This is a genomic window from Streptomyces sp. NPDC090022 (assembly GCF_044748145.1).
GTDB lineage: Bacteria > Actinomycetota > Actinomycetes > Streptomycetales > Streptomycetaceae > Streptomyces.
The window spans coordinates 1-54542 of record NZ_JBIVFN010000022.1 but is presented as its reverse complement, the minus strand read 5'-3'; the positions used below and the strand labels follow the sequence as shown (position 1 = coordinate 54542).

The 54542-nt window shown below is 71.4% G+C and carries 60 protein-coding genes and 3 pseudogenes; 36 read left to right on the top strand and 27 right to left on the bottom strand.

What is annotated here, in order from left to right:
- The first annotated feature begins 608 nt into the window (after positions 1-608).
- Complete coding sequence (locus tag ACIPXB_RS29105; protein WP_401454515.1) at positions 609-1073, top strand: Hsp20/alpha crystallin family protein; 465 nt, start codon at positions 609-611, stop codon at positions 1071-1073.
- A gap of 652 nt (positions 1074-1725) precedes the next feature.
- On the opposite strand, the gene ACIPXB_RS29100 is transcribed toward ACIPXB_RS29105, so the two are convergent.
- Positions 1726-3138, bottom strand: a complete 1413-nt coding sequence (locus ACIPXB_RS29100; protein ID WP_401454513.1) for an amino acid permease — start codon at positions 3136-3138, stop codon at positions 1726-1728.
- A 450-nt stretch (positions 3139-3588) separates the two neighbouring features.
- On the opposite strand from ACIPXB_RS29100, the gene ACIPXB_RS29095 reads away from it, so the two are divergent.
- From ACIPXB_RS29095 to ACIPXB_RS29060, 8 genes are all read left to right on the top strand, one after another.
- Positions 3589-3864, top strand: coding sequence for an isoamylase early set domain-containing protein (locus ACIPXB_RS29095; protein ID WP_401454511.1), 276 nt, complete (start codon positions 3589-3591; stop codon positions 3862-3864).
- A gap of 419 nt (positions 3865-4283) precedes the next feature.
- Positions 4284-5399 (top strand): Vms1/Ankzf1 family peptidyl-tRNA hydrolase, encoded by a 1116-nt coding sequence (locus ACIPXB_RS29090; protein WP_401454509.1) that lies wholly within the window; start codon positions 4284-4286, stop codon positions 5397-5399.
- Positions 5400-5565: 166 nt separating this feature from the next.
- Positions 5566-6402 carry a sigma 54 modulation/S30EA ribosomal C-terminal domain-containing protein gene (locus ACIPXB_RS29085; protein ID WP_401454507.1) on the top strand — a complete coding sequence of 279 codons (837 nt, stop codon included), beginning with the start codon at positions 5566-5568 and terminating at the stop codon, positions 6400-6402.
- A gap of 90 nt (positions 6403-6492) precedes the next feature.
- Positions 6493-7290: a CBS domain-containing protein gene (locus tag ACIPXB_RS29080; protein ID WP_401454506.1), complete on the top strand. Its 798-nt coding sequence runs from the start codon at positions 6493-6495 to the stop codon at positions 7288-7290.
- Entirely contained in the window at positions 7257-8363 is a 1107-nt protein-coding gene (locus tag ACIPXB_RS29075) for a site-2 protease family protein (RefSeq protein WP_401454504.1), read from the top strand. Before ACIPXB_RS29080 ends, ACIPXB_RS29075 begins: the two co-directional genes overlap by 34 nt.
- A gap of 251 nt (positions 8364-8614) precedes the next feature.
- Positions 8615-9121, top strand: a complete 507-nt coding sequence (locus ACIPXB_RS29070; RefSeq protein ID WP_401454502.1) for an HPP family protein — start codon at positions 8615-8617, stop codon at positions 9119-9121.
- Positions 9122-9157: 36 nt separating this feature from the next.
- Entirely contained in the window at positions 9158-9592 is a 435-nt protein-coding gene (locus tag ACIPXB_RS29065) for an archease (RefSeq protein WP_401454613.1), read from the top strand.
- A gap of 77 nt (positions 9593-9669) precedes the next feature.
- Entirely contained in the window at positions 9670-11094 is a 1425-nt protein-coding gene (locus tag ACIPXB_RS29060; RefSeq protein WP_401454500.1) for an RtcB family protein, read from the top strand.
- A gap of 155 nt (positions 11095-11249) precedes the next feature.
- On the opposite strand, the gene ACIPXB_RS29055 is transcribed toward ACIPXB_RS29060, so the two are convergent.
- From ACIPXB_RS29055 to ACIPXB_RS29030, 6 genes and pseudogenes are all read right to left on the bottom strand, one after another.
- Positions 11250-11456: a hypothetical protein gene (locus ACIPXB_RS29055; protein ID WP_401454499.1), complete on the bottom strand. Its 207-nt coding sequence runs from the start codon at positions 11454-11456 to the stop codon at positions 11250-11252.
- Between the two features lie 112 nt (positions 11457-11568).
- Complete coding sequence (locus tag ACIPXB_RS29050) at positions 11569-12435, bottom strand: universal stress protein (RefSeq protein WP_401454498.1); 867 nt, start codon at positions 12433-12435, stop codon at positions 11569-11571.
- 219 nt (positions 12436-12654) lie between these two features.
- Entirely contained in the window at positions 12655-12888 is a 234-nt protein-coding gene (locus ACIPXB_RS29045; protein WP_401454626.1) for a hypothetical protein, read from the bottom strand.
- A pseudogene (locus ACIPXB_RS29040) lies at positions 12889-13104 on the bottom strand (TetR/AcrR family transcriptional regulator); the annotation flags it as partial.
- 32 nt (positions 13105-13136) lie between these two features.
- Positions 13137-14051, bottom strand: a complete 915-nt coding sequence (locus ACIPXB_RS29035) for a PaaX family transcriptional regulator C-terminal domain-containing protein (RefSeq protein WP_401454496.1) — start codon at positions 14049-14051, stop codon at positions 13137-13139.
- Positions 14048-14674: a GNAT family N-acetyltransferase gene (locus ACIPXB_RS29030; RefSeq protein WP_401454494.1), complete on the bottom strand. Its 627-nt coding sequence runs from the start codon at positions 14672-14674 to the stop codon at positions 14048-14050. Before ACIPXB_RS29030 ends, ACIPXB_RS29035 begins: the two co-directional genes overlap by 4 nt.
- Positions 14675-14759: 85 nt before the next feature.
- Between ACIPXB_RS29030 and ACIPXB_RS29025 the strand changes: the two genes are divergently transcribed.
- The 21 genes and pseudogenes from ACIPXB_RS29025 to ACIPXB_RS28925 all read left to right on the top strand — a co-directional run bounded on the left by ACIPXB_RS29025 (position 14760) and on the right by ACIPXB_RS28925 (position 35933).
- On the top strand, positions 14760-15821 hold the full coding sequence (locus tag ACIPXB_RS29025) for an alpha/beta hydrolase family protein (protein ID WP_401454492.1): 1062 nt from the start codon (positions 14760-14762) through the stop codon (positions 15819-15821).
- Positions 15818-17074 (top strand): DUF418 domain-containing protein, encoded by a 1257-nt coding sequence (locus tag ACIPXB_RS29020; protein ID WP_401454490.1) that lies wholly within the window; start codon positions 15818-15820, stop codon positions 17072-17074. The genes ACIPXB_RS29025 and ACIPXB_RS29020 overlap by 4 nt, the downstream gene beginning before the upstream one ends.
- A complete protein-coding gene (locus ACIPXB_RS29015; RefSeq protein WP_401454489.1) occupies positions 17071-17583 on the top strand; it encodes a hypothetical protein in 513 nt (170 codons plus the stop codon). The genes ACIPXB_RS29020 and ACIPXB_RS29015 overlap by 4 nt, the downstream gene beginning before the upstream one ends.
- 14 nt (positions 17584-17597) lie before the next feature.
- Positions 17598-18131, top strand: a complete 534-nt coding sequence (locus tag ACIPXB_RS29010) for a GNAT family N-acetyltransferase (protein ID WP_401454486.1) — start codon at positions 17598-17600, stop codon at positions 18129-18131.
- A gap of 1096 nt (positions 18132-19227) precedes the next feature.
- Positions 19228-20403: a sulfite exporter TauE/SafE family protein gene (locus ACIPXB_RS29005; RefSeq protein WP_401454484.1), complete on the top strand. Its 1176-nt coding sequence runs from the start codon at positions 19228-19230 to the stop codon at positions 20401-20403.
- Between the two features lie 11 nt (positions 20404-20414).
- Positions 20415-20687: a cation transporter gene (locus ACIPXB_RS29000; protein WP_401454482.1), complete on the top strand. Its 273-nt coding sequence runs from the start codon at positions 20415-20417 to the stop codon at positions 20685-20687.
- A gap of 178 nt (positions 20688-20865) precedes the next feature.
- Positions 20866-22260, top strand: coding sequence for an alanine racemase (locus ACIPXB_RS28995; RefSeq protein ID WP_401454481.1), 1395 nt, complete (start codon positions 20866-20868; stop codon positions 22258-22260).
- Positions 22261-22320: 60 nt separating this feature from the next.
- Positions 22321-23301, top strand: a complete 981-nt coding sequence (locus tag ACIPXB_RS28990) for an ornithine cyclodeaminase (protein ID WP_401454480.1) — start codon at positions 22321-22323, stop codon at positions 23299-23301.
- Positions 23298-24710, top strand: a complete 1413-nt coding sequence (locus tag ACIPXB_RS28985; RefSeq protein ID WP_401454478.1) for an MATE family efflux transporter — start codon at positions 23298-23300, stop codon at positions 24708-24710. The genes ACIPXB_RS28990 and ACIPXB_RS28985 overlap by 4 nt, the downstream gene beginning before the upstream one ends.
- Positions 24707-25849, top strand: coding sequence for a histidinol-phosphate transaminase (hisC, locus tag ACIPXB_RS28980; RefSeq protein ID WP_401454477.1), 1143 nt, complete (start codon positions 24707-24709; stop codon positions 25847-25849). The genes ACIPXB_RS28985 and hisC overlap by 4 nt, the downstream gene beginning before the upstream one ends.
- Positions 25846-26829: a PLP-dependent cysteine synthase family protein gene (locus ACIPXB_RS28975; protein ID WP_401454475.1), complete on the top strand. Its 984-nt coding sequence runs from the start codon at positions 25846-25848 to the stop codon at positions 26827-26829. The genes hisC and ACIPXB_RS28975 overlap by 4 nt, the downstream gene beginning before the upstream one ends.
- A 36-nt stretch (positions 26830-26865) precedes the next feature.
- The gene (locus tag ACIPXB_RS28970) at positions 26866-27900 is read left to right on the top strand and encodes an ABC transporter substrate-binding protein (protein WP_401454473.1); all 1035 of its coding nucleotides are present in this window, start codon (positions 26866-26868) and stop codon (positions 27898-27900) included.
- Positions 27901-27981: 81 nt separating this feature from the next.
- Entirely contained in the window at positions 27982-29010 is a 1029-nt protein-coding gene (locus ACIPXB_RS28965) for a FecCD family ABC transporter permease (RefSeq protein ID WP_401454611.1), read from the top strand.
- Entirely contained in the window at positions 29010-29825 is an 816-nt protein-coding gene (locus ACIPXB_RS28960) for an ABC transporter ATP-binding protein (RefSeq protein ID WP_401454471.1), read from the top strand. The genes ACIPXB_RS28965 and ACIPXB_RS28960 overlap by 1 nt, the downstream gene beginning before the upstream one ends.
- A 288-nt stretch (positions 29826-30113) precedes the next feature.
- A complete protein-coding gene (gene rpmG / locus ACIPXB_RS28955; protein ID WP_362112076.1) occupies positions 30114-30278 on the top strand; it encodes a 50S ribosomal protein L33 in 165 nt (54 codons plus the stop codon).
- 34 nt (positions 30279-30312) lie between these two features.
- Complete coding sequence (locus ACIPXB_RS28950) at positions 30313-30558, top strand: type B 50S ribosomal protein L31 (RefSeq protein ID WP_401454469.1); 246 nt, start codon at positions 30313-30315, stop codon at positions 30556-30558.
- Positions 30555-30833 (top strand): annotated as a pseudogene (locus ACIPXB_RS28945) (cobalamin biosynthesis protein CobW); the annotation flags it as partial. The gene ACIPXB_RS28950 and the pseudogene ACIPXB_RS28945, both read left to right, overlap by 4 nt.
- A 257-nt stretch (positions 30834-31090) precedes the next feature.
- A complete protein-coding gene (locus tag ACIPXB_RS28940) occupies positions 31091-32350 on the top strand; it encodes a molybdopterin-dependent oxidoreductase (RefSeq protein ID WP_401454467.1) in 1260 nt (419 codons plus the stop codon).
- A complete protein-coding gene (locus ACIPXB_RS28935; RefSeq protein WP_401454466.1) occupies positions 32347-32907 on the top strand; it encodes a hypothetical protein in 561 nt (186 codons plus the stop codon). Before ACIPXB_RS28940 ends, ACIPXB_RS28935 begins: the two co-directional genes overlap by 4 nt.
- Before the next feature lie 510 nt (positions 32908-33417).
- Complete coding sequence (locus ACIPXB_RS28930) at positions 33418-34308, top strand: ATP-binding cassette domain-containing protein (protein ID WP_401454465.1); 891 nt, start codon at positions 33418-33420, stop codon at positions 34306-34308.
- 56 nt (positions 34309-34364) lie between these two features.
- On the top strand, positions 34365-35933 hold the full coding sequence (locus tag ACIPXB_RS28925) for a hypothetical protein (RefSeq protein ID WP_401454464.1): 1569 nt from the start codon (positions 34365-34367) through the stop codon (positions 35931-35933).
- Here the strand turns inward: ACIPXB_RS28925 and ACIPXB_RS28920 are convergent.
- From ACIPXB_RS28920 to ACIPXB_RS28910, 3 genes are all read right to left on the bottom strand, one after another.
- Positions 35913-36149, bottom strand: coding sequence for a hypothetical protein (locus ACIPXB_RS28920; protein WP_401454463.1), 237 nt, complete (start codon positions 36147-36149; stop codon positions 35913-35915). The two genes, ACIPXB_RS28925 and ACIPXB_RS28920, sit on opposite strands and share 21 nt — an antisense overlap.
- 300 nt (positions 36150-36449) lie before the next feature.
- Positions 36450-37556 carry an SPFH domain-containing protein gene (locus ACIPXB_RS28915; RefSeq protein ID WP_401454462.1) on the bottom strand — a complete coding sequence of 369 codons (1107 nt, stop codon included), beginning with the start codon at positions 37554-37556 and terminating at the stop codon, positions 36450-36452.
- A 29-nt stretch (positions 37557-37585) separates the two neighbouring features.
- Positions 37586-38023: an NfeD family protein gene (locus ACIPXB_RS28910; protein ID WP_401454460.1), complete on the bottom strand. Its 438-nt coding sequence runs from the start codon at positions 38021-38023 to the stop codon at positions 37586-37588.
- A gap of 269 nt (positions 38024-38292) precedes the next feature.
- Between ACIPXB_RS28910 and ACIPXB_RS28905 the strand changes: the two genes are divergently transcribed.
- Positions 38293-39030, top strand: coding sequence for a potassium channel family protein (locus tag ACIPXB_RS28905; protein ID WP_401454459.1), 738 nt, complete (start codon positions 38293-38295; stop codon positions 39028-39030).
- A gap of 285 nt (positions 39031-39315) precedes the next feature.
- Positions 39316-39645: pseudogene (locus tag ACIPXB_RS28900) on the top strand (PucR family transcriptional regulator); the annotation flags it as partial.
- Between the two features lie 119 nt (positions 39646-39764).
- Here ACIPXB_RS28900 and ACIPXB_RS28895 read toward each other — a convergent pair.
- The 4 genes from ACIPXB_RS28895 to ACIPXB_RS28880 all read right to left on the bottom strand — a co-directional run bounded on the left by ACIPXB_RS28895 (position 39765) and on the right by ACIPXB_RS28880 (position 42164).
- Entirely contained in the window at positions 39765-40031 is a 267-nt protein-coding gene (locus ACIPXB_RS28895; RefSeq protein ID WP_401454457.1) for a hypothetical protein, read from the bottom strand.
- A gap of 87 nt (positions 40032-40118) precedes the next feature.
- Positions 40119-40325 carry a hypothetical protein gene (locus ACIPXB_RS28890; RefSeq protein ID WP_401454456.1) on the bottom strand — a complete coding sequence of 69 codons (207 nt, stop codon included), beginning with the start codon at positions 40323-40325 and terminating at the stop codon, positions 40119-40121.
- The gene (locus tag ACIPXB_RS28885) at positions 40322-40783 is read right to left on the bottom strand and encodes a hypothetical protein (protein ID WP_401454455.1); all 462 of its coding nucleotides are present in this window, start codon (positions 40781-40783) and stop codon (positions 40322-40324) included. Before ACIPXB_RS28885 ends, ACIPXB_RS28890 begins: the two co-directional genes overlap by 4 nt.
- A 106-nt stretch (positions 40784-40889) precedes the next feature.
- On the bottom strand, positions 40890-42164 hold the full coding sequence (locus ACIPXB_RS28880) for a cation:proton antiporter (protein WP_401454454.1): 1275 nt from the start codon (positions 42162-42164) through the stop codon (positions 40890-40892).
- A 221-nt stretch (positions 42165-42385) separates the two neighbouring features.
- On the opposite strand from ACIPXB_RS28880, the gene ACIPXB_RS28875 reads away from it, so the two are divergent.
- Positions 42386-42673 carry a hypothetical protein gene (locus ACIPXB_RS28875; protein ID WP_401454453.1) on the top strand — a complete coding sequence of 96 codons (288 nt, stop codon included), beginning with the start codon at positions 42386-42388 and terminating at the stop codon, positions 42671-42673.
- Positions 42673-42894 carry a hypothetical protein gene (locus tag ACIPXB_RS28870; protein WP_401454451.1) on the top strand — a complete coding sequence of 74 codons (222 nt, stop codon included), beginning with the start codon at positions 42673-42675 and terminating at the stop codon, positions 42892-42894. Before ACIPXB_RS28875 ends, ACIPXB_RS28870 begins: the two co-directional genes overlap by 1 nt.
- A gap of 26 nt (positions 42895-42920) precedes the next feature.
- Here the strand turns inward: ACIPXB_RS28870 and ACIPXB_RS28865 are convergent, their stop codons facing one another.
- The 10 genes from ACIPXB_RS28865 to ectA all read right to left on the bottom strand — a co-directional run bounded on the left by ACIPXB_RS28865 (position 42921) and on the right by ectA (position 51042).
- On the bottom strand, positions 42921-44114 hold the full coding sequence (locus ACIPXB_RS28865) for a glycoside hydrolase family 15 protein (protein ID WP_401454450.1): 1194 nt from the start codon (positions 44112-44114) through the stop codon (positions 42921-42923).
- 181 nt (positions 44115-44295) lie between these two features.
- Positions 44296-44454 carry a hypothetical protein gene (locus tag ACIPXB_RS28860; protein ID WP_401454448.1) on the bottom strand — a complete coding sequence of 53 codons (159 nt, stop codon included), beginning with the start codon at positions 44452-44454 and terminating at the stop codon, positions 44296-44298.
- Between the two features lie 136 nt (positions 44455-44590).
- Positions 44591-45352, bottom strand: a complete 762-nt coding sequence (gene ehuA / locus ACIPXB_RS28855) for an ectoine/hydroxyectoine ABC transporter ATP-binding protein EhuA (RefSeq protein ID WP_401454609.1) — start codon at positions 45350-45352, stop codon at positions 44591-44593.
- 22 nt (positions 45353-45374) lie between these two features.
- Positions 45375-46010, bottom strand: coding sequence for an ectoine/hydroxyectoine ABC transporter permease subunit EhuD (gene ehuD / locus ACIPXB_RS28850; RefSeq protein WP_401454447.1), 636 nt, complete (start codon positions 46008-46010; stop codon positions 45375-45377).
- Positions 46010-46693, bottom strand: coding sequence for an ectoine/hydroxyectoine ABC transporter permease subunit EhuC (gene ehuC / locus ACIPXB_RS28845; protein ID WP_401454445.1), 684 nt, complete (start codon positions 46691-46693; stop codon positions 46010-46012). Before ehuC ends, ehuD begins: the two co-directional genes overlap by 1 nt.
- Positions 46694-46723: 30 nt before the next feature.
- A complete protein-coding gene (gene ehuB, locus ACIPXB_RS28840) occupies positions 46724-47641 on the bottom strand; it encodes an ectoine/hydroxyectoine ABC transporter substrate-binding protein EhuB (RefSeq protein ID WP_401454443.1) in 918 nt (305 codons plus the stop codon).
- A gap of 98 nt (positions 47642-47739) precedes the next feature.
- Complete coding sequence (gene thpD, locus ACIPXB_RS28835) at positions 47740-48642, bottom strand: ectoine hydroxylase (RefSeq protein ID WP_401454441.1); 903 nt, start codon at positions 48640-48642, stop codon at positions 47740-47742.
- A gap of 58 nt (positions 48643-48700) precedes the next feature.
- Positions 48701-49105: an ectoine synthase gene (locus ACIPXB_RS28830; RefSeq protein WP_401454439.1), complete on the bottom strand. Its 405-nt coding sequence runs from the start codon at positions 49103-49105 to the stop codon at positions 48701-48703.
- A gap of 41 nt (positions 49106-49146) precedes the next feature.
- Complete coding sequence (gene ectB, locus ACIPXB_RS28825) at positions 49147-50415, bottom strand: diaminobutyrate--2-oxoglutarate transaminase (RefSeq protein WP_401454437.1); 1269 nt, start codon at positions 50413-50415, stop codon at positions 49147-49149.
- Positions 50416-50496: 81 nt separating this feature from the next.
- Positions 50497-51042 carry a diaminobutyrate acetyltransferase gene (ectA, locus tag ACIPXB_RS28820; RefSeq protein ID WP_401454435.1) on the bottom strand — a complete coding sequence of 182 codons (546 nt, stop codon included), beginning with the start codon at positions 51040-51042 and terminating at the stop codon, positions 50497-50499.
- 327 nt (positions 51043-51369) lie between these two features.
- Between ectA and ACIPXB_RS28815 the strand changes: the two genes are divergently transcribed.
- On the top strand, positions 51370-51903 hold the full coding sequence (locus ACIPXB_RS28815; protein ID WP_401454434.1) for a MarR family winged helix-turn-helix transcriptional regulator: 534 nt from the start codon (positions 51370-51372) through the stop codon (positions 51901-51903).
- Positions 51904-51950: 47 nt separating this feature from the next.
- Here the strand turns inward: ACIPXB_RS28815 and ACIPXB_RS28810 are convergent, their stop codons facing one another.
- A complete protein-coding gene (locus ACIPXB_RS28810) occupies positions 51951-53057 on the bottom strand; it encodes a PP2C family protein-serine/threonine phosphatase (RefSeq protein WP_401454433.1) in 1107 nt (368 codons plus the stop codon).
- A gap of 211 nt (positions 53058-53268) precedes the next feature.
- Here ACIPXB_RS28810 and ACIPXB_RS28805 point away from each other — a divergent pair, with 211 nt between their 5' ends.
- Positions 53269-53721: a nitroreductase family deazaflavin-dependent oxidoreductase gene (locus ACIPXB_RS28805; protein ID WP_401454431.1), complete on the top strand. Its 453-nt coding sequence runs from the start codon at positions 53269-53271 to the stop codon at positions 53719-53721.
- Positions 53722-53995: 274 nt separating this feature from the next.
- On the opposite strand, the gene ACIPXB_RS28800 is transcribed toward ACIPXB_RS28805, so the two are convergent.
- Complete coding sequence (locus ACIPXB_RS28800) at positions 53996-54253, bottom strand: hypothetical protein (RefSeq protein WP_401454430.1); 258 nt, start codon at positions 54251-54253, stop codon at positions 53996-53998.
- 11 nt (positions 54254-54264) lie between these two features.
- The coding region (locus tag ACIPXB_RS28795; protein ID WP_401454429.1) for a Na+/H+ antiporter NhaA at positions 54265-54542 on the bottom strand (278 nt) is incomplete at its 5' end.

The window sequence follows — 54542 nt, the reverse complement described above, 5'->3', positions numbered from 1 at the left end:
CGGGCCGACAAGGTCGGGCCGCGGATGCAGCTGGGCCATCCGGAATCGCGCACCGGCATCCCCCACCAGTTCGAGAGTACGCTCCGAGCCGCTGCCGAGTCGCCGAGGCCGTAGGCATCGACGGAGGAGGGCACGCGTCCGGTCCGCCGCGTGTCCGGTCCGCCCTCGCCCCCGACCCCTATGGCGCGGCTTCCCTCTGGGAGGGGCGGGTTCTGCCCCGACCGAGCGTCGGGGGCGGCTACGGGGAGGTCCTGGAGCGGGCGGCGCAGGAAGGCAGCGGGTGCTGCGACGTCTCCTACGAGGAGGAGCGGGTCGTCCTGCGGTGCGATGGCCGACCTGTCGCGCGCATGCGCACCGGGCTGGCCGAGGCGGCGGCCGACAGCCCGCAGCCAGTCGTTTTTCCCCCGCCGGGTGAGAACGCCCACCTGCGCAGTTCAGCGACTACGGCCGACGGGCGGTCCTGCCCGCACAGGGCAAGGAAGCGTCACGCACGGGCGCACAGCCGGCGCGGGGACGAAGGGTTCCGTTGCACGACTCGCCGTCCGGGCCAAGGAAGCGGAGCATGGGAATTGACCCCCGAACCTGGCGTCTCGTGGAGGTGAACCGCTATGACCCTGCCTGTACGCCACAGGCCAGGCCGGCTTCTTGAGAGGTTTCCCGCGCTGAGCTGGGGCGAACCGATGGCCGCCGAGTTCGACGAGCTCTTCGAGCGGATGAACCAGCTCCTTGCGTCCGCCGCGCCTGCCGGGACCTGGGCTCCCCTGGCAGACATGCACGAGACGGACGACGCCTACGTGGTCGAGGCGGAGATCCCCGGGATCAAGAACGAGGACATCGACGTCGAGATCGGCGATCGGGAGCTGCGCATCACCGGGGAGTACAAGGAGCGCGAGCGTGAGGGCGTGCTGCGGCGCAGTACCCGGCGCACGGGACACTTCGAGTACCGGGCGCTGCTGCCCGCCGACGTCAAGGCCGAGGACGTCACGGCGACCATGGCCGACGGAGTGCTGACGGTGACCGTTCCCAAGGCCGAGGCCGGCAAGCCGAGGCACATCGAGATCACCGCAAGCTGACGTACGGACATACCGATGCCGCGTTCGGGGTGCACGGAGTTGTAGCGCTGCCCACCTCAACTCCGTCGCCTCGTCCCGCATTCGCCGGTAGCACCATGACCGGTATCTACGCCGTCGTCGTCAGTTCTGATGGCGGCCTGGAACTCCGCGACGGCGTAGAGGGCAGATGCTGAACGACGCCGTTCACGCCGATCGAGGAGCTTTCCGGTGCTCACACGGGTCCGTCTGCCGGGCTGGCACGCGTCGCGGCCGACGATCTGGCGGGCGCCACCCAGATCGCCGGCCGCATGGTGGCCGAATTCGGCCTGTCATCGGCACTCGGGCCCGTCGGCTACGCCGTGGGCGACCCGCACCACCTCGGTGGCGAGGGCGCCGAGGAGGCTTTGCGGCGGCCCTACTCCGAACGAACGCGCCGTCACCCTGCTCCGCGACCACCGCGCGGAACTCGACGCCCTCGCCGCTCTCCTCGTCGGCCGCGAAACCGTGGACGGGTCCGTCGTCCTCGACGTACTGAGTCGGCAATCGGCTACGAACGACGACCGTCCGCCCACCGCCACGGACGGCTCCAGGACGGGCGCGAGTTGAGGTCCGGATCCGGCGGATGCCTCCGGCGACCGGACAGCCTCCTGGTGCTCCGGTCGCACCGGGTTGGTTACCGGCGTGCCAGTTCGGACCGTCGGTAGGAGTATCCGAAGTACACGCCCAGCCCGATCACGAACCAGACGGCGAAGCGCACCCAGGTCTGCCAGTGGAGGAAGGTGATGAGCCAGAGCGAGAAGACGACCCCGATCGCCGGTACCACCGGCATCCCGGGCGTACGGAAGGTGCGCGGCAGATCCGGCTGCCGGTGACGCAGCACGACGACCGCCACGCACACCACGACGAACGCCAGCAGGATGCCGATGTTGGTGAGTTCGGCTGCCGCGGCGATCGGAAGGAGACCGGCGATGACCGCCGACACGCCTCCGACGATCCAGGTCACGCGCGTGGGCACGTGCCGCGTGGGGTGTGTCTTGGCGAACCACTTCGGCAACAGCCCGTCGCGGCTCATCGAGAACCACACGCGCGTGACGCCCAGCATGAACGTGACCATCACGGTGAGGATGCCGATGATCGCGCCGACCGCGATGAGGTCGGCGAAGCCACTGAGCCCCACGGACTTGAACGCTGTCGAGAAGCCGCTCTCCGGGTCGATGTCCCGGTAGTCCTGCATGCCCGTCAGGACCAGGCAGGCCGCCACGTAGAGCACCATCGAAATGGCGAGCGAATAGATGATCGCCTTCGGCATGAGGAGTTGGGCGTCCTTGGACTCCTCGGCCGCCGTGCTCATGGCGTCGTATCCGAACACGGCGAAGAAGACGGTCGCTGCTCCGGTCAACGCCCCGCCGACGCCGTAGGGGAAGAACGGGTGGTAGTTCGCGGAGTCGACGTGGAAGACGCCGATGCCGATGACCAGCAGCACCACGAGGATCTTCAACGCCACCACGGTGGTCTCGAAGCGTGCTGTGCTCCTGATGCCCAGGTTCAGCAGATACGCGATCAGCAGACACAGCAGGGCGGCGAACAGGTCGACCCGGTGGCCGGCACCCGTACCGGGGGCTCCCAGCATCCACGCCGGCAGTTCGGCGCCCGTCTCACCGACCAGGAAGCCGAAGTATCCGGAGATGCCGATGGCGACGACCGCCACGATCGCCGTGTACTCGAGCAGCAGGTCCCAGCCGATCAACCAGCCTACGAGTTCACCGAGCACCGCGTACGCGTAGGTGTACGCCGATCCCGCCTTGGGGATCAGGCCCGCGAACTCCGCGTACGAAAGTGCCGCGGCGGCGCTCGCCGCCCCCGCGACGAGGAACGACACCACTACAGCGGGGCCGGCCGTGCCCTGGGCGACCGCTCCCGCGAGCGCGAAGATGCCCGCGCCGATGATCCCGCCCAGGCCGAGAGCCGTGAGCTGCCACAAGCCCAGGGACCGTGCCAGGTGCGGGCCCTCGGTGACCTCGGTCTCCTCGATGCGTTCGATGGGCTTGCGGCGCAGGACACCCCGACCCGTCCCAAGTCCGCCCACTGGACCTCACCCCTTCCTGCACGGCAGTCGCTGACGGCCGATCATGAGCCCCAGGCCCTTCGCGGACGGAAGGTATCGAGGTGGGGCCGGCCGGTGGCCGCACCGGGACAGCGGCGGGGGCCAGGCGCCCACCCCCGTGCCCGTATCCACCGGAGCAGCGAGGCCCGGGACCGGTGCGGGCACGCGCATTCGCCTGGGCGCCGAGGCGGTACACCGGCGGGGAAGAGACTGGCCTGCTCCGCTGGTCGTCCGTCCGCATCGTCGAAGTACATCGAACCACCTTCCTGGCCCGCTCCGAGGCAGCGGTGACCAGGTGTCTGTCGGGCACGAGGCTCCTGCCGCGTCGGGGGGGACGGCCATCCGGCCGCATGCCGGACGCGTCGTCACGCAGATGGGGCGTGGACCCATCAGGATGGGGGAGGACCCACCGGACGCAGGAAGGAACACTCCGTGCTCCAACGGAAGCAGCGCAAGAACCGCACCGAAGTCACGTTCGTGCTGCCCGTCGACGATCCGCCCGGGCCGGTCAGCGTGGTCGGTGATTTCAACGACTGGCGCCCCGGTGCGCACCCTCTCTCCGCGCGTGAGGACGGCACCCGGGCTGTCACTCTGGAGTTGCCCGGCAACCGGATCCATTCGTTCCGGTACTTGGCCGCCGGTGACTACTGGTTCGACGAGGAACAGGCCGACGGCCATGACGGCCGGAACAGCCGCTTGCACACCTGATCGGCTCGTGCTGAGGGCTCGGGCGTCGTCGAAGCCTCTGACGGCCCGGCCGGTGAGGCTCTCCACCTCTGTCGGGTTGCACCCGAACAGGACACGCCCTCCGCGAGCGCTGCCCGAAGCGCCGGCCCTGAGGTGTCCAGATTGTCCGGTTGCCGCGCAGCCCGGCGGGCAATGACCCGTGGGCCTGTTCGTCCCGGCTGTGGACCGTTCGGCCCCAGCGGCGACCTGCCCCGCAGGAGAAGACTGGTCGAGGGGACGGCCCCCAGCCGTGGCGCCGCCTCCCCGGGGCGCCCCTTCCAGAGGATCGGCTTCCGGTGAGGGACGGGGTGGCCCCGACCAAGAACGCACAACGATCACAGCCCAAGGAGCCCGGCGTCGGGAACCGGCGGCACCGGGCCCGCCGACCATGGGAGCGCGTCATGGGAACCACGACGTCGGTCAGCGACGACACCCTGAGGAGTCTGTGCGAGACCCGGGGGCCGACGACCTCGGTCTATCTGCGGCTCGAGCCGCGTCCTCAGCGGGAGGACGACGCCAGGCTGCGCTGGCGCGCGCTTGCCCGCCGGCTGTCGGACCTCGGTGCCGACGATGACACCATCGCCGTACTGACACGGAGTGTCGACGAGACGCTCCCCGGAACCGGGACGCTCGCGGCCTTCGCGGCCGACGGCGAGCTCCGCTACTCCACGATTCTGTCCGGTGGCCGGGACGCCGACATCGGCATCCACGCACCCCTGCCGCATCTGGCGCCGCTGCTCGAATGGCGCCAGGAGCACCCGGCCCGCGTCCTCGCCGTGGTCGACCGCACCGGTGCCGATCTGGAGGCGTACCCGAGAGGAGACTCCGAGCCGGTACGGCGTACCGTGACCGGCCCCGACGACGAGATCGAGCGCAACGCGCCCGGCGGAATGTCCCAGGGCCGTTTCCAGCGGAGGGCGGAGGACTCCTGGGAGCACAACGCGGTACGTGTGGCAGAGGCCCTGACCCGTGCGGTGTCGCGGGTCTCCGCCCGTCTGGTACTGCTCGCCGGGGACGTGCGGGCGCTCCAGCTCCTCACCAAGCACCTTCCCGACCGCGTCCGGCGGCAGGTCTCCGTGCGCCAGGTGAGCGGCGGACGCACACCGGACGGATCCGCCCGGATCCGGCAGGAGCAGATCGAGGCCGAGACCCATCGTGCGGCGGAGGAGCAGACGAGGGAACTGCTGCGGCGGTTCTCCGAGGAGCGGTCTCCAGGAGGGCGGGCCGTCGAGGGCGTGCACTCCACGCTGGGCGCGCTCTCCCAGGGCCGCGTGGAGACGCTCGTGCTCGTCGACGAGCCGGACGACCCGCGCACGGCGTGGTTCGGCTCGGCCGCTTCCGACGTGTCGGACCGTCGCCCCACGCCCTCCCGCACCGCCGGCCCCGTGATCCGCGGCCCGCTGGCCGATGTGGCGGTCCGGTCGGCCGTGCTGTCCGGGGCGGACGTACGCGTCCTGCGTCCCGGTTCCGACGGCGCTCCGGGCCACGGCATCGGGGCGCTGTGCCGGAGCGCATGACAGCCGCTCGGCGGGATCGAAAGGTCTGCGACGTGGGGATGCCCCCACCCGCCGGAACGGCCCGCGGCCCCTGCCGGGCCCGAGGCCGGCCCACCGACTCCGGCTCGCTCACGAGACCCAGGACGCGGACCGGCCCCGCCAACCCCTTCTCGCAGCGGAGGCGATCATGAAACGAACGCCATCACAACCCCTGGTGGACGTACAGGTGGAGACCCGGGGTGGTGTGTCCGCAGAGGACACCGCCTACGCCCGGGACAAGGTGCGGGCCGTGCTCGGTCAGGCACCGGGGCCCGTGCTCTTCGCCCGGGCGAAGCTGACCCGGTTCGCGAACCCGGCGATGGAGCGCCCCGTAGTGGCCCAGGCCAATCTGGACGTCAACGGCAGGCCTGCCCGCGCACACGTGGCGGGCGTCAGCGCCAGGGAAGCGGCTGATCTCCTCCGGGACCGGCTCGAAGCCACACTCGCCCGCATGGCGGAGCACTGGGAGGCCCGGCGCGGCCGGACGCATCCGCCGGGCGCCGCCCACGAGTGGCGGCACGGCGATGAGCCCACCCACCGCCCCGGCTATTTCCCACGCCCGGTCGGGGAACGGGAGGTCGTCCGGCACAAGGCGTTCGCCCTCGCCTTCGAATCTCCCGACGAGGCGGCCGACGACCTGGAGAGGCTGGACTACGGCTTCCAGCTGTTCACCGACGCCGGATCGGGCGAGGACAGCGTCCTGTACCGCTCGGCCCCGGAGGGATACCGGCTGGCGCAGGTGAATCCGCGCCCGGACCTGATCGGCCCGGTGGCCGTGCCGCTGACCGTCAGCCCCGCCGCCGCCCCCCGCATGACCGTCGCGGAGGCGAAGGAACGCCTGGACATCACCGGCTGGCCGTTCGTGTTCTTCGCCGACGCCGACAGCGGCCGCGGAAACGTCCTCTACCACCGCTACGACGGCCACTACGGCCTCATCACCCCCATCGCCCCCACCGCCCACGAGCCGTCACCCACAGCCACCTGAGCCGGACGAGCCGCGCGGCCGTGCCGGGCAGGCACGGAACGACCCCATCTGGAGACACCGCCATGAACGAGCGTGAGACGTTCGCAGCGGGTGCCGAAGCCCGCCGAGCCGCGCCCCCGCACGCCTGGCGGCCAGCCCGACGAACCGCAGCGGCTGGACGCCCTCATGCGTCATCTCGGCGCACTCGCGACCCTGTCCGCCGCACGGACACATCGCCCCGGCGCCGCGAGCAGAGTGCGGGAAACCGGGCCGACGGCCGAGCCCGGTGACGAGAGGGCCGAGACCCTCATGACCAGTCCCGCCATCACCGTCCAGCCGGACACCACCGTCTCTGAGGCCGCCTGGCTGGTGCCCCTGGCCCGTCTCAAGCGCGTTCCCGTGGCGAAGCCGGACGGGCGGCTCGTGGGCACCGTCCACCGCAACGCCCTGCTGGACGCCCTGCTCCGGGACGACGCGTCCGTCCTTCAGGGCGTGCGGGGGCGCATCGGGCAGGCGTTTCCCGAGGCCGCCGACACGGTGGAGGTCACAGTCCGGGAGGGGGTGGCCCGCCTCCGTGGCGACGTGACGGGTGACGAAGCAGCGCGGCTGCTCGCCGAGGTGAAAGGACTCGAGCCGGTCACCGATGTCGTCGACGAGCTGACCGTATGGGACCGCTGCGCGCGCCCGCTGGTTGAAGGGATGTTGCTCCGGCGGTCGGTCTCGACGCCTCCTCCCGAGCGCCGTCGGGCTGCGCCGTCGCCGGTTCGGGGCGACAGCTCGCGCGGGCGATCGTGGGGTCGTCACACATCTGACGTGGGGAGTGCACCATGCGGCCGACGTTCATTCTGGGGCGCATCGCAGGGGTCCGGATCGGAGTGCACTGGAGCGTTCTGCTCATCTTCGCCGTGATCGTCGTCGGGCTCGCAGAAGGCCGCCTGCCCGAGGCGTATCCGGGCCACGTCTGGCCGGTGTATGGGGCGGTCGGGCTCCTGGCCGCCGTTGTCTTCTTCGCCTCGCTGCTCGCGCACGAGCTGGCGCACGCGGTCCTCGCCCGGCGCAACGGGGTAGAGGTCGACGACATCGTCCTCTGGCTGCTCGGCGGCGCGGCCCGGCTCAAGGCGGAGGCGCCGACCCCGGCGGCGGAGCTGCGGATCGCGGGCGTCGGCCCTCTGGTCAGCCTCGTTCTGGGAGCGTTCTTCGCACTCGCCGCGTGGCTGCTCGACATGGCGTCCGCGCCAGGACTGGCCGTCGAGGTGCTGGCCTGGCTCGCTGCGATCAACATCCTGCTGGCGGTGTTCAACGTCATTCCGGCCGCCCCGCTGGACGGCGGGCGACTGTTGCGCGCCTTGCTGTGGTGGCGTACCGGAGACCGGCTGCGCGCGACCGAGGGGGCGACCGCCGCCGGACGCGCCTTCGGCTGGTTCCTGATGGTGGTGGGCCTGCTGCTGTTCGCGCGGGGAGACGTGGCCGGCGGACTGTGGCTGGCCATGATCGGCTGGTTCCTGGCCACCGCCGCCACCGTGGAGGGACAGCAGGCACACCTGCGCGGCCTGCTCACCGGGATTCCGGTACGGCACGCCATGACACCGGACCCGGTGACGGCCCCCGTCGGCCTCACGGTCGCCGACTTCCTGGCCGGCCCGCGGTACCGGTATCGCCATTCGGCGTTCCCGGTGACCGGCGACGGCTCCGCGCTCGTCGGCCTCATCACTCTGGAAGCGGCCAGGAAGGTGCCGGAGGAGCGGCGGCACGCCGTGACGGTGGAGCAGATCATGCTGCCGCTGTCGCAGGTCACGGTCGTCGGCGCGGACGATTCCCTGGCCGACCTGCTGCCCCGCATCGAGCCGGGCCCCGAGCACCGCGTCCTGGTGCTCGACGAGGACAGACTGGTGGGCATCGTCTCCGCGTCGGACGTCAGCCGTACGGTCACATGGCTGATGACGACCACTGCGCGCGGGCGCGGCGACCGGCGGGGCGCATAGGTGCCCCACGACCGTGCACCGAGGGCCTGCGGGTCACCCCCGCTTGGCAGCTCGACCCGCAACGCGCCCTCCCTCCTGCCGATGGAGCGTGAAGCGCCGATCCTGTAAGCGGGGCGTCCGCCGCCGGATCGCGCCATTCTGGAACCCGGGAGGGACGACCGGCCCGGGTTCGCCCGCCAGGCCGGGGGCCGTCCGGTCGCGTCGGTCCGTGTGGTCCGTGCGGTCCGGCTCATGAGACCGAGGAGGCCATCATGGAAGAGCAGCGGGAAGTCCTGGCGCGTACGGTCGCGGCCGTGATGCGCCCCGCCCCGGTCACCGTCGACATCGGCGAAACCGTGCTCGTGGCATGGGAACTGCTGCAGCGATCGGGGTCCCGCCACCTTCCGGTCGTGCATCCGGACGGTCGCTGCGCCGGCCTGCTGGACAGGGCTGATGTGGCGGTCGCCTGTGCGGCGCCTGCCGTTTCGCTGTCCGCCGTGCGGGTGGGCGACCTTCTTCGAGGTCACGGGCGGGCGCTCGTCCACGCGGAGCAGAGCGTACGCCACGCGGTCGACCTCATGGCGTACACAGAAGCCGACGCGCTTCCGGTGCTGGCCGGTGACGGGCGTCTCGCCGGGGTGCTGACCGCGACCGACATCGTCGCGGCCCTCGTCGGCCATCCGGTGCGGGAGGGGCCTGCTGACCGGCGGCCACAGGCCCCCACGACGCTGCCCGGGCTGCCGCCCCGGCGGGACTACCGTGGCACGGCGGTTCCCTGACCGCCGGACGTGACGCGTGAGCGGGGCAGGGGCGTGATGAGACCGGACGCCGCAGCCGGACGCAGCGGGTATCGCGGTGTACCGCACACGGCCGACCTGCGGGTGGAGGCATGGGCCCCCACCCGGGAGGAGTGCCTCGCACAGGCCGTACGGGGGGTCTGCGCGTCGTTCCTCGACATGACGGGGGCCGTCGGAACACACCCGAGGGACATCGTGCTGCGGGCGGACCGGGACGAGGACCTGCTGGTCTCGCTCCTGGAGGAGGTCGTGTACCGGCTCGACACCGAGGGCGAGGTCCCCGTCGACGTGGAGCTGACCCCGGTCGACGGCGGCGTGCGCGCCCTCCTGCACATGGCCGAGGCCGGATCCCTCCCGGTGACGGGCGCCGCGCCGAAGGCGGTCACGCTGCACGATCTGGCCATGGTCCGCGGGCCGGAGGGCTGGACGTGCTCGGTGACTCTCGACGTGTGACTCGTCGTGACGGTGTCGCCGCGCCGCCTCAGCCGGCATCTACTGGAAGGCATGGGGCCCGGAGAGGGATGACGGGCATGGACATCACCTTGGTGCAGGAGACACCGTTCCGGTTCCGCATCGAGCGGCAGGACCCGATGCGCGTCCCCGGCGTCGTCTTCGCGACCCGGGAGCTCCTGCCGCAGGCGGCCGGGGACAAGGCGCTCGAACAGGTCGCGAACGTGGCGGCCCTGCCCGGTATCGTCCGGGCCTCGTACGCCATGCCCGACGTGCACTGGGGGTACGGCTTCCCGATCGGAGGCGTGGCGGCCACGGACATCGATGCCGGCGGAGTGATCTCGCCCGGCGGCGTCGGGTTCGACATCTCCTGCGGCGTACGGCTGCTCGCCGCCGGCATCGACCGCGACCCGCTGGCCCCCCGGATGCGGCGCCTGATGGACATCCTCGGCGACACCGTCCCGCGCGGCCTGGGGCCCGGCGGGCTGTGGAAGCTGTCCGGACGCCCCCAGCTGGAGGAACTCATGGTCGCCGGCGCCGCCTACGCCGTCGAGCACGACCGGGGCGTTCCCCGTGACCTGGAGCGCTGCGAGGACGGCGGGACGCTGGCGGGGGCGGATCCGTCACAGGTGGGCCAGCGGGCCGTGGACCGCGGGCTGCGGCAGGTGGGCAGCCTGGGGTCGGCCAACCACTTCCTGGAAGTGCAGGCCGTGGACCGCGTCTACGACGCCCGGACCGCGGCCGCCTTCGGCCTGCACCCGGGCCAGGTGTGCGTCATGATCCACTGTGGATCGCGCGGCCTGGGCCACCAGGTGTGCAGCGACCACGTCAAAGTGATGGACCAGTCCCTGCGCGCCTACGGCATCCACCTGCCGGACCGGCAGCTGGCTTGCGCTCCCGCCGTCTCCGTGCCGGGCCGGGCCTATCTCGGGGCGATGGCGGCCGCCGCGAACTACGGACGCGCCAACCGGCAGTTGCTCACCGAGGCTGCGCGTCATGCCTTCGCCGTCGCCGCCGGGGCGGAGCTGGACCTGGTCTACGACGTCTCCCACAACATGGCGAAGATCGAGACCCACGACGTGGACGGCGTACCCCGGCGGCTGTGCGTCCACCGCAAGGGCGCCACCCGGGCCCTGCCCCCCGGCCACCCGGACCTGCCGGACGACCTCGCGGAGGCCGGGCAGCCGGTCCTGGTGCCCGGCACCATGGGCACGGCCTCGTACGTGATGGCCGGCACCGCCGGCAACGACGCCTTCTGGTCCTCCGCGCACGGCGCCGGACGCGTCTGGAGCCGTCACCAGGCCCTGCGCCGGGTCCGCGGCGAGGAACTGCAGGGGGAGCTGGAGTCCCACGGCATCGCGGTCCGCCCGGCTTCCTGGCGGGCGCTCGCCGAAGAGACGCCCGATGCCTACAAAGACGTCGACGCCGTGGCCGCCGCCACGGAGGCCGGACGGCTCGCGCGGCTGGTCGCCCGCCTGGTACCGCTCGGAGTCGTCAAGGGATGAACGACCAAGGCCCACCCATGGGCAGGCCCCACGCGATGGGGGCACCCGGGACCACCCGAAGCCGATCCCGCATCCACTCTTCTCGCGGGCGACGTGCCTCGACGACGTCCTTGCCCGGAGTGGACACCGTTGGATCACTCAGCCGGCCGTCTCCTTCATCCGCTGGCTCCCAGTCCCTGGGACAGGAGCAGCTCGTGCGCCAGCCGGGCACCGCGAGCCGCCTGCTTCTCCCGCTCGGTGTCCTGGGAGGGGATGTCCTCCAGTCCTTCGGCCAGTGCTCTGACGGCCTGGGCGAGGACCTGCACCTGGGCTTCGAGGATGCGCAGCCTCTCGTGCTCGTTCGGGACGTTGGTCTCGGGCATGACGGGTCACCTTCCTGAAGGGGCGAGTGGGAGTGAGTCGGCGTCGGAGGGTCCGGCGGCGCGGGTGTTCAGGCGGGCGAACCCGTGTGCCGGCTCCCCGGGGCTGGTCTGCTCAGTCATGGGGGACGACGGCGACAGGGCAGCGGGCGTGGTGCAGGGCGGCCTGGGTCACCGGGCCGAGGCGCGGGGCGAGGGCGGGGCGGTGCTTGCGCCGGCCGACGACCAGCAGCTCGGCCCCCTCGGCGGCGCGGACGACGGCCTCGGCAGGGCTTTCGAGCCGGACGCCCTCGGCCAGCTCCACATCGGGAAAACGTTCACGCCAGGGGCGAAGAACCTGTCCCAGGCGCTGCCGTGCGTCGTCCGTGATCTCCTTCGTCACCTCGTGGTCCACGCCCCACGGGGTGCGCGCATGGATGGGCAGGCTCCGGCCGCAGACTGCCTGGAGGGGGACGCCGCGGCCCGCGGCGGCGGCGAAGGCGAAGGCAAGCAGGTCGTCGCACGGGCCGTGCAGTTTCAGTGCGACCACGACGCCGCCCCGGGCGGGTGACGGCGCCGTCCCGCGGGCCGAGGAGCGGACCAGAACCACGGGCTGCTCGGCCCGTGCGACGACAGCGGTGCTCACGGAGCCCAGGAAGTAGCTTTCGGCCGGAGTGAGGCCGAGTGAGCCGAGCACCGTCAGCTCGGACTCCGATGCCGCCTTCAGCAGGGCGCTCTGCGCGTCGTCGGCGACCAGGTTGCCGACGATCACGAGGCCGGGGTGGCGTGCTCTGAGTTCCGCCTGCGCGTGGTGCACAAGACGGTTCGCCCAGTAGTTCTGGTCGATCTCCGCGGGGATGCGGGCCGGTTCGGGCGCCAGCATGGGCCAGGCGTGCAGCAGGCGGAGCGCGACCTTGCGGCGCTCGGCCTCATCGGCGGCCCAGCGAGCGGCGGCCATGCTCTCGGGTGAGCCGTCGAGGCCGACCGTGACGACTGGCTCCATGGCGACTGCCTCCGCCTCGTACGACGCCGGGATGGACCTGCGGACGCCGGCACCTGCCCGCCGAAGCGCGCCGCGTCCTCTTCTCCGAGGAGTACCCCAGATCGTTCTGTCGCGCATGCGGGCCGCTGTGGGACCGGCTCCGCAGGCATGGGCGTCTTTGGTTGCGCGCGCCCATGGCGCACGGGCGGAGTGACTGCCCCGAGCGTCCCGCCAGCCGGGTCACCCTGCACTGGGCCGTCCGTCGCCTGTGAGAGGGGCCGTCCCGAGCCCCCGCCGCGGTCGGGGCGGGAGAGGGCCGATCGGGCAGCCCGCCCGGAAGCCGGTTTCGACCAGCCGGGCATGCCACATCGCGAAGAAGGCGTCGACCGCTTCCAGCGGATCACCGGCGCGTGCTGCGGCAATGAGCCGGGCGGCCATGAAATCACCGGCGAAGGCCACCGCCTCGTCGATCAACTGCGCCCTCCCCGCCGGGAAGTGGTGGTATACGGAGCCGCGGGGGGCGCCGCTGTGCGCGGGCACGCGGTCGATGCTCGTCGCGCCGGCTCCCTGCTCGCCCAGGAGTGCCGCCGCACTGCTGATCACCGGCTGTCGGCTGTCGCTCTTGCGCGGGCTCGTCGATCCACCACCCGGCACCTTCCCAACAGGGATCTCTACTGGTCGGTGATCCATGGTCCATGTCATGGAACAGGCCAGGGGCGGGTTCACTCGGGCGGGCCCGGCCGCGGCGTGGTGACGGCGTGGTCGTAGAGACTGAACAGCCGCAGCCGGCTGCGGGTTTCGTCCTCCTCTGTGGCGAGGGCGTCCCAGCAGCGTGCTGCCAGGGCGCGGGCGCGGGTGCCGGGCCAGGGCTGCGGGAGCAGCTCGGGGGGCAGCAGGGGGTCGGGTTCCATGGCGGTGGTGAAGGCCGCCGCCAGTTCGATGGCGTACGTCAGTCGTTCGGTCCCGGTGGGCGGGGCTGGCGGTTCGGACAGTCTGGCCAGGCGGGCCGCGGCGAGCGCCGCGAGTGCCTCGTGGCGCTCGGCGATCGGCCGGAGCGGCCAGAGCAGGGCGGCCAGCCGGGTGGGTTCGGTTTCCTCGCCCACCCGTAGGTCGCGGCTGGTGAGGCGGGTGAGGGAGGGCAGGACGCCCAGGTGGCGGGCGTGGGCCTCGACGATGTCGCCGATCGCGTTGGCGCTGACGTAGAGGCCGCCCTGGAGGGGGGCCGCGCCGAGGTGGAGGAGGGTGTCGCGCAGGGTGTCGCGGGCCTGCCGGGCGGTCTCGGGGATGGCGAAGGCGAACAGGTGCCAGGTTCCGTCCCAGGGGGCGAGCCCCTGGTCCTGCCGGTAGGCGTGGCGTACGTACTCCACGTCCGGCGCGATGGAGCCGGTGGGGTCGGCGGTCGCGTGCAGTCGGGCCTTGCGGCCGCGGCCCTCCTGGGTGAACCGGCCCTCGGCGACGAGTCGTTTGACGCACAGCCGGACCTGCTGGTCGGTCATGCCGAGGGATTCGGCGACAGCGTACAGCTCGCCGGCGTCGGCGGTGCCGTCCTCGCGGACGAGGGCGAACACCAGGGTCCGGGTCCCGATCTCCGGTGCGGCGGGCTCCGCTGCGGAAGTTGCCGGAGGCCTGCTGGTCATGGCTGCTGCTCCTTGCCGGTGCTGGTGCCGGGGATGGCGCGATGCATGGTAGTCACCGCGCCGAATCCCATGAGGCCCTTGAGGTACGGGGTCTGCTCGGTGCGTACGGCGGTGAAGCCGTGGCGCTCGTACAGGGCGCGGGCGCGCGGGTTGACGTCGATGACGTCCAGGCGGACCCGGGAGCAGCCGTGTTCGGCCGCGATGGTCGCGATCTCGGTCAGCAGCAGGCTGCCGATGCCGGTGCCCCGGTGGGCGGGGTCGACGGCGATGCCGTCCATGACCAGTTCCCCCGGCTCCGGGGTGCGTTCGAGCAGGGCCAGTACGGCGAGCCGGGGCAGGCCGCGGAAGAGTCCGTAGCTGGAGAGCACGTCGCGCACGCCGCCGCCGGTCAGGCCGCGCCCGCCGAGCTGGTAGCCGGCCACGCCCACGACCCGGTCCCCGTCCGGGGTGAGGGCGACGGCGGCGCGGTCGCGGTGGAGGTGGCCGGCGATGAAGGCGCGGCCGTGCTCGGGCGGGCCCAGGGCGGCGCCGAGCTTGCGGCCGAAGGCCTCCCAGTACAGCCCGGCGACCTCCTCCTCGGCCCGCCGGGGCACGTTGCGCCGGATGGCAACTGCTGAGTCCATGATTCCTCCTCGCGTTCTGCGTACGATCATAGTACGGTCGAAACAGAAACGATCGTTTGAGGATCGATAGATATTTGGGGGGCAGATGGCACCGAAAGGCAACACGCGCCGCCGCCGGGTGGTGCGGGCCGTGCTCGCGGCGCTGGCCGCACTGGCGGTCGTGGCGGCCGGCCTGGGCGGGCTGGTGGTCTGGCAGAACACCTACGACCTGCGCGAGGAGGCTGTGACGGTACGCCGGGACGGCCGGACCCTGGACGGCACGCTGGCCCTGCCCGAGCAGGGGAAGGGGCCCTTCCCGCTCGTGGTCTTCGTGCACGGGGACGGGCCCGTCGACGCCACCCACGACACCTTCTACCGGCCGATCTGGGAGTCCTTCGCCCGCGCCGGGTACGCCTCGCTGTCCTGGAACAAGCCGGGCGTGGGCGGCTCGCCCGGAGACTGGCTCGACCAGTCCATGGACGACCGCGCCCGGGAGGCCGTCGACGCCATCGCCTGGGCCCGGCAGCGGCCGGACATCGACGGCCGCCGGATCGGCCTGTGGGGCGCCAGCCAGGCCGGCTGGGTGCTGCCCAAGATCGCCGCCAAGGACCCCGGCATCCGCTTCGTCATCGCCGTCTCGCCCGCCGTCAACTGGCACCAGCAGGGCCGCTACAACCTCCTCGCCGAGCTGCGCCGCGACGGCGCCTCCGACACCGAGGTCGCCGCCGCCCTGCGCCGCCGTGAGACGGGCCTGGAACTGCTCGGGCGGGGCGCCCCGTACGAGGAGTACGTACGCGCCGTCGGCGATCCGCAGGGCATGACGGCCGCCCGCTGGAGGTTCGTCTCCAAGAACCACACCGCCGATGCGAGCGCCGACCTGCCGGCGCTGCGCGGGGTGCCCGTCCTGCTGGTGCTCGCCGGACACGACGTGAACGTGGACACCGCCGACACCGAGGCCGCCTACCGCCGGCTGCTGCCGGGGCCCGCGCTGCGCGTCGGCCGCTACCCGGACGCCACGCACGGCCTGGTCAAGCACGACGTCGAGAACTCCTCACTCCGCCTCACCCTGACCGCGCTGTGCGCGCCCAGGGCCCTGTTCGCAGACGGCTTCCTGGAAGACCAGCGGCAGTTCCTGACCTCCGTCGACACCGAAGGAGCGAAACGATGACCACCCGGCCCACGACAGGACCCAAGGCAGGACCCAAGGCAGGACCCACGGCAGGGCCGTCGGCCGGGGCGGCCGCACCGCGGCGCCTCTCCGACGTCGACGCCCTGCGCGGCTTCGCCCTCTGGGGCATCCTGCTCGTGAACATCACCTTCATGGCCTCGGCGTACCGCGGCACCGGCGTGGACGACCCGGCCTTCGGCTCCGCGCTCGACACCGCCGTCCGCTTCGTCACCGAGGTCTTCTTCGAGGCCAAGTTCTACCTGCTGTTCTCCTTCCTCTTCGGCTACAGCTTCACCCTCCAGCTGGCCTCCGCGGACCGCGCCGGCGCCGCCTTCCTGCCCCGCTTCCTGCGGCGCTGCGCGGGCCTGTTCGTCCTCGGGCTCTGCCATGCCGTCCTGCTCTTCCCCGGCGACATCCTCACCACCTACGCCGTGCTCGGCCTCGTCCTGCTCGCCGTGCACCGGATCCGTCCGCGTACCGCGGTGCGCGCGGCCGTCGTCCTGTTCACGTTCACCGCCGTCGGCTACCTGCTGCTGGCCGGGGCGCTCGCCGCCACCGGAGGCGGCGGCATCGACACCGCCGCCGTCACCGAACAGGGCCGCCAGGCCACCGAGGCGCTCCGCGGCGACGCCGCATCCGTGATCGGGGCCCACCTGCGGCAGCTGCCCGACGTGGTGTTCATGCTGGCCTTCTTCCAGGCCCCTGCGGCCTTCGCCGCGTTTCTGCTGGGCCTGGCGGCCGGCAAGCGCGGCGTGCTGACCGACCTCGCCCGCCACACGCCGTTCCTGCGCCGCCTGCAGTGGACCGGCTTCACCATCGGCGTCGCAGGCGGCCTGGTCTGGGCACACGCGAGCCAGGGCTACTCCGGTACGGCGTACCAGCTGGTGGCAGTGGCCGTGGACGTGGTGACCGCGCCGCTGCTGGCCGCCGCCTACGCGGCCACGGTGCTGCGGACGCTGGCCGGGCCACGGGGCCGACGCCTGGCGGCGGTCCTGGCCCCGGCGGGCCGGATGACGCTGACCAACTACCTCACCCAGTCACTGGTGCTGGCCTTGGTGTTCACCGGTTTCGGCGCCGCCCTGGTGGGGCGCATCTCCCCGGCCCTCGTCACCCTGACCGCCCTGGCCCTGTTCGCCGTACAGCTGGTCTTCAGCCGCTGGTGGCTGGCCCGCCATCCCTACGGCCCCGTGGAGTGGGCACTGCGTGCGCTCACCCTGGCCCGGCGCCCGCGTTGGAAGGGGGAGGCGGCATGACGGCGCGCCTGTGGCTGGCCCGGGGCCTGAACCCCGCAGACCGGGAGGCGGTGCTGCCGGTGGTGGCCGTCGACCCCGACGGCGACCCGGCAGAACGCGCCGTCGCCCGCCTGTCCGCCCAGGGGTACGAGGGCGACGGCTGCCTGTTCCTGGTCCGTACGGACGGCTGGGCCGAGCGCCGGCTGTCGGACGGCACGCTCACCGTGTCCGTCGCCGCCTACCCGGCGGACCCCGACGACGCGGACGGCGTGCTCCGCTCGGCCCGGGATCCGCAGGCCGTGCTCCTGCTGACGGTGAGCGCACCGGTCTCGGCGCTCGCCTACGCGCGGGCGACCGATTCCACGGTGGTCGTCGTCACCCCGGAAGCCCGCTCGGCCGGCGACATCGAGGCGGACCTGGGCACCGGCGCACTCTGGCCGCTGATCCTCGCCCCGCCGCCGTCCCGGCTTCCTGAAGCCTTCACCGGCCACGGCCGCGACCACAACCACGGTCGCACCCAGGGCAGGTGACATCCTTCATGCTCATGACCATGCACCCCACGGCGGTCCTCGTCCGCCGCCCCGGCCACCTGACCGGCGACGACGGGCTCTCCGCCCTGCTGACCGCCTACCATCTGCAGACCGAGGCGGAGAAGGGCCTACCGGCCGAGGACGCAACACAGTTGCCCGCGCGCTACCGGGCGGAGATCCAGGACCCGCAGACCGCATTCGCCGACGACATGGTGTGCCTGGCGCTCGACGGCGCTGCGGCCGTGGGCTGTGTGGTGGTGACCGCCCCGGCCGACGGGCGTTCGGAGATCAAGCGGCTGTGGACCGATCCGGCCCACCGTGGGCGCGGCATCGCCTCCGCGCTCATCCACGAGGCGCTCTCCCACTGCGCCGACAGCGGTATCACCACGGTCCGGCTCTCCGTATGGCGCTGGCGGACCGCCGCGATCGCCCTGTACGAGCGGTGCGGCTTCCGCGTGACCGACTCGTGGGACGCCCGCGAGGGCCTGGTCTGCATGGAACACAGCAGGCAGCCGGGTCCGAAACCCGGTCAGACGGCCTGCCCGTAGTCGTCCGCGCCCGTTGGCTCGTCGCTGCGGAGCGGGTTCCCCCTGCTCCGCCGCCGGCGGCGGTGGGGTGGCCGGACCGGCAGCCCGGTCCGCCGGTCGAGGTGTTGCGCGGCTACAGGTGGCCCGGGAGCAGACGCGTACGGGCGCAGATCCGCACCACCCCGGCCGGGCTGACGCCCTGGTAGCTGCTGGCCTCGTGCGGTCCGCCGGGCTGGTGAGGTCGGTGCCTCCTGCGGCCTTCTGAGGCACGGTGGCCGGACGGGTGGCGACCACCAACAGGGGGGTCGTGAAAATCCTGTCGTCCCGACTCTGCTTTTCGCAGGTCAAAAGCCGTTCTCTCATCCATGAGAGGACGGCCTTTCTCGTGCGTCCGGGGCCATGGCGGTCGCGTGCTGAGGATGGGGCGGTAGCGAGTCGATGTCTTCCGAAACCGTGCATACCGTGCCGTGCGCCGCCTACGGCGACGCCAGCGTCGGGCGGTCGGCGCGATTTCCGCCGCGCCAAGGGCAGGGTGCCGAACCCTGGGCGGGGTACGGGGTGGCCTAGCATGACGCGGGTGATGCGTCGCCTGCCGCCGCCGCTCCGGATGTGGTCCGGGGTGCTGCTGGTGTGTGCGCTTCTGCTGTGCCTGGCGGGCATCGCCCGGCCGGCGATGGCCATGCCGGAACCGATGCCAGGCATGGCCATGGGTATGGACATGGGCAGCGCATCCACGTCCGGGCCCGGTCCGGACGCCGCCCACGTGCTGCGGGCGACGACGTCCGGGAGCGCGGATCACGGGACCCACTGCCCGATGGCGACGCAGCAGTGTGCGTCGCGGCAGGCCACCCCGGCCCCGGACAGCCCCGCCGCCCCGCCCTTGGCGGAGTCGCCCCGTGGGGAGAGCTGTCTCGCCGTCGCCGTCGTGACCCTGCCGAACGCTCCGCCGTCCATACCTCCCCCTGATCTGAACCGGTTGTGCGTGTCACGGACGTGATCGTCCGCCTGCCCGCGGGGCGTGTGCCCTGCGGGACGCGGTGAGACCCACGTCCTCTTCGGCGTGCCCGCGCCCCGGCGCGGTGTGCTGCCGACCTGCCCGATCGGGAGTCGTTGACGCATGTCGTCGTCCGTCGCTCTGCTCGTCACCGGTGTCTCCACCGGTCTGCTCGCCGGTGGTGCCTCCTGCGCCGCCGTACAAGGGGGGTTGCTGGCCGGCGCGGTGACCCGCCGCCGTACCCCCGCCTCCGACCCGGCCGCCCGGCGGCCGGCCCGAGCCGCCTCGCAGGCCGAGGGCCGACCCGAGGGAGCTGCCGCCGCGCTCCCCGGAGCGCCCGGGGCCGAACGCCGGCCCTTGGCGCCCGTCGGGGCTTTCCTGTCGGGCAAGCTCCTCTCGCACACGCTCCTCGGTGCTCTGCTGGGGGCCTTCGGCAACGCGATCCAGCCCAGTCCCCGCGCGCAGGCCGTGCTGCTGCTGGCCGCCGGTCTGCTGATGGTGCTGTTCGCCCTCGACCTGTTCGGCGTCAAGACCGTCGGGCGGCTCGTGCCGCGCCCGCCGGCCTCCCTGGGAAGGCTGTTGCGCCGCAGCGCCAGGACCGACTCGGTCGGCACCCCGGCCCTGATCGGCTTCGCGACCGTCCTGGTGCCGTGCGGGGTGACCCTGTCCATGGAGCTGCTGGCGGTCACCTCCGGCTCCCCGGTGGCCGGGGCGGCCGTGATGGCCGGTTTCGTGCTCGGCACGGCGCCCCTGTTCGCCCTGCTCGGATACCTGTTCAGGCGCAGTGCGCAGGCGCTGTCCGGCCGACTGGCCGTGCTGACCGGTGTGGTGGTGCTGACCGTGGCCGTCTGGACGGTGGGCTCCGCGCTCCAGGCCGGCGGCTGGTTCTCCTTCACCGCACCGGCCGAACCGGCCACGGCCACCGGACCGTTCACCGTCGAGCAGGCCGAGGGAGGCGAGGAGGACGGTGACCCGGCTCCTTCCGGAACCGGCGGCACGGCCGTCGACGCCCCGCCGGTACGCATCGACGCCTCGGGCAAGCAGGTCGTCACCCTCACCGTGACGGACTTCTACGAGCCCACCGCCTTCACCGCGAAGGCCGGCGTGCCGACCACCCTCGTCCTGCACGGCAAGGACTCCGGGGGCTGCGCCCGCGCCTTCACCATCCCCGAACTCGGCGTCCAGGAGATCGTCGAACGCGACGGTGACACCGAGGTCGACCTGGGCACCCGCAAGCCCGGCACACTCCGCTTCTCCTGCGCCATGGGCATGCAGACCGGCGCCATCGACTTCCGCTGAGGACCTGTGACATGAAGCTGTTCCGCAAGAAGAAGAACGAAGCCGCCGAGGCGGACGGGCCGACCGTGGACCTGGTCGTCGACGGCATGCACTGCTCCAGCTGCGCCCTGCTCATCGACGACGAGCTGGAGGAGGTCGACGGAGTACGCCGGGCCGGCACGGACGTCCGTACGGGACGCAGCCGCGTCCTGCTCGAGCGGGGCGTGGACGTGGACCCGGCGGCGCTCGTCGCGGCGGTCGAGGCCGCGGGCGACTACACCGCCCGTATCGCCGTCGCCGACTGAACGCGCGGGACCCGTGTCCGGGGGCCCGGCAGGGAGCCCGTAGCCGGACCGGGTCTCGCCTCGGGCCCTCTATGCGGGGCTCAGGACCGGGCGTTGAGGTAGCCGATGAGGGCGGCGCCCCACCATCCGGCCGCCGTGCGAATTGAAAATGACTATCATCATCATATAGAAGTATGGCGTGCTCATCTCACGACAGGTGCTGGAGCTCCCGACGGCCGCATTGCGTCCCTTCGCCCTCACCGCCCTCCGGCATCCCACGGTCTCCACGCTCCTGGCGGATCACCGCGCCCTGCTGGCCGACCTCCTGGACGGCCTGGGGTCACCGCTGCACATCGTGCTGCCCGAGATCTTCGAGGAGAACGTCGCCGAACTCCGGCGGGCGTTCGCCGAGGCGGGCGCGGACGCCGACATCCTGTTCGCCAAGAAGGCGAACAAGGCCGGGTGTTACGTCACGTCGGCCGCCGCCCTCGGGCTCGGAGTCGACGTCGCCAGCGTCCCCGAACTGGTCAAGGCGCTGGCCGGGGGAGTGCCCGGACACCGGATCGGGATCTCCGGCCCGGAGAAGGACGACACGCTGCACGCGCTGGCGGTCCAGCACGACTGCCTGGTCGCCGTCGACTCCCTCAGCGAACTCCGCCGGCTGGCCGCGACCGCCCGGCGCGCGCGGCGGCAGGCCCGTGTGCTGCTGCGGTGCCGGACGGCCGGTCAGCCGGCGAGCAGATTCGGGCTGTCCGCCGGTGAGCGGGAGGCCGCCGTCGCTCTGTGCGCGGAACTCGCCGCCCACATCAGCCTCCGGGGATTCTCCTTCCATCTGAACGGCTACTCCAGCGCCGAACGCGCGACAGCGGCGAACGAGATGATCGAGCACTGCCTCGACGCCCGACGGCGCGGCTCGCTCCGCGCCGAACTGGTCGACATCGGCGGCGGGTTGCCGGTCCGCTACGTCGAGCCGCGCCTGTGGGACGCGTTCGTCGAGCAGAACGAGCCGGCCCACTACCACGCGGCCAGGGACTTCAAGGACTTCTACCCGTACGGCGGTCAGCCCGCGACCCGGGCAGTGCGCGCGATCATGGCGCACCCGGTCGACGGCGGCGAGAGCCTGTCGGCGAAGGCGTCACGCAACCGCATCCGGTTCGTCGTCGAGCCCGGCCGGGCCCTGCTGGACCAGGCCGGATTCACCCTGTTCCGCGTTCAGCAGGTCGACGACCGACGGGACACCGACGGGTACGCGATCGTCACGGTCGCGGGCAGCAGCTTCAGCCTCTCCGAGCAGTGGTTCAACACCGACTACCTCCCCGATCCGCTGCTGATGTCCTCCCGGCCCGTCGCCGACGAGGTGTTCCCGGCCTGTGTCGCGGGCTCGACCTGCCTGGAGAACGACCTGGTGACCTGGCGGAAGATCGGCTTCCCGAGGCCCGTACGGCGCGGTGACCACCTGGTCTACCTCAACACCGCCGGCTACCAGATGGACTCCAACGAATCACCGTTCCATGACGCCGCACTGCCGCTGAAAGCCGTCGTCCGGCTCGGCGACGGCGCCGGCCCGCCGCGTTGGCGGCTGGACGGAATCTGACGCGATCTCGAACCCGTCCGACGCGATCCGAAACGAACTCTCACGAAGGAGAACCCCTGCATGTCACACCACCACGCCCCACCGGGGCCGTTGTGGCTGTTGCCGCAGTCGGCCCAGGAAGGGCTGGACGTCGACCACCGGCAGGTGATCGCGGTCGTCGAGCAGGCCTACCGCGCGCTGCGCGAAGGCGGCTCGGACAACCCCGTAAAGACGATCATCGACGACCCCGGCCACCGCTCACTGAGCTATTCGATGGTGGCCCGGGACGGCGGCAGCGGCACCGTCTGCTTCAAGGCCGTCTACGAGCACGACCCGCGCCGCAGCCGGGACGCCTACCGGTTCCACTCGTTCGTCTTCCTCGTCGACGACACCACCGGGGCCCCCATCGCGTTGATGGACGTGGTGAGACTCGGACCCTTGCGGTCCTCGGCCACCACCGCGCTGTTCGCCCGCGCCGCGTGCCCCGACGCGCGCAGCGCCCTGGTCGTCGGAACCGGTGTCCAGGGGCGGACGGCGCTGCCGATGCTGCTCGCGGCCCTGCCGGAGCTGGAGCGGTTGCGGGTGTTCGGCACCTACCCCGACGGCCTGCGCGCCGTCCAGGACAGCGCCGACGGCCGCGAGGTCGAGATCGTACGGGATCTGCGGGAGGCCGCCGGCGAGGCGGACATCGTGATCGGCGCCGCCGGCCTCTCCGTCACGCAGGAGGTCCGGCGCGACTGGATGAAGCCCGGCTCGGTCGCCGTACTGCTCGGGTACGGCGTGCACGCCGACGTGTGCCACGGCGCCGACTACCGGATCGCCACCGATACCGCCCAGATGCACGCCACCTGCGACGACCTGCGGGGCGAGGACGGCAGCCTGCCGTCGGTCGACGCCCAGCTGCCGGACATCCTGCTCGGCCGGGCACCCGCCCGCCGCCATCCGGACGACGTGGTCTTCGCCTACAACAGCGGCATGGCGGTCACCGACGCCGCGCTGGGCCGGTACATAGCCGATCTCGCCCTGGCGAGCGGGCGCGGCGAAAAGGTCAACTTCTGGTGAGCAACGGCACAACCGACAGGATCGGCTGGTGGATCAGGAACTCGCGGGCGCTGCTCTCGCTCGCGTTCCCGCTGATCCTGACCAACTTCGCCTACGTCGCGCTGACCACGGTGGACATCGTGATGCTGGGCAGGCTCGGCGCGGTCGAGATCGCCGCCGCCGGACTGGCCATCGCGCTGTTCAACCAGCTGCGCACCACCGGGACCGGCCTGGTCACCGGGGTCGGCAACCTGGTGGCCGAGGCCCGGGTGCGGGACGACCGGCAACGGATCGGCGCGCTGCTGTTCGCGGGCTTCTTCTGGGCGACCGTCTGCGGCGTGGTGTTCTGCGCGGCGCTGCTGCTGGCCGGCCCACTGCTCGTCCTGCTGGGCCAGGACCCGGCCGTGGTCGACAAGGCGGGCGAGTTCCTGATGGTCCTGGCGCCGGGCATGCTGCCCTGCCTGTGGTTCCAGCACCTGCGGCACTTCACCACCGGCCTCAAGCGGCCCGGCCCGCTGCTGGCCATCACGCTGACCTCGGTCGGGGTGACCATCGGCCTGAACTACGTACTGATCTACGGCAAGTTCGGCCTGCCGGCCTTCGGATTCGTCGGCGTCGCGATCGCCACGGTCACCGTGTTCCTGCTGTCCTTCCTGGCCTTCATCGCGGTGATCCTGCGCGACGGCGTCCTGCGCTCCTACCTCACGTCGCCCGACGCGCGGCGCTGGAACGGGGACGCGGTCCGCTCCGTCTGGCGCCTCGGCCTGCCGATCTCGGGCACCTATGCCTCGGAGGCCGGGTTCTTCAGCGTGCTCACGCTGATCATCGGTTCCCTGGGCGTCGACGCCCTCGCCGCGCAGACGGTGCTGAACCAGATCGTCTACATCGCCTTCATGATCTCCGCCGGCCTGTCGCACGCGGCGTCGATCCACATCAGCGAGGCCGACGGCGGCCGTGACTACGTCACCGCGCGCAGAACGGGACTCCTCGGCCTGGCCTGGGGCGTGATCGCGATGCTCGTCGTCGCCGTCGTCTACCTGGCGGTCCCGGACCCGATCGTGTCCCTGTTCCTCTCGGCCGAGCACGCCGGCAACGCGGGCGTCATCGCGCTCACCGCGACCGGACTGCTGATCGCCGCCCTCATGCAGGTCTTCGACGCCACGCAGAACATCGGCAACGGCATCCTGCGCGGCATCGGCGACACCGCCGGCCCGTTCCGGATCTCCCTCGTCGGGTACTGGCTGATCGGGCTGCCCGCGGGCTACCTGCTCGGGGTGAGCGCCGGCTGGGGCGTCGAGGGCGTCTGGATCGGCCAGACCATCGGCCTCGCCGCCACCGCCGCCCTCCTGCTGGTCGCGTTCCTGCGCCGCGTCGACCGGCTCCACCGAGCGGTGGCCGGCGTACCCCTCCCGGAACCGGAGTCGTCATGAACCACGCCCTCGCACCGGCCGCTTCGGCCGCCCTGATCCGCGCGGAAGTGGCGGGCCTGCCCCGCTACGATCCCGGCGCCGACCCGGACGAGGTGGCCGCCCTCGGCGGGGTCCGCCGGGTCATCAAACTCTCCAACAGCGAGAGCCCGTACGGCGTTTCCCCCGCCGTTGCCGCGGCCGTACGCCGGGGCCTGGCCGGCGGCGTCGCACGCTACCCCGACCCCACCGGCAAGCGGCTGACCGAGGCCATCGGGAGGAGCCTGGACGTGCCGGCCGGGCGCGTCGTGCTCGGCAACGGTTCGGAGAACCTCCTGGAGCTGCTGTGCCGGGCCGTACTCGACCCCGGTGACCTGGTGGTCACCCAGGCACCCGGGTTCAGCCTGCACGAGACCTTCCCCCGCGTGATGGGGGCCCGGGTCGAAAAGGTCCCGGTCACCGCCGAGTTCGGGTTCGACGCGGCCGCCTGGCGCGACGCGCTGGCCGCGGGCCCGAAGCTCGTCTTCCTCGCCAACCCGTGCAACCCCACCGGCACGACGCTGACCTCCGGCGAACTGGCGCGCGTCGTGGCCGACACCCCGGCATCGGCCCTGCTGGTGCTCGACGAGGCGTACGGCGAGTTCGCCCGCGCCGACCCGGAGTACCCCGACGGGCTGGAGGCCCTGCGCGCGCTGGACCGGCCGTGGATCGTGCTGCGCACCTTCTCCAAGGCATACGGCCTGGCGGGCCTCCGCGTGGGGTACGGCATCGCCTCCGACACCACCCTGGTCCAGGCACTGGACCAGGTCCGTACCCCGTACAACGTCAACCAGCCGGCCCAGGACGCCGCCGTCGCGGCGCTGGGCGACCACGCGCACCTGGCCGACACGGTCCGCCGGACCCGCCTGGAGATCAGCAGGGTCACCGACCGGCTGCGCGGCGCGGGACTGTGTGTGGTGCCGTCCTCGGCCAACTTCCTGTTCATCGACACCGGCTGCCGCTCCGACCGGGTCGCCCAGCAGCTGCACCGCGCCGGAATCATCGTCAAGGCGTGGCGCGAGCCGGGATACGAGACCTACATCCGAGCCTCCCTGTCGACCCCCGAGGACAACGACGTCTTCGTGCGGTGCCTGACGGAGATCTGCGCGAAGGACACGGCGTGATCAAGACCAGAACATCCGACCTGATCGGGCGGACGCCCCTGCTCGAGCTGTCGGTCGCGGACGGTTCGGCGACCGTCCTGCTGAAGATGGAGCAGTACAACCCCACCGGCACGGCCAAGATCCGGATGGCCAGGAACATGGTGGACGAGGCGGAGGCGGCGGGGCTGCTCACCCCCGGCGGGTGGCTGGTCGAGTCCACCTCCGGCAACACCGGACTGGGCCTGGCGCTCATCGCCGCCGAACGCGGGTACAAGTTCACCGCCGTGGTGGACAACCACTCCTGTACGGACAAGCTGCGCGGGATGCGCGCCTACGGTGCCGACATCCTCAACGTCGCCGGGGACGAGGAAGGCCTGGCCACCGCCGAACGCGACACCGTGGCCGCGCGCCTCGCCGCCGAGCACGGCGCGTACTGGACCGCGCAGCACAACAACCAGGGCAACCCCAACGGCTACCGGCCACTCGCCCGCGAGCTGCACGACGACCTGGGCGACGGGATCGACTACCTGTACGGGGCCGTCGGCACCGGTGGCTCGCTCTGCGGCACCGGCCGCGTCCTGCGGGAACGCATCCCGGACCTGAAGATCATCGGCGTGGAGCCGGTGGGGTCCGTCGTCTTCGGCGGCGCGGGCGCGCCGTACCACCAGTCCGGCACCGGTACGCCCGAAGGCTCGGAGATCGGCGACGTCGTCGACTACGCGCTGATCGACGAGGGGGTCAGGGCCGGCGACTCGGAAGCCTTCGAGACCTGCCGCTACCTGGCCAGGAACTTCGGCGTCCTGATCGGCGGCTCGGCGGGCGGCGTGGTCTACAAGGCCCTGGAACAGGCGCAGCGCTCAGGGCCCGGGACCACGATCGTCGTGCTGGTCTGCGACGGCGGCGAGAAATACCTGGACACCGTGTTCAACGACGACTGGATGGCGGCGCACGGCCTGTTCGACGCCCAGGTCGTCCACCGGCTGGCCGCGCTGCTGCGGTAGCGGCCGCCCCTCTTCCCTCACATACAAGGAGACACCATGCGCATATCAAGAATGAAGACGATGACGGCAGTGCTGACGACCTTGACGGTGCTCGCGGTCGCGGGGTGTGCCGGCGACGGATCCGCTCAGGCCGGTGGGCCCGGGACGGCCGCAGGGACGAGCGGACCGGGCTACCCGTTCACCCTCAGGAACTGCGGCACCGACGTGACCTACAAGGCCGCGCCGAAGAAGGCCGTCACCCTGAACCAGACCGCCGCCGAGATCCTCATCCACCTCGGGGTGGGCGACCGGATCGCCGGAACGGGCTACGAGATCGAGAAGACGCCGGACGCGATAGCCGAGCGGTACAAGAGGATTCCGGTCCTGTCCGCGCCCGGGCAGGAGATCAAGCACGAGAAGCTGGTGGAAGCCCAGCCGGACTTCGTCTACGGCTCCTTCGCGAGCATGTTCACCGCGGAACAGTCCGGCGACCGCAAGCGGTTGCACGAGCTGGGCGTGCCGACCTACCTCACCGAGTTCGACTGCTCGTACCACGAGAGCGTGGCGGGCGCGGACTTCGACATGCTGTACGAGGAGTACCGCCGGCTGGGCAGGATCATGGGCGTGCCCGCCGCCGGGGAGAAGCTGGCGACCGAGCAGAAGGCCGTGGTGGACCAGGCGCTGAGCGGCGTCAGGAAGCGGGACACGCCGCTGAGGGTGATGTGGTTCTACTCCACCTACGAGGGCACTCCGTGGGCGGCGGGCCCCGGCGGTCTGCCGCAGCACATCTCGGAGCTCGTCGGCGTCCAGAACATCTTCGCCGACGCGAAGACCAAGTGGGCGGAGGTGAGCTGGGACGAGGTCGCCGCCAGGAACCCCGACGTCATCATCCTGGCCGACCTGACCCGGGGCGAACCGAACGACACCGCCAAGGAGAAGGTCGACCTGCTCAAGAAGGACCCCCTCACCGGCAAGCTCGACGCGGTGAAGGGTGACCGGTTCATCACCATCCCCGGATCGCACATGGATCCCAGCTACGGCAGCGCGTCCGTCGTTCCCACGCTGGTCGACGGTCTCAACCGGCTCGGGTGACAGTCGACCACCATGACCCCGACTCCACACACAACCGCCGTGCGCACCGGAAACCCGATCACCAGCCGTGAGAAGGTCCCGGTGCGCCGGCGGCGCACCTCGACGGTGGCGCTCTTCGTCCTGGCCGGAGCCGGGCTGCTGGTGTCGGTCGTCGCCGCGTCGCTCTTCGGGAGCGCGGACATCCGGCCCCTGGACGTCGTCTCCACGATCCTCCGCCACGTCGGTCTGGGCGCCATCGCGCCCACCCCACCCCTCCCGGGCCTGCTGGACGCGCTGATCTGGGAGTCGCGCTTCCCGCGGGTGCTGCTGGCCGCCGCCGTCGGGATGGCCCTGGCGGTCTCGGGCGCGGTCCTGCAGGCGGTCACCAGGAACTCCCTGGCCGACCCCTACCTGCTGGGCGTCTCCTCCGGCGCGTCCACCGGCGCCGTCGCCGTGCTCCTGCTGGGCATCGGCGGGAGCGTCTCCCTGTCGACCGGAGCCTTCGCCGGCGGCCTGCTCTCCTTCGGCCTGCTGCTGCTCCTGCTCGGCGGGGGGCGCGTCGCCAGCCCCTCCCGCGTGGTGCTGACCGGTGTGCTCGTGTCGCAGTTCTTCGCCGCGGTCACCTCGGTCGTCCTCATGGTCAGCGGGGACGCGAACTCCACCCGCGGCTTCACGTACTGGCTGCTCGGCACCCTCGGGGGCGCCCGGTGGGAGGGGGTGACCGTGACCGTCGTGATCATCCTGGCCGGAGTGGTCGCCGTGCAGTTCTTCGCGCCCGCCCTCGACGCGTTCACCTTCGGGTGGGACTCCGCCGCCGCCCTGGGGATCAACGTCACCGCGGCCCGCGTCTGGCTGATGGTGCTGACGTCGGTCATCACGGCGGCCGCCGTGGCGGCCTCCGGGGCGATCGGCTTCATCGGGCTCCTCGTCCCGCATGCCGTCCGTATCCTGGCGGGCCCGGCACACCGCTGCCTGCTCCCCCTGTCCGCGATCGCCGGCGCCGTCTTCCTCATCTGGGTGGACGTGTTCGCCCGGACGGCGTTCTCGCCCCACGAGCTGCCCGCCGGCGTCATCACCGCGCTGCTCGGCGCGCCCGCCTTCGCCCTGGTCCTGAAGCGTCTGGAGTCCTGATGGGCCGCATCACCACCACCGAACTCTCCTGGTCGGTCAAGGGCCACCGGCTGTTGGACAGCATCGAGATGGCGGCCCACGACGGGAAGACCGTCGGCCTCCTCGGCCCCAACGGCTCGGGCAAGTCGACCTTGCTGCGTCTGCTCGCCGGACTGCGCCGCCCCGACACCGGGACCGTCCGCTACGACGACACCAGCCTGGACGGACTCGGCCGCCGGGTGCTGGCCCGCCGGCTCGCCGTCGTCGAACAGGACGTGTCCGCCCACCACCACGTCACCGTCCGCCAGGTCGTCGAACTCGGCCGCACCCCCTTCCGCGGCCGGTTCGACGCACTGACCGGGCACGACCGGCGGATCGTCGGCGCCGCGCTGGAGCGGACCGACATGGCCGACAAGCAGCACCGGAGCTGGCACACCCTCTCGGGAGGGGAGAAACAACGCACCCAGCTCGCCCGCGCCCTGGCCCAGGAGCCCCGGGAGATCCTCCTCGACGAACCCACCAACCACCTCGACATCCGCCACCAGCTCGAACTCCTCGACCTGCTGGCCGCACTGGACGTCACCTGTGTCGTCGCCCTGCACGACCTCAACCTCGCCGCCCGGTACTGCGACCACATCGTCGTCCTCCAGCACGGACAGGTGGCCGCGGCGGGCGCCCCGGAGGCCGTACTGACCCCGGACCTCATCGAGTCGGTCTACGGCGTGAACGCGCTCGTCGACCGCGAACACACCACCGGCACGCTCCGCGTCACCTACCTGGCATCCACCGCCACGCGGACGACCGCCACGCGGGCGATGCAACCCGATCCCCGGTAGAGCCCATCAGCGGCCGACCGCGACGACCACGTCACGGTCACGGTCCCGGTCCCGGCCGACGACACACGGCGACGTGGCCACCGACTCAGTCGGTGGCCACGTCGCTGTGTCGTGTTCGGCCCGCCGCGCGGCGTACCGCTCGACGGTCGCCTTGCGCTCCCGTTCTGCGCGGTCTTGCTCTTCTTCGCCATCAGACCTTCCCTCCGCGGGCCCGGATCCGGGCCCGCGGCGGCCCTCGCTGCGGCCAGCACCTACTGGTAATGAAAACCATTCCCGTATACTGGCCCCATGGCACGCAACGAACTCCGCCCGGTCATCAAGCTGCGCTCCACCGCGGGGACCGGCTTCACCTACGTCACCCGCAAGAACCGCCGCAACGACCCGGACCGGCTGGTCCTGCGCAAGTACGACCCCGTCGCCCGTCGGCACGTCGACTTCCGCGAAGAGCGCTGACCCCACACCCCTCCCGACCCCGAAGGACACCCCCATGAAGCCCGGCATCCACCCCGCCTACGGCCCCGTCGTCTTCCGCGACAGTGCGAGCGGCACCGCGTTCCTCACCCGCTCCACCATGACCAGCCAGAAGACGATCGAGTGGGAGGACGGCCGGACCTACCCGGTCGTCGACGTCGAGATCTCCTCGGCGAGCCACCCCTTCTACACCGGAACCGCCCGCGTCATGGACACCGCCGGCCGTGTCGAGCGCTTCGAGCGCCGCTACGGGGCCCGCTGAAGGAGCGGGAGACCAGACTGCCCGTCGTCATCGTCGCCGGGCTCCATGCCGAGGCCCGCAAGGAGGTCGTGGACCGGCTCCTGCGGGCCGTGCCCGGCAGCGTGGCCCTCCACCACGACCTGGCCGGCGCGGCGCACGGCTCGGTACGCCGCCTGATCCGTGACGCCACCGGGCCGCTGTCCGAGGACGCCGCGCCCCTGGTCGACGACTGCGCCTGCTGCGCCCTGCGCGAGGATCTGGTCCCGGAGTTGGAGCGGCTCCTGGAGTCCTGCCTGCTCACCGACGCGGAGTACGCGGCCGGGCGCGACGGCTGGAAACACCTCCCCGCCGCCTTCGACGCCCTCCTCGAACCCGTCTGATCACCCCACGACCCCGCCCTCCGTGCCCCGGCCGCGCGGGCGGGGCCGGGGCGGCGCGCCGGCGGGGGAACGGTGGCGTGTCATGAGGGCTGCCGCGGTCTCGGTGCGGCATGTTCTCCTCGGCGGGAGATGTCCCGTGAGCCCTGGTGTGCGGGAGTCTGCGGAGGTGTCCCTTGGGCGCGAGCGGTGGCGGGCCGGGCGGGCCCTGGCGTCCGGAGTTCTGGCGCAGCCCGCTGCGGGGACCCTGGCTGACCTCGGTGTTCGGGCTGGTCCTGCTGGCCGGGATCAGCGTGCTGTTCGTCACGGGCCTGCTGTCGTACGCCGCCTACAACCCGGATCTGGCGGCGGTGAACGACCAGACGCCCGGCAAGGGGTGGCTCGGCTTCTACCTGTTCGCCTGGCCGACCTCCCCCTACTGGCTCTACCGGGTCACGCAAGGGGTGCACGTCACGCTCGGGATCGTGCTCGTACCCGTGCTCCTGGCGAAGCTGTGGTCGGTCATCCCGAAGCTCTTCGCCCTGCCCCCGGTGCGGTCGGCCGCCCACGGCATCGAGCGGCTGTCCCTGCTCCTCCTCGTGGGCGGCGCCGGGTTCGAGTTCGTCACCGGCATCCTCAACGTGCAGCTGCACTACATCTTCCCCGGCTCCTTCTACACGCTGCACTTCTACGGGGCCTGGGTCTTCATCGGTGCCTTCGTGGTCCACGTGGCCTTCCGGCTGCCGAGGGCCCTGCGCGCGGTCCGGACCGGGGCGGAGCAGGCCGCGGCCGGTACGCGGGAGGCGGCGGGACTGGTCACGCCCCGCCCGGCCGCGCCGACGATCTCGCGCCGGGGCGCGCTCGGCATGGTCGGGCTGGGATCCCTGGTGCTGCTGGTGGTCACGGTGGGTCAGAGCGTGGGCGGCCGGCTGCGGCGGACGGCCCTCCTCGCCCCGCACGGCCAGGACCCCGGCTCCGGACCGAACGGCTTCCAGATCAACAAGACCGCCGCCTCCGTCGGCATCCGCCCCAGCGACATCGGCCCCGCCTGGCGGCTGACCGTACGCGGCGCCGGCCGGCAGGTCGTCCTGACGTACGAGCACCTGCTGGCCCTGCCCCAGCACGACGCGGCCCTCCCCATCGCCTGCGTGGAGGGCTGGTCGACGCCCGACCAGCGCTGGAGCGGGGTGCGGCTCACCGACCTGGCCGCTCTCGTCGGGCTCGGCACGCACACCCCCCAGGTGTTCGTGGAGTCGGTGCAGCGCGGCGGCCCGTTCCGCTCGGTGGTCCTGCGCGACAACCAGGCCCGCGACGCCCGCTCGCTCCTCGCCGTACGCGTCAACGGCGCCGTCCTCTCCCACGACCACGGCTACCCGGCCCGGGTGATCGTGCCCGGTGCCCCCGGTGTCCACAACACCAAGTGGGTCACGCGCCTCACCTTCGGGGAGCCGGCGTGAGGATCCGCCTCCCGGCCCCGGGCACGTTCGACCTCCGGCGCCGGTACGGGGCCTCCCCGCTCCACCTGCTCCTCGTCCTCGCCTCCTTCGCCCTCGCCCTCTACGCGGGACTGCGGCTCCTTCAGGGGGACACCCTCGGGGTGGCCGTGTGGTTCGTCGGGGCGGCGCTCGTGCACGACCTGGTGCTGCTGCCCCTGTACGCGGTGACGGACCGGGCGGCGCAGGTAGTCTTCGCGAGCGCGCCGGACGCCGGGGGGCCCGCGGTGCGGGTGAGCGTCAACTACGTCCGGGTGCCGGCCTTCGTCTCCGGTGTCCTCCTGCTCGTCTGGTGGCCCCTGGTCCTGCGCCGGGTGGACCACTTCACCGCGGCCACGGGGCTGCCCGCGGACGGGTTCCTGACGCGCTGGCTGCTGATCAGCGCCGCTCTCTTCGCCGCCTCGGCGGCCGTCCTCCTCGTACGGACGTGGCACGGGACGAGGGCGGCCCGGCGGGCGAGGCGGGCGGAGCGGCGGGCGGCGCGGGCCGAACGGGCGCGCGCTCGCAGGGCGGCGAAGTGACCGCGCCGCGCTGCCCGCGCTGGGCAACATCGGCATCGACTGCTTCGATCGTTCCTGGACGGCAGTGTGCCCGCCTTCCTCTGCGGCCCGGACCGCCCGGTCTTTGGACGCCTTGTGCTCGTCAGACTCTCCACCGCCGCAGTGCCGGTCCTCGGCGTCGCTTCGCATGTGGGCAGCGACGACCCGGCCCAGCCGCCGGTGCACCGACATCGGCTCGACGAAGTAGGCTCGCCGGTGTCGTGGTCGACGACACCGGCGTCCTGAACGACACATTCCGAGAACGGGAGGAATACTGCAACTACCACCGTCCACACGGCGCTCTCGACGGCCAGACACCGTACGAACACTTCGAGCAGAAGTCCCGGACCCAGATGTAACCAAGCTCCGGCAGACGCACACGTAGGTCTTGTCCGGCCGGTTCCCGCGCGAGTACGTTCGTGGGTGGAGTGCCGGGAAGTCTGGTCGGCGATGAGGGGCCGTGTGCCCGCCCGCGCCCAACCGGAGGCCCGCATGGTCTCGAACGCCGTTTACACGGAATCCCTGAGCAAGCGCTACGGCCGTGTCCTGGCCTTGGACGGGCTGAACCTGAGTGTCCCGCGCGGAGAGGTGTTCGGCTTCCTCGGCCCGAACGGCGCCGGTAAATCCACGACCATCCGACTGCTCCTCGGGCTCGCCCGCCCCACGAGCGGCCGGGCATCGGTCTTCGGCGAGGACGCGCGTCACGTCGCCCTGACGCACCGGCGCCTGGCGTACGTGCCCGCCGACGTGGCGCTGTGGCCGCAGCTGACCGGTGCCGAGATCCTCGAACTGCTGGCGCGTACGGGCCCCGGAACCGACCGCTCCTACCGGGACGAGCTGGTGCGGCGGTTCGACCTCGATCTGTCCACAGCAGGACGGACGTACTCGACGGGCAACCGGCAGAAGGTGGCGCTGGTGGCGGCGTTCGCGACCAGGGCGCCCCTGCTGGTGCTGGACGAGCCGACCAGCGGCCTCGATCCGCTGATGGAACGCGAATTCCGGCGTGCTGTCCGTGAGGCCCGCGAACACGGCCAGACTGTGTTCCTCAGCTCCCACCAGCTCGCCGAGGTCGAGGCCGTCTGCGACAAGGTTGCGATCCTGCGCGCCGGGCGCCTGGTCGACGTGGCTGCCGTGCCGGAGCTGCGGCGTCTGCACCGCACCGAGGTGACGGTGTCGTTCACCGGCACGCCGCCGGATCTGAGCCGTGTGCCCGCCGTGGAGGCGGTCGAGGTGACCGGCCCCGCCTCGGTACGGTTCACCCTCACCGGCCCGCCCGGGCCGGCTCTGCAGGCGCTCGCGGCAGCGGACGTCACCAGCCTCGCAGTCAGAGAGCCCTCCTTGGAGGAGATCTTCCTGGGCTACTACGGCGGCCCCCGGCCATGACCCCCACACCCGCACAAGCGGGGCCCCTGCAGCACACCCCGGCGCCGTGGCGGGCGGTGACGACGCTGGCCTGGCGTCAGGTCAGGCGAGGCGCGTTCGTCGTCACCGTGCTGACGGCCGTGATGTCGGCAACGGCGGTAGCGGCCCACCGAAGCGCCCTCGCGGGCATGGAAGACGCCGCGGCACTGGAGGCGCTGGCAAGGAATCCGGCGATCCGTACCTTGTTCGGTGAACCGGTCGCGCTGGACGACCCCGGTGGCTTCGCCGTCTGGCGAACGGGCACCGCATTGGCGGTCGTACTCGCCGTGTGGGGGTTGCTCGCCGCGACGCGGATCACCCGGGGCGAGGAGGACGCCGGCAGGTGGGACCTCCTGCTGGCCGGCCGGGTCCCGGTCACGAGTGTCGTGGCACGCCACCTCACCGTTCTGGCCGGGGCACAACTCATCGCAGGCGCCGCAGCCTTCGCAGGTCTGGTCGCGGCGGGTGCCGCGGCGGGCGGCGCCGCAGTGCACGGCGCCGGCCTGGCTCTGTGCGGCGTGTTCTTCGCCGCGGTCGGTGCGATGACCGCTCAGGTTCTCGCTTCCCGGGCGTCGGCCAGCGGCGCCGCGGTGGCGGTTCTCGGCGCCGGCATGTTGGCGAAGATGGTCGCCGACGGTGTTCCCGCCCTGGGATGGCTGCGCTGGCTCTCCCCGTTCGGCCTGACCGCGCTGACGCGCCCCTACGACGGGGCCCGGCTCTGGCCGCTGTTCCTCCTTGCCGCGGCGGGCCTTGCACTCGCCATCGCCGCCGTGGCTGCTTCCGGGCGCCGCGACATCCGCGGCGGCTACCTGCAGCCTCCCTCCGGCCGGGACCCGCGGTTGAGGCTGCTCGGCTCGGTCCAGGCCTTCGCCGTCAGGCGAACGCTGCGGCCCCTGGCCGCCTGGTCCGCCGCGGTCGCCGCCTACTACCTCCTCATCGGCGTGCTGGCCCTGTCCATGACGGCCTTCCTCACCGACAACCCGCGCTTCGCCGAGCTCGCCGCACAGGCCGGCTTCGCCGGGCTCGGTACCGTCCAGGGATATACGGCCACGCTGTTCGCCCTGCTGGCCGTGCCCGCCGGAACGTTCGTCGCCGTCCGGCTCGCCGCCCTTGCCGCCGACGAAGCCGGCCGACGGCTGACCCTCCTGTTCGCCCAACCCGTCACCCGGACGCGCGTGCTCGTCGGCGAGATCGCCGCCGCCTTGGGAGGCGTCGTCGTTCTCGTGACGATGGCCGGTCTTGCCACCTGGACCGGGACACAGGCCGTCGGCGCCGATCTCAGCGTTCTCGATGCTCTCTCCGGTGCCTGGAACGTGCTGCCTGTCGCGTTCCTGTGCCTGGGCGCCGGCGTGATCGCACTGGGCTGGGCGCCACGGGCAGTTGTCCTGGTCGGCTCACTACCGGCTGCGGGCGGTTTCCTGCTGAAGGTCATCGCTGACAGCTCAGGACTGCCCACGTGGGTGGCCCAGCTCTCCCCGTTCACGCATCTCGCAGCCGTGCCCGACGCTCCGGCCCATTGGCCGGCCTCCCTCCTGATGACCGCCATGGCGGTCATCGCGACAGCTGCCGGGGCCCTCGGCTACCGGCTACGCGACCTGCAGGTCTGACCGGACGGCTCGGCGCGGGTGATCGATGCCGAGCATGATCACGCCGATGGCGAGGAGGGCGAGCCCGACCGCGAGGATGGGGAGGCCGGGGCCCGGCAGCATGGAGGTGGCTGCGCCGGCCATGGTGGTGAGCGGGCGGTCGAAGAGTTTGGCGGAGAACCAGCGGCCTATGATGCGTGCTGACTTTTCCGGGGAACGGGCGAGTTCGGGAAGCATGCGGGCTGCGCGTATTGAGGAAGATGGTGATCTCGCTGATCCCGAACACGCTGCGTCTCTTCCTGCCAGTGGACCGGATTGGCGCCCGGCGGTGATGAATCCACAGGACTGTAGAAGTTGGTTGGGTCGGTACGATGGTCAGCCGGCCGCGTTCTGGAGCCGCTCGCGGTCGATCACGGTGATTGCGCCCGCGGGCGAGCCGGAAGGGCCCTCGCTCCTCGAGGTCGCGCAGCACTTTGGTGCAGGTTCCGTGGGACGTGCCGGCGAGCGCGGCGAGTTGTTCGTGCCACGTGGGTCGGCTCACTCGCCGGACGCCTGGCTCCGGCCCGGCACCTGGGGCGCCCTCGCGGCCTCGGCTTCGGCCTTCGCGTCGCTCACGGCGGTGGCGGCCTGCTTCGCGGCTGCGTCGGCAGCCGAGGCAGCGTCCAGTGAAAGCGACCAGCCTGCCTCGAGCTCCGGAGCCCCGCCGTCCAATGCGCCGTCGCTGTCGGGAGGGGCTGTCTCGTCCGGTTTCGCGGATCCGGGAAGACCCATAGCCGACCGGTCGCCGAATGCGCTGGTGACGGCGCGAACCGCCTCGGTCAGCTCCCCGGGGATCACCCAGAACGTGTTGTTGTCGCTCTTCGCCAAGTGCGGGAGCGTTTCCAGGTACTTGTAGGCCAGGACCTTCGGGTCGGCGTTGTTGCGATGGACGGCCTGGAAGACGAGTTCCACCGCCTTCGCCTCGCCGTCCGCCCGCAAGATCATGGCTTGCTGCGTGCCCTGTGCTTCCAGGATGTCCTTCTGCTTCGTTCCCTCCGCGGTGAGGATCTTGGCCTGCCGCTCCCCTTCGGCGTGCAGGATGGCCGCGCGCTTGTCACGCTCGGCCCGCATCTGCTTCTCCATCGCCTCTTTGATGGTGTGCGGCGGATCGATGGCCTTGATCTCGACGCGGTTGACCCGGATGCCCCACTTGCCGGTGGCGTCGTCGAGGACGGTGCGGAGTCGGGTATTGATTTCCTCACGTGAGGTGAGCGTCTGCTCCAGGTCCATGGAGCCGATGACGTTCCGCAGCGTGGTCACGGTGAGCTGATCGATCGCCTGCAGGAAGTCGGCGACCTCATAGGCCGCCGCCCGCGGGTCGGTTACCTGGTAGTAGAGCACGGTGTCGATGTTCACCACGAGGTTGTCCTCGGTGATCACCGGCTTCGGGTCGGAGGAGTACACCTGCTCGCGCACGTCGAGTTTGGTGTTGACGCGGTCCGCCACCGGCATGACGAAGTTCAGGCCGGGTTGCAGCGTCCGGTGATACCGGCCGAACCGCTCGATGTTGTAACGGCGCGCCTGCGGGACGATCCGCACCGTGGCGGCCACGAGGAAGACAACAACAATCGCCGCCACGAGAATCGGGATGACAACCGGGTCCACACTTCCTCCGTCGGGTCGTGTTCAGCCGTTCATGGCAGGAGTTCGCGCGGGTACACGACAGCGGTAACGCCTTCGATCTCCATGACGTCCACCAGCGCGCCCACCGGGATCACCTGGCTCTCATCGAGGGCACGAGCGGACCATTCCTCGCCGGATACCTTGATCAGGCCGCGGGTTGCGGTGACCTCCTGCATGACCTCGGCCCGCTTGCCGATCAGCGCATCGCTGCCCTCACGCGTGAGCGGCGCCTGTGTCATGTGACGCAGCGCGACAGGACGGATGACGACGAGGCCGGCTGCCGCTGCCACGACGAACGCCACGAGCTGGCCGAGAAGGCCGATACCCACTCCAGCGACAACAGCGGCAACCAGCGCAGCGCCCGCCAGCAGCCCGAAAACCAGCGTCAGGGTGAAGAACTCCCCGACACTCAGCGCCGCGGCGGCGAGCAGCCATACGAACCACGGCATCGAAATAGCCTCCCTCGGGGAATTTATTAACCAAAGGGGACTTACTTACCGATTTACCCACCGATGCCCAGGTGGATGCAGACTCTTCCCGACCGGTTCCGTGCAGCGGGGGAAGCTCACGTCTCGCGGCTGCCTACCACCAGAAACGTCACAGAACGTAATGACGGGGGGAGGTCGCCCGCAACGCCCACAGTGGACATCATGCGTACCGGCGAAACCCCAGGTCAGGAGCCTTCCCGCACCGGTCTGCAGATCGCGACGCACTCCACGTGGTGGGCCGTCCGCAGGCTGGGCCCCTCCGGGAGCTGGACATCCCGGTGGTGTGCGTGGAGTCCGACCCCGAGGCGCGGGGCCTGGCCCTCGCCCGCAGGCTGCGCGTACCCGTCGTCCTCGGCGACGTCACGGAGGAGGGAGTCCTGGAATCAGCGCGTGTCCACCGCGCGCACTCCCTGCTCGCCCTCACCAGCAGCGACACCACCAACCTGGAGACGGCCCTGTACGCCAGGTCGGTGAGGCCGGACCTCCGCGTCGTCATGCGCCTGTACGAGGACGACTTCGCCACGGCCGTGTACCGCACACTGCGCGCCGCCCACCCCGCGGCCCTGACCCGCAGCCGCAGCGTCACACACCTGGCGGCTCCGGCGTTCGCCGGGGCGATGATGGGCCGCCAGGTCCTCGGCGCCATACCCGTGGAGCGCCGGGTGCTGCTCTTCGCCGCCGTCGAGGTCGCAGGCCATCCGCAACTGGAGGGCCGGACCATCGCGGAGTCCTTCCGCCCCGGGGCCTGGCGGGTGGTCGCCCTGGACACGGCCGCTCCCGAGGACCGCCGGCCCGATCTGGCCTCCACCCCGGACGAATCCCCTGCGGCCACGGCCGGGCTCGTGTGGGACCTCCACCCCGGGTACGTCCTCAAGGCCCAGGACCGGGTCGTCCTCGCCGCCACTCGCCGGGGCTTGGCGGAACTGCTCGGCCGACACGGCACTCGTGCCCCGGGAGAGCGCACGTGAGAGGGGGATGCGGGTGCACCGAACCGTGCCTATGCCTCGATGCGCCGGGCCGGCTCATGCAGATGGAGCAGATGGGCTGGCGAGTCATCGGTCCTGCGCGACATCGGGGCTCCTGAGGCCGGGCCCCGGATCCATCCGGTGTTCGGTATGGTGCCCGGACATCCCGAGTCGTGACCCGACCTGCGGTCCTGTCCCCGCTCAGGGCATGGCAGGCCGACCCTCGGCCGGTGACAGGTGTGATGGGGCGGGGCGAGGGTCGAGCGACGAGCAGCGGACGGCGGACGAATGGTCCACCCGGTGCTCGGGCGGGACCGGCAGGCCATGGCCGACCTGGTCGACACCGTCCTCGGTCCCTTGGAGCAGGCCCGGGGTGGTGCCGGGCCGCTCATCGACACCCTCCACGCCTACTTCGACACCGGTTGCGTGGCCACCGACGCCGCCCGCCTGCTGTCCTTGAGCGTCCGCGCCTTCACCTACCGCCTGGAGCGCATCCACAAGCTCACAGGGGCCGACCCCGGTGACCCGCGCCACCGCTACACCCTGCAGACGGCCGTCATCGGTGCCCGGCTGCTGGACTGGCCGGAGGGGACTGCGGGGAAGCCCTCGGTGCCGTGACGGACAGCCGTGCGCAGTTCGTCTTCGTTCCATCGCGAGCCGTTGCGCAGCCCGAGCGGTGCGCCGATGGCCATGATCGGCGTGACGACGACGAGCGGTGGTGTTGATCTCCACGGGACTCAGCAGGAGCCTTCGGTGACGGCCGCGCTGACGTGGTGGCGTTCGAAGGCGGCGGGAAAGGGCTTGGCGTTGAGGGATTCAGCCGCTCGGTGGACGGCCCGACGCAGTTCGCCCTCACTCCAGTGCCAACTGCTGTGGAGCGAGTACAGAACGCCGATCGCGACCAGCGGCGCGATCACGAGGAGCGCACGGCCCACGGGATTGCGCGAGTTGTACACGTACTGGCGTGTCCGCCCGTGCCGAACGAAGACGGGCTCCCCGCTCACCGGACGCCCCTGACGCCGTCAGACGTGTTCAGCTGCATGACGTGTCCCTTCTCCGGAGTACCGTCCGGCCGGAGAGCCTTGCGTGGGTCAGTGGTGCCGCCGCGCGGCCGTCCACGCCCTGCGGACACGGTCGCCGATCTCGCCGACCACGATGATCAGGAGCGCGCCGAGGGCGCATCCTGACAAGGACGCGGATTGGCCCAGGAGGCGGCCGCCCAGCCAGAGCACGCCCGTCACCAGGCCCCACCAGGCAGCGGCCCAGGCCAGAACCCGCATTGCTCTCGGCGATGTCATGTACACGCACCTTCCTTTCTCGCAGCCGCCGCGCACACGATGGCGACCGGCACCACCGTCAGCAGCCAGAGCAGCGGATGCAGCCAGTACGGCCCGCCGAGCCAGACCAGCAGCCACAGGATCAGGAACGAGTCGGCGATCATTCCCAGAGCGGCCCAACCGGCTATCGCCAGGCTCCTCGACCGGCCATGCGGCCCCCGCCCGGGTCGGCGGAGCAGGTACCAGCCGACGAAGAAGCCCAACGCGCCGATGACCAGGGTGACGATGGTCAACGCCAGGGAGTGGAGCGGGCCATCGGACGTGAGGGGAACGGCCGCTTGGGCCATGTCGCTCGATCCGATGCCCGCGATGTCCCCGTGCGCCGCCGGTGCGCCCGACTCATCACCGGTCGGCAGCGTCGCCGCGTAGGTCCGCTCGTCGGGCACGTTCGGTATCTCCGCCGGCAGGGCCGTGATCATCACAGCGGTCAGGCCGAGCGAGGCCAGTCCGCCGAGACCGGCCAGGACGCCGGTGACGCGGTCCCGCCTTCGCGTTCGCAAGTCCCGGCGGGCCGGGAATCCTGTTTCAGGTCCGAACACGAGCCCCCTGTCGCGGAACAGCCTCCGCCTGGTTGGAGGCATCCCCGGCCGGCTCCGAGGCCGACACGGGTGCGCCGCTCGGGGCGGCGGTGTCGTCCTCGATGTGGAAGAGGCGGGCGACCGGCACGTCCGTGCTGCTGTGGGCGACGATCGAGAAGGCGATGCAGACCGCGATCAGGGTGTACGCGGTCTCGCCCTGAGGGATGCCGGCCTGGAGGACCAGCAGTCCGTAGACCACCGACGCGAAACCCTTGGGGCCGAACCACGCCGCGACCAGCTTCTCCCGCATCTCGAACTTGGTACCCAGCAGCGACACCAGCAGCGAGGCCGGCCGGATGAGGACGATCGCCAGCACGACAGCCGCGTAGCCGCCCCACGACAGGTCGCCGAACAGTGCCGGAGTGAGCAGGGCGCCGAAGACCAGCAGTGCGGCGAACTTGGCGAGCTCAGCCACCGCCTCGCCCAGCGGCTCGAAGGCCTCCTTGGCCTCCGGCGAGACCGTCGCCAGGACCGCGCCCGCGGAGAAGGCCGCCAGGTAGGGGTTGGCGTGGGTGAGGTGGCACAACCCGTAGAGGATGATGCCGGTGGCCAGCGGCAGCAGCGGCTGGAGCCGCGGCTCGGCGCCCAGGTTCCGTACCCGGACCAGGCCCGCCACCAGCAGCGGCAGCATCATGCCGAGCCCCAGTCCCAGCAGCAGCTCCAGCCCGATCATGCCGAGCGAGGCCTCCGCGTGGGCCGAGGCGGGGCCGGCGGCGGCGATGAGGACGAGCACCACGGGAAGGGCGAGGCCGTCGTTGATGCCGCTCTCGACGTTCAGCAGCTGCCGCAGTTTGGCAGGTACCTCCTTGCGGCCCACGATCGCCGAGGCGAACACCGGGTCCGTCGGTGCCAGCACCGCTCCCACCAGGAACGACGTGATCCAGTCCAGGCCCACCAGGTAGTGCGTGATCAGAGCCATGCCGACCAGGGCCAGGGGCATGCCCAAGCCCAGGGCCCGCGCGGGGTTCCTCCAGTTCCGGCGCAGCGCCGGGAACGAGACGTGCATACCGTCCGTGAACAGCACGGCGAACAGTGCGAGGTCCGCGGTGACCGCGACGATCTCGCTGTCCGGGGTGATGTGGATGAGCCCCAGGAAGCCGTCGCTGACCAGCGCGCCGCCGAGCAGGAAGAGCAGGGAGGTGGACAGGACGGTCCGGGCGGCGAGCCCGGACAGCAGGACCGCGACGAGCAGCACGACCCCGAACACAGCGACGAGCACCATGGAAAGCAAGCCCCCTATCGGCGAGAGAAGTGTCCCTTGACCGCCGACCAGGCTTCCCGGCACACCGCCACGGATTTTACGCACCCCTTACGCCGCCTTGACGGGTTCCTGACGGCAGTACTCCGCCCGCTGCATTGCCGGTCACCGGCATGAACGCGTCATGTGTGGCCCAGGTAAGGTGAGCGCCTCATTCCGGAACGCCACCGACGAACGGAAGTTCCATGATCCACGCGATGGCGCTGGGCATCACGACGCTCCTGCTGCTCCTGCCCGCGGTGGCGTTGTTGTCCGGCTGGACGCCTTCCCGTCTCCGCGGCCGTACCGGGCAGGCGCGCACTTTCGGCTGGTCGGCGCTGGGGCTGTACCTGTCGGCTCCGCTGAACGCCGTGCCCCGGCTGGTCGAGGCGCCGGCACCGGTGGTCCTGGCGTGCACGGCCGCGGGAGCGCTGTGCGCAGTCGGTGCGGCGGTCTGCTTCTTCCGGGCGGGCGGCATGGGGAGCGCCGGCTGATGCGGCTGCGCGCTCGGTGGAACCGCGCCACCCTCTACCGCTGGATCAGGGACGAACGGCGCCTCGGTCTCGTTCTCGTGGCGGTCGGTTTGCCGATCACCTGCCTGGGGGCGGCAATGTACGTCCTTGCCGGTCCGGGCTTCGCCGCCCTGGTGATTGGCCTGAGTCTCTTCTTCACAGGAGTGGCGATGGCCCTGGCCGGGCAGGACGGAGACCGGTAGGAGCCCGGCCGGGCCGCACTGGGGTATCACCCACGCGGGCACCGTGACGGCTTCGGAGAGCGGTGTGGCACTCGCGGGGTGGGGAACGTGAGCTCTTCCGACGACTGTTTTCGTGAGCTCAGGCGCAAGGAGGAGTGGGAGCGCAAGCGGGTGGGGTCTATGAGATCGCCTACCAGGGGATGGAAATGCCTCTTCTGCCACGGCCCGTCACGCGCGGCGTCAAGCACGTGCCCGACGGCGCGCCGGGATGCAGCATCGGGACCTGCCCTGCCGACAGGTGAACGGTCCCAGAAGTCTGCGCCGGTCACGAGAACCAGGCGTGCGTGGACAGTTCGGGAATGAGGCCGCGTGTGGTCCGGGCGATCAGCACCGCCGACGAGATGAGACCGACGCGGCTGAAGCCTTGAGGGAAGTTTCCGAGGAACGTCCCGCTGCCTGGAGCCAGTTGTTCCGGAAGGAGGCCGAGTTCGTTCGGGTACGCGCACAGTTGGTCGAAGCAGGAAGGCTCCTTCCGGTCCTCCCACTCCGTCCGGGGACTCCTCCGGCAGGTACCGGTAGAGGAGCCCGCCGCCGGCGTCCAGTCGTGCGGAGACGGCCTGGCACGTCGCGACCATCCTCGGTTGGCCGGCGGGAAGGACGCGACGCAGCGGCAGTGCGAGCACGGAGGCGTCGAGCCCTCCGCCGGGGGCCAGGTGTTCGGTGAGGGCCCGCTGCACCGGGTCCCAGGCGGCGTCCAGGATGTGCCGGGTGATGGCCTGGGCGTCCCGGATCCAGGCGCAGCAGTAGTCCCAGTTGCGGTCGCCGCCGATCCTCTCGGGCAGCGAGGAGGTCGCCGCGGCCACGATGGCGCCGTTGGCGAAGTGGTCGAGCAGCTCGAGGGTGATGGCGGACCGGTGGACGAGGCGCCGCTGGGGCACGTCCTGGACGAGTTGACCGGACCACCGCCCCCACTGCCGGACGGTGTCGGCGAGCGGGTCGTCGGCCGCCCCCCTCGCGGGTCGCTCCCCAGGCCGCCGCTGAAGCGCGATCCATATCCTCTCCCCTGCCCGGAGGGTCGCCTCCCCGGACCGTACGGGCAGGGGCCGGGAGCACCGGAGCAGGACCTCCAATCCCTGGTGAGGGCATCGGAGCCGCAGCTCGTCGGCCGATGCTGGCACGGCCGCACCACCCCGCGGTTCGAAGCGCAGAGAGACGTCCGGCCGGCCGTGCAGGACGCGCATGAGCCGGAGCAGGGTTCCCGTGCCGGCTGGTCTGTCCTCCTCCAGCACCGCGTCGGGCCGCAGAGGCATCCCGTCCGTGATCTCGACGGTCCCGTCGGCCGACCGGATCTCCGTGACCAGGACACCGGTGCCTGTCAGGTACCGCTGTCGGCTGTGCGTGGCTCCGGCGACCGTCAGCCGGTCATCGGCGGGCCGCGCTTCGCGTCGTGCGCCTGGCGTCGCGGCGGTCGGCGGGGGTGGTCACGCCCCGCTCGTGCTCAGGTACGACCTTGATCGCGGCCATGGCCACCAGGACGAGCACCACGACGGCTGCGATGATCCCGATCAGCTGTGTGTTCATGGCTCCTCCCCGGGGGAGGCCGATCGTCCCCTTGGCATCGCCCTCGGCGCCTACCCGGCCAGGACCGGGGTAGGCGCCGGGGGCCGGGCAGAGCGCGCGGCGTGGCCTCGGCCCGGCTCCGAGGCGTGCTCGCGGATCACAGCACGGCGCGGAGGAACGACCGGGTGCGATCGTGTTCCGGGGCGTCGAGGATCTGCTCCGGAGGGCCTGATTCCAGGACGCGGCCGTGGTCGAACATCAGCACCCGGTCGGAGACCTCGCGGGCGAAGCCCATCTCGTGCGTCACGCACAGCATGGTGATGTCCGTGCTCCGGGCGACGTCCCGCAGCACGTCCAGCACTCCCGCCGCGAGCTCCGGGTCGAGGGCCGACGTGACCTCGTCGAGCAGGAGCACCTCGGGACGCATGGCGAGGGCGCGGGCGATGGCCACCCGCTGCTGCTCGCCACCGGACAGCCGGGTCGGGTGGGCCTCCTGGTGGGCCTCAAGGCCGACCAGGTCGAGCAGCTCCCGGGCGTGCGCCTCCGCCTCCGCCCGATCGATGCCGCTTACGTGCACCGGGGCCTCCACCACGTTGTCCAGCACGCTCATGTGCGGAAACAGGTTGAACTGCTGGAACACCATGCCGACGCGCCGCCGGGCGGTACGCAGGTACCGGTCATCGGCCGGGACCAGTGTTCCGCCTGGTCCCTTGGGCATGTGGGAGTACGGACGCCCGGCCAGGTGGATACAGCCCTCGCTGACCCGCTCCAAGGTCATCAGCAGGCGCAGGATCGTGGTCTTCCCGGAACCGCTCGGCCCGATCAGCGTCACCCGCTCGCCGGGCGCGACGCGCAGATCGAGACCGTCCAGCACGGTGCGCGCGCCGAATCGCTTCACCACCTTCTCGAAGCGGATCATCTCCGGCCAGTGCGTCGCTTCGTCAGAGGGCAAGTCGTTTCTCCAGACGTCTCATCAGCAGGGAGGTGGGACAGCTCGCCAGCAGGAAGATCACCGCTGCTGTCGTGTACGCCTCCAGGTAGGCGAAGTGGGTGCTGCCGTACTCGTTCGCCCGGTGGACCATCTCGGGCACGGCGATCACGGCCAGGTAGGGGGTCTCCTTGAACATGGAGATGACGTAGTTGCCGAGCGAGGGCAGTACATTGCGCAGTGCCTGCGGCAGCACCACGGCCCACCACACCCGCCGGCGCGGCAGCGACAGCGCGACGCACGCCTCCCACTGCCCCTGGGACACGGCATCGATCCCGGCGCGGTACACCTGTGCCGTGTACGTCGCGTAGTGGATCCCCAGCACGGCGATCCCGAGCACGAGGGCGTCGACACCGGGGACCAGCACCCAAGCAGTGAACAACTGGACCAGCAAGGGGGTCGAGCGGATGAACTCCGTCACGGCCCGCAGCGGCAGGGTGAGCCACCGTGCCCGCGACCGCAGCAGTACGGCGATCAGCAGGCCGAGGACCGTGGCGAGCACGGAGCCGGCCGCGGTGGCTGCCAGCGTCAGCCCGAACCCCGCGAGGACGGCGGGTAGGCCCTCCCAGAAGGCCCCCCATGACCACATCACACGCCACCTCCGCCGGGTCGCCGGCCGAGCCGGGTGGCCGCGGCCGATTCCAGGACCTTCATGCCGGAGGACAGCAGCGCCGCGAGCGCGAAGTACATCAGCAGCAGCGTGAGGTACGCGGTGCCCGTCTCGCCGGTCGCGGACCGGAGCTGGTCCAGCTGGAACGTCAGATCGGAGATGGTGATCAGGGACAGCAGCGGGGTGGCTTTCAGCAGCTGGACCAGGAGGTTCCCGAAGGGCGGGATCATCAGGACCACGGCCTGCGGCAGGATCACCCGCCGCAGACGCAGCACCGGCCCCATTCCCAACGCGACCGCGGCCTCCCCCTGGGAACGGGGCACCGCCGCCAGCGATCCCCGCACGACCTCCGCACCGTACGCGCCGTAGTTCAGGCCGAAGGCGAGCACTCCGCAGGCCAGCGGCTCCAGGCGGAAGCCCAGGACGGGCAGGGCGAAGAACAGCCAGAAGAGCTGGACGTACAGCGACGTGCCGCGGAGGAACTCCACGATCAGCCGGGCCGGAGCACGCACCGCGCGCCGCGGCGAGTACGACGGCAGCCCGAGCGCGAACGCCACCACCAGTGCCGCCGCCGCGCCCAGCAGGGTCGCGAGGACCGTGACCCGGAGGCCCTCCCCGACCCGGGGAGCCGCCCGGACGAACTCCTCGAAGAACTCGTTCATGTGTGATCCCGGTTCGTCGGCGGTCGCCCGTCAGGCCCGGCAGAGGTCGGCCGTGCGCAGTGACGACGGCGGCACCTCGCGTTCGGTGAACCCGTACCTGCCGATCAGCCGCACGTACCGGGCCGGATCACCGGTGATGCCCGACAGTTCCCGGTTGAAGGCGTCCCGCAGGGCCCCGGCCCCTGGCCGGAAGACGGCCCCGCCCGGGCTGTACTGGGGTTTCCCGTCGAGTTCGGGTACGAACGGCTCCAGGACCTCGACGTCCGCCCCCTCGTTGACCTTGGCGAGCCAGCGCAGCGAGATCCCGGTCAGAGCGAAGGCGTCGATCCGACCGGCGACGAGGGCGTCGAGGCCGTCCTGCTGCTTGGCCAGTGCCTTCACCGCCGACGGGGCGACGCCCGAGGCCTTCGCGTACGAGGCTTCGACCGCCGCGGTGAGCACGCCCACCGTCACGCCCCGCTCGGCGCAGGACGCCAGGTCGGCCAGCCCGAGAGGGTTGCCCTTGCGCACCATGAGCGCGGTGGGGGAGACGAACTCCGGATCGGAGAAGAGCACCTTGGCGCAGCGCTCCGGCGTGATGGCCATGCCGGCGCTGACCACGTCGAAGCGGTCGGCGAGCAGCCCGGGGATCAGCGCGCCGAAGTCGGTGAGGGCGGGCCGCAGTTCAGGCACCCCCAGAGCGGTGAAGATCTCCCGGTGCAGGGTGGGGGCCTCCCCGGCCAGGGTGCCGCCGTCCTGGAAGCCGAACGGTGCCTCGCCGGCGAACCCGACGCGGACGAAGCCCTGCTCGCGCAGCCTGTCCAGCAGCGTGGCGTCGCCCTTCGGGGCGCCGGTGCCGGGCTGGGTCCTGCTGCACGCGCTCGTCACGGGCGGTATCAGCACGGCGCCGGCCAGAAGGGCCGTACGGGAGAGGAACCCTCTGCGGGTGGGGTCGACGGGCCGGGGCATCCGGCGTTCCTTTCTCCGGGTGAGGATGGTCGCGGGCCCGGGCCGCGGCGAACGTGCCGACGGCCCGGACCGGAGTGCGCCTGGGACTGCGGCGCGGATCAGCCGACGGGGGTGAAGTCCCGCGAGGCGATGTACGACGGCCGTCGCACGGGGGCGGCGAACGGCTCGGCGGGAAGGTTGTCCACACTGTTGAACACCAGGAAGACGTTGCTGCGCGGATACGGGGTGATGTTGTCGCCGGAGCCGTGCATCGCGTTGCAGTCGAACCAGGTGGCGGACCCGGCCTCACCGGTGAACAGCTGGATGCCGCAGGCAGAGGCGAACTTGGACAGCGCCTCGTCCGAGGGCGTGCCGGCCACCTGCATCTGGAGTGACTCCCGGTAGTTGTCCTTCGGGGTCGCGCCGGCGCAGCCGAGGAAGGTCCGGTGCGACCCCGGCATGATCATGAGCCCGCCGTTGGTGGCGTAGTTCGGGGTGAGCGCGATGGACACCGAGACGGTCCGCATGTGCGGCAGCCCGTCCTCGGCGTGCCAGGTCTCGAAGTCCGAGTGCCAGTAGAAGCCGCTCGCGCCGAAGCCGGGCTTGACGTTGATGCGGGACTGGTGCACGTACACGTCGGAACCGAGGATCTGCCGGGCCCGGTCGGCGATCCGAGGGTCTGCGGCCAGCCCGGCGAACACCTCGCTGATCCGATGCACCTCGAACACCGAGCGGACGTCGCCGGACGTGGGCTCCACGATGGACCGGTCGTCGGCGCGCACGGCAGGGTCCGCGAGCAGCCGGTCCATCTCGGTGCGGTACGTCAGCACCTCGGCGGGGGTGATGAGCTGTTCGACGGCCAGGAAGCCGTCGCGATCGAAACCCTCCAGTTCCCGTGCCCAGAACGGCCCCTGGGTACCGGGCTCGGACCATACAACGGGGTCCTTGCGTCCGATGAGGGCCTCCTCGGGGCCCCGGGTGGGGTAGAGGTCGGCGGCGGGGCGGGCGGAAGCGGTGCTCATGGTACTGCTTTCCTCTCCTCTCGGCGTCGGCCGAGTCGGGTCTGGTCGCTCAGGTCGGTCAGGTGGGGTCGGGCTCGGTGAGAAGCGGGTACACGCCGTTCTCGTCGTGGTCCTCGCGCCCGGTGACCGGAGGGTTGAACACGCACAGGCAGCGGAACTCCCGCTGCACGCGCAGCGTGTGGCGCTCGTGGCCGTCGAGCAGGTACATGGTCCCGGGGGTGATCGAGTGGCGCTCGCCGGTTTCCTCGTCGGTGAGTTCGGCCTCGCCGTCCAGACAGACCACGGCCTCGACGTGGTTCGCGTACCACATGGAGGTCTCGGTGCCGGCGTAGAGCACGGTCTCGTGGAGGGAGAATCCGACGCGCTCCCCGGCCAGGATGATGCGCTTGCTCTCCCAGGTCCCGGAGGCGGATTTCACGTGGCGGTCGGTGCCCTCGATGTCCCGGAACGATCGGACGATCACGGTGTGGCGCCTTTCATGGGTGGATGGTCGCGGGCGGGCGGTCAGACGGTCTCGCGCACGGCGCGGGCGAGGATGGCCAGACCCTCGTCGAGTTCGTCCTCCGACACGGTGAGAGGCGGGAGCAGCTTGACCACCTCGTCCTGGGGACCGGAGGTCTCGACCAGCAGGCCGTATTCGAACGCGGCGCGGCACACGGCCGCGGCCCGCTCCTTGTGGGTGAACTCCAGGCCCCAGACCAGACCGCGCCCGCGGTACGTGGCGCCCAGCCGTCCGTGCTCGGCGCACAGCTCGCGCAGGGCACGCTCCACCCGCCCGCCGTGGATCAGGGTGCGTTCGCGCAGGACGCCGTCACGCCAGTAGGTCTCCAGCGCGGCCGTCGCTGTCACGAAGGCGGGGTTGTTGCCGCGGAAGGTGCCGTTGTGCTCGCCGGGCTCCCACAGGTCGAGTTCGGGCTTGAACAGGCACAGCGCCATGGGAAGTCCGTAGCCGCTGATGGACTTGGACAGGGTGACGATGTCGGGGGTGATCCCGGCCTCCTCGAAGGAGAAGAAGCCCCCGGTCCTGCCGCAGCCCATCTGCACGTCGTCGACGATCAGCAGCATGTCGCGTCGGCGACAGAGCTCGGCGAGACCGCGAAGCCATTCGGCCCGGGCCACGTTGACCCCGCCCTCCCCCTGCACCGTCTCGACGATCACGGCGGCGGGGTGATTGAGCCCGGATCCCTGGTCCTCCAGCAGCCGCTCGAACCAGAGGAAGTCCGGAGTCCGCCCGCCCAGGTAGTTGTCGAACGGCATCGGTGTGGTGTGGACGAGCGGGACGCCGGCGCCGGCGCGTTTGAAGGCGTTGCCGGTCACGGCGAGCGAACCGAGGGACATGCCGTGGAAGGCGTTGGTGAAGGAGACGACGGCCTCCCGGCCCTTGGCCTTGCGTGCGAGCTTCAGCGCGGCCTCGACCGCGTTGGTGCCGGTCGGGCCGGGGAACATCACCTTGTACGGGAGGCCGCGGGGTTCGAGGACCGTGGCGCGGAAGGTCTCCAGGAAGGCGCGCTTCGCCGTGGTCGACATGTCCAGGGCGTGCGTGATCCCGTCACGCTCGATGTAGTCGAGCAGCGCACGCTTGAGGACGGGATTGTTGTGGCCGTAGTTGAGCGAACCCGCTCCGGCGAAGAAGTCGAGGTAGGAGCGGCCGTGCTCGTCGTGGAGCCGGCTCCCCTCCGCGCGATCGAAGACGACCGGCCAGGCGCGGCAGTAGCTGCGTACCTCCGACTCCACGGTGTCGAAGACGGTCCGGCCCGGTGCTGTCGTGGTCAAGGTCTTTCTCTCCAGTAGGTGATCGGATCCGGCGGCACGGTGTACGTCCGCCGAGTTGGTGCGGGGGTGGGGAGGGCCTTCTCAGAAGGACAGGGGTGCGATGCGGTGCAGCACCTCGGCCTCGTGCCCGGTGCCGGGGAAGTGGTCCGCGGCGAAGAGCACCTCGCGCGTGACGACGGCGCCGTGGCGCTCCGCATAGGAGGCGAACAGCCGCTCGGAGGCCGTGTTCCCGGGGGTGATGGTGGTCTCCAGACCGTCGATGCCGTGCTCGGCGGCGACCCTGGCGGACAGCGCGTCGAGCATCGCGCCGGCGATACCCAAGCCCCGGACGGACTCGTCGACGGCGATCTGCCAGATCAGCAGGGTGGCCGGGGCATCGGGGCGCACGTAGCCGCTGACGAACCCGACGGGGCGCCCGGACCGGTCACGGGCGATGGCCGACGTGCCGGCGAAGTCACGGCACCAGAGCAGGTAGCTGTAGACGGAGTTGACGTCCAGGCTCTTCGCCTCGGAGGCCAGCCGCCACAGGGCGGGGCCGTCCCCGGGGGCGGGGCGGTCGATGCGGAGTCCGGACGGGGGGTGGCTCGGAGTTCGGAAGGGGGCCGGTTCTGCGTGAGCAGTGGTCATGCGGGCCGAAGTTACCCAGGAGCGGACGAAATCACATGCTGTGACGGGGTTCCGATGAGGGGTGATGTTTGGTACGGGATGGATCCCGTGGCGGAAAGGAAGTCGTTGGATCGACGGCATGTTGGCCGGATATATCCAGACTTACCGCCCCACCCTGGCGATTCATAACGACGGCGTAACGTCTTTGCCCTGTGCTAAATTTGCGACTTGAAAGTTATGGCATCGTCGGCGGTCCACATGTTTCCCGTGTTCCAGGCTGGATAACGGGGCGCGGTCGCCGGTCGGGTGGATCGTCTGCGGGCCGAGGCGGCACGGTACAAAGGGGGTATGACCGATCACCCGCGTACCGCGGAGAGGAAACCCGGCACGGACGACGTGGACGAGGTGACCCGAGCCGTCCTGACCGCTTCCCGCCTGCTGGTGGCGATCTCGGCGCGCTCCCTCGCGGCGGCCGAGGACAAGGTCACGCTGGCGCAGTTCCGGATGCTCGTGGTCCTGGCGGCGAGGGGATCGGCCAAGCTCGTCGTGCTGGCCGAACTGCTCGGGGTCAACCCTTCGACAGCCATGCGCATGGTGGACCGCCTCATCGCGGCAGGGCTGGCCGACAGGCAGCCCAACGCCGAGAACCGTCGCGAGACGGTGCTCAGGGCGACGAGCGCCGGCCGCCGTCTGGTCGAGGAGGTGACCTCCCGGCGCCGGTCCGAGATCGCCGCTGTCGTGGCACGGCTCGAGCCCGAGGAGCGCGACACACTGGTCCGTGCCCTCGACGCGTTCAACGCGGCGGGCGGTGAACCGCCGGTCGCCGACCCGGGCGGCCCCCTGTATCCGCTCGGCTGGACGGAACCGTCACCCCCTGGATGAGACGTCGCGCCCAACACCTCCGCCGCCCATGCAAGCTGCGGACGGGCTCAGGAGGAGCCGTGGCGGGGTGTGCCGACCTCGTCGCGGCACCGCAGGAGCAGCATCGCCGCGTCGTCGTGCAACGGGCCGCCGACGTACTCGATGACATCCGTCTGGAGTGCGTCGAGGGCACGCTGGGGATCGGGGTCCTGGAGCAGATGCGTTCGCTCCGCCAGAGGGTAGAACTCCCCGGCCTCGCCCCGGGCTTCCGACACCCCGTCGGTGTAGAGGAGGAGCTGGCATCCCGGCTCGAACGGGACGGCGTACGGTTCCGGAGCATCAGTGGCGTCCCACACCAGGCCCAGTGGCGGGGTGCGGCGTCGCGGGCCGGGGAAGCCGACGCGACCGTCCCGCCCCACTACCAGGGCCGCGGGATGGCCGTAGCTGAGGAAGACGACCCCGCCCGACTCGGTGATCTCCGCCAGGAGGGCCGTCACGAACTTCTCGCCCCCCGGTTCGCCGTTCAGCTGACGCTGAACCGCGCGGTCGACCCGGGCGCCGACGCCGGCCAGCCCCGGCTCGTCATGGGCGGCCTCGCGGAAGGCGCCGAGCACGGAGGCCGCGGTCTCGACGGCTTCCAGGCCCTTCCCTTGAACATCGCCGATGATCACCCTCACGCCGCCCGGTACGGCGACCACCTCGTAGAGGTCTCCGCCGATCCGCGCGGCCGCCTCCGCGGAGGTGTAGGAGACTGCCGCGCGTAGGTGGCCGGCGCGGCGTGGCACGGGCCGGAGCAGGACCCGCTGCGCCGCTTCGGCGATGGAACGGACGCTGGCGAGCTCCTTCTCCTGGCGCTCGCGGCTGACGGCGGCGGCGATCCCCGCCGCCGTGACCCCAGCGACGGCGAGGAGCGCCGTGTAGCCGCGACGCGTTCCGAACAGACCGTCGTAGAGGCCCAGCGCGCAGCAGAGGGCGAGCGCCAACGCGCCGATCGCCGCCGTCCGGCGCCAGCCACCGGTCAAGCCGGCAAAGGCTGGCCCCAGCGAAACGAGGGGCAGGAGGCCCACTCCCGGGCCCGCAGCCACGTCCGCCACGGCCACAACGGTCATCACGACGTACGGCAGGGCGACCAGGGCCGGCCTCTCCGAGGTCGAGGGGGAGGGAGTGAAGCCCATGTCGTACTCCTGTTTCCCGTGTCCCACGTTCTGTCGGACGATCGCTCTCGGTCACCGTGACTGGTTTAGACTATGCAAAGGTTCAGGTGTCGAAAGACCAGGCGCCGCGATTGTTACCTACCCGCCGGGGGAGGGCCGTGCGCGCGGAATCCGGAGGCAGGCGATGCAGGGGAAGTCTCTCGTCCCCCCTGGTCCGACGGGCTGGCGTCGGATGCTCGCGCGACTGCCCCTCGTCGTGTACCGGCTGGGGCTCGGGCCGGTCCTCGGGCAGCGGTTCCTGGTGCTCCATCACAGGGGACGCGTGTCCGGTCGGCCCCGTACCGTCTGCCTCGAAGTGGTCGCCCATGACCCCGTCCGCGGAACCTGGACCGTGGCCTCAGGCTTCGGCGACCGCGCGCAGTGGTACCGGAACCTGCGGCACATTCCCCAGGTCACCATCCAGGTGGGCCGCCGGCGCTACCCGGTGACCGCGTATTTCATGTCGCCGAAGGAATCCGGGGAGGCCATGGTGCAGTACGCGGTCCGCCATCCGCGCGCCGCGCGAATCCTGTCCCGGCTGCTGTCGTGTGACCTGGGGAAGGGGGCACCGGACGATCTCCGCCGGATGGGCCGTCGGATTCCCTTCGTGCGCTTGGACGAAGTGCCGCCTCGTCACTGGGAGTGACAGATGGCCCCGGCGGGCCGACGGCTTCGCCACGGGCTGTCCGGTCGCGCGATGGCACACTTCGGGAGCCGGGTAGCCGCTCCAAGGGGGAGTGCGTACATCCGGAGAGGGGCTGTCATGAGGGACCCCGGGCTCTCCCGCCGTGAGCAGAGGATCCTCGACGGCATCGAGCAGCAGCTCCGGGGGGACGAGAGCCTCGACCGCGAGCTCCGCACCATGCGGGCCCACCGTGGCGGACGATCGCGAGGTATGAGGACGACCCTTGCGGCGCCCGCTACGCCCGGAGTTTCGATACGGCGTAGGTGACGAGCACGGAGGCGAGCAGGGCCCAGACGAGCCCCTCGGCCCCGGCCCGCAGCCAGCCGAGCAGCCCCAACAGGCAGGCCGCCGCCGCACCGGTGGCCAGCGCACGGGTATCCCGCAGGAACGCCCATTCCACGCTCGCGGTGCCCGGGTGCCGGAGTTCCGTCACAGCCGTCCTGATGATCCAGGCTGCGACGATGACCGCCGCGGTGAGCAGGGCCGGGCCCATGGTTGCTCCGATCAGCGTTCTGCGGCGGTGGCTTCGCGCTGGTAGATGTCGGGGATGCCGTCGGCGTCGGCGTCGGCGTTCTCTTCCTCGTAGAGGTGCTTGTACACCTTGTTGCGGCGGCGCAGGAGGAGGGCGGCGAGGGCGGCGGCGGTGGCGGAGGCGATGAGGACGGCGGCCTTGATCTGTTCGGTCATGGCCTGGCCGGGGAAGGCGAGTTCGCCGATGAGGAGGGCGACGGTGAAGCCGATGCCGGCGAGGACGGAGAGCCCGAACACGTCGGCCCATTCCA

Excerpts from the sequence above, each read along its gene's own strand:
- ACIPXB_RS29090 (WP_401454509.1), top strand. The coding sequence starts at position 4,284 with ATGGGAACCACGACGTCGGTCAGCGACGACACCCTGAGGAGTCTGTGC.
- ACIPXB_RS29000 (WP_401454482.1), top strand. The coding sequence starts at position 20,415 with ATGAAGCTGTTCCGCAAGAAGAAGAACGAAGCCGCCGAGGCGGACGGG.
- ACIPXB_RS28815 (WP_401454434.1), top strand. The coding sequence starts at position 51,370 with ATGACCGATCACCCGCGTACCGCGGAGAGGAAACCCGGCACGGACGAC.
- ACIPXB_RS29085 (WP_401454507.1), top strand. The coding sequence starts at position 5,566 with ATGAAACGAACGCCATCACAACCCCTGGTGGACGTACAGGTGGAGACC.
- ehuD (WP_401454447.1), bottom strand. The coding sequence starts at position 46,010 with ATGTGGTCATGGGGGGCCTTCTGGGAGGGCCTACCCGCCGTCCTCGCG.
- ACIPXB_RS29020 (WP_401454490.1), top strand. The coding sequence starts at position 15,818 with ATGACCACCCGGCCCACGACAGGACCCAAGGCAGGACCCAAGGCAGGA.
- ACIPXB_RS28910 (WP_401454460.1), bottom strand. The coding sequence starts at position 38,023 with ATGCCGTGGTTCGTATGGCTGCTCGCCGCCGCGGCGCTGAGTGTCGGG.
- ACIPXB_RS29070 (WP_401454502.1), top strand. The coding sequence starts at position 8,615 with ATGGAAGAGCAGCGGGAAGTCCTGGCGCGTACGGTCGCGGCCGTGATG.
- ACIPXB_RS29055 (WP_401454499.1), bottom strand. The coding sequence starts at position 11,456 with ATGCCCGAGACCAACGTCCCGAACGAGCACGAGAGGCTGCGCATCCTC.
- ACIPXB_RS28875 (WP_401454453.1), top strand. The coding sequence starts at position 42,386 with ATGATCCACGCGATGGCGCTGGGCATCACGACGCTCCTGCTGCTCCTG.
- ACIPXB_RS28890 (WP_401454456.1), bottom strand. The coding sequence starts at position 40,325 with ATGACATCGCCGAGAGCAATGCGGGTTCTGGCCTGGGCCGCTGCCTGG.
- ACIPXB_RS28865 (WP_401454450.1), bottom strand. The coding sequence starts at position 44,114 with ATGCGCGTCCTGCACGGCCGGCCGGACGTCTCTCTGCGCTTCGAACCG.
- hisC (WP_401454477.1), top strand. The coding sequence starts at position 24,707 with ATGAACCACGCCCTCGCACCGGCCGCTTCGGCCGCCCTGATCCGCGCG.
- ACIPXB_RS29010 (WP_401454486.1), top strand. The coding sequence starts at position 17,598 with ATGACCATGCACCCCACGGCGGTCCTCGTCCGCCGCCCCGGCCACCTG.
- ACIPXB_RS28950 (WP_401454469.1), top strand. The coding sequence starts at position 30,313 with ATGAAGCCCGGCATCCACCCCGCCTACGGCCCCGTCGTCTTCCGCGAC.
- ehuA (WP_401454609.1), bottom strand. The coding sequence starts at position 45,352 with ATGATCCGCTTCGAGAAGGTGGTGAAGCGATTCGGCGCGCGCACCGTG.
- ACIPXB_RS28930 (WP_401454465.1), top strand. The coding sequence starts at position 33,418 with ATGGTCTCGAACGCCGTTTACACGGAATCCCTGAGCAAGCGCTACGGC.
- ACIPXB_RS28880 (WP_401454454.1), bottom strand. The coding sequence starts at position 42,164 with ATGGTGCTCGTCGCTGTGTTCGGGGTCGTGCTGCTCGTCGCGGTCCTG.
- ACIPXB_RS29005 (WP_401454484.1), top strand. The coding sequence starts at position 19,228 with ATGTCGTCGTCCGTCGCTCTGCTCGTCACCGGTGTCTCCACCGGTCTG.
- ACIPXB_RS28805 (WP_401454431.1), top strand. The coding sequence starts at position 53,269 with ATGCTCGCGCGACTGCCCCTCGTCGTGTACCGGCTGGGGCTCGGGCCG.
- ACIPXB_RS29065 (WP_401454613.1), top strand. The coding sequence starts at position 9,158 with ATGAGACCGGACGCCGCAGCCGGACGCAGCGGGTATCGCGGTGTACCG.
- ehuB (WP_401454443.1), bottom strand. The coding sequence starts at position 47,641 with ATGCCCCGGCCCGTCGACCCCACCCGCAGAGGGTTCCTCTCCCGTACG.
- ACIPXB_RS28990 (WP_401454480.1), top strand. The coding sequence starts at position 22,321 with ATGTCACACCACCACGCCCCACCGGGGCCGTTGTGGCTGTTGCCGCAG.
- ACIPXB_RS28870 (WP_401454451.1), top strand. The coding sequence starts at position 42,673 with ATGCGGCTGCGCGCTCGGTGGAACCGCGCCACCCTCTACCGCTGGATC.
- ectA (WP_401454435.1), bottom strand. The coding sequence starts at position 51,042 with ATGACCACTGCTCACGCAGAACCGGCCCCCTTCCGAACTCCGAGCCAC.
- ACIPXB_RS28920 (WP_401454463.1), bottom strand. The coding sequence starts at position 36,149 with ATGCTTCCCGAACTCGCCCGTTCCCCGGAAAAGTCAGCACGCATCATA.
- ACIPXB_RS28970 (WP_401454473.1), top strand. The coding sequence starts at position 26,866 with ATGCGCATATCAAGAATGAAGACGATGACGGCAGTGCTGACGACCTTG.
- ACIPXB_RS28800 (WP_401454430.1), bottom strand. The coding sequence starts at position 54,253 with ATGGGCCCGGCCCTGCTCACCGCGGCGGTCATCGTCGCAGCCTGGATC.
- ACIPXB_RS29015 (WP_401454489.1), top strand. The coding sequence starts at position 17,071 with ATGACGGCGCGCCTGTGGCTGGCCCGGGGCCTGAACCCCGCAGACCGG.
- ACIPXB_RS28960 (WP_401454471.1), top strand. The coding sequence starts at position 29,010 with ATGGGCCGCATCACCACCACCGAACTCTCCTGGTCGGTCAAGGGCCAC.
- ACIPXB_RS29060 (WP_401454500.1), top strand. The coding sequence starts at position 9,670 with ATGGACATCACCTTGGTGCAGGAGACACCGTTCCGGTTCCGCATCGAG.
- ehuC (WP_401454445.1), bottom strand. The coding sequence starts at position 46,693 with ATGAACGAGTTCTTCGAGGAGTTCGTCCGGGCGGCTCCCCGGGTCGGG.
- ACIPXB_RS28885 (WP_401454455.1), bottom strand. The coding sequence starts at position 40,783 with ATGATCACGGCCCTGCCGGCGGAGATACCGAACGTGCCCGACGAGCGG.
- ACIPXB_RS29035 (WP_401454496.1), bottom strand. The coding sequence starts at position 14,051 with ATGACCAGCAGGCCTCCGGCAACTTCCGCAGCGGAGCCCGCCGCACCG.
- rpmG (WP_362112076.1), top strand. The coding sequence starts at position 30,114 with ATGGCACGCAACGAACTCCGCCCGGTCATCAAGCTGCGCTCCACCGCG.
- ACIPXB_RS28860 (WP_401454448.1), bottom strand. The coding sequence starts at position 44,454 with ATGAACACACAGCTGATCGGGATCATCGCAGCCGTCGTGGTGCTCGTC.
- ACIPXB_RS29050 (WP_401454498.1), bottom strand. The coding sequence starts at position 12,435 with ATGGAGCCAGTCGTCACGGTCGGCCTCGACGGCTCACCCGAGAGCATG.
- ACIPXB_RS28810 (WP_401454433.1), bottom strand. The coding sequence starts at position 53,057 with ATGGGCTTCACTCCCTCCCCCTCGACCTCGGAGAGGCCGGCCCTGGTC.
- ACIPXB_RS29030 (WP_401454494.1), bottom strand. The coding sequence starts at position 14,674 with ATGGACTCAGCAGTTGCCATCCGGCGCAACGTGCCCCGGCGGGCCGAG.
- thpD (WP_401454441.1), bottom strand. The coding sequence starts at position 48,642 with ATGAGCACCGCTTCCGCCCGCCCCGCCGCCGACCTCTACCCCACCCGG.
- ACIPXB_RS29025 (WP_401454492.1), top strand. The coding sequence starts at position 14,760 with ATGGCACCGAAAGGCAACACGCGCCGCCGCCGGGTGGTGCGGGCCGTG.
- ACIPXB_RS29105 (WP_401454515.1), top strand. The coding sequence starts at position 609 with ATGACCCTGCCTGTACGCCACAGGCCAGGCCGGCTTCTTGAGAGGTTT.